The sequence below is a fragment of the Paenibacillus sp. EKM211P genome, from assembly GCF_011066175.1.
GTDB classification, from domain to species: Bacteria; Bacillota; Bacilli; order Paenibacillales; family Paenibacillaceae; genus Paenibacillus; species Paenibacillus polymyxa.
Map to the genome: position 1 here is coordinate 403701 of NZ_JAAMNS010000002.1, position 57671 is coordinate 461371.

Consider the following 57671-nt stretch of genomic DNA (forward strand, 5'->3'; position numbering starts at 1 on the left):
CATTGCCTCCCCGACCGTGATGGTGTGCATGGAAAATATCCATATCTCCCCACTTCATTCCAAGGCTCAGCATGACATCCCAAATGTCCGCTCCACGATAAGATTGACCTTGATCCGCTACCAGCCTAAGCATGACAAAGTGTTCCCTCTCCCCCTCCTGATCTGTAAAGGCTTGTAGCTTTTCCGCTTTTGCACGTGCATGGGCAGCATCCTCCCGAGGAAGCACGCGAATGGTCCCCTTCTCCTGAAATCGCGCCGGTAGTGTGTTCATAAAATCAGCAACCTTGGCTTCTTCCAAACAAATCTGCATCTCTACATTGTTGAATATATCCACACAAATACAGATTTTATCATAACGGCATTCGCCTTCTAGTCTACGCCCGACGCTAGTCCATATCTGCAAATCTTGGACATGCCCGTATACGATATATCCTTTGAGCAATTGCAAAATGTCTTCATCTGACAACGTAAAACCATTGAATTCCACATCAATCAGCCAGTAGATATTAGAATCAGGCTCCACTTCATGGACTCCTTTTATTGTCTTTCTAGGCCCATGATCCAACTCTACGGCAAGGATGCTCGATACATCCTCACTTCCATATTCAGGTAAAATCAAAATCCCCCTCCTTATTACCTATTTTTTACTTTATAGTTTCCTATAATTCTCAATCTATATTAAACTATAAACCACCAAGCACAAAATAGGTTAAAAGTGCTGGGTTGTTGAACATGACTCGTAGAAACTCAAAGCTTCGAAAGGGGAGAACTCATGATGCAAAAACTTTGGCAAAAAGGAAAGGCTCTGTCCCTGCCTATAGTGGTGTCTGCATCGCTGATTTCAGGAACGCTGTTGGTAAATAATATACCTACGGTGAATGCGGCTGCGACCAAGGAACTGCTTCAGTTATCCGGACAGACGACTTACTACGGAGAGGTTGAGAATGGACAGCCAAGCGGACGTGGTACGATCAAATGGAGCGAATACAAGCAGTATTCGGGCGATTTTGTGAATGGCAAGCGATCAGGAACTGGAAAATATATGAATCAATACACAGATGCAGATGGACAACATCATAAAGTCGTATACAACGGAACATGGAGCAATGACACGATGAGCGGTAAGGGTACGCAGACTGAAAAAGTGACGCAATCGGATGGAACGATCCGTTCGAATCAGATCCAAGTAGGTACTTTTCAGGATAATGGATTACAGAACGGCTACCAAGTGATCCATGCTGTAGCCGATCCAGACTATAGCTTCACTTATAAAAATGGAAAAGAAGTGCTAAACATCTTGCACAGTAATCAGGATCTAGTCCAAAGATGGCAGCAAGGAGAGCTCTTCTCCGTAAATTATAAAAATGGCTCTGTTCAAAAGGAATACTCCATGTTCCCTGAAGAGGTCGCAACCAAAGAACATCAAAGACAAGCGGCCATCAAGTATCTCAAAGGGATTACCGCCAAGGTCACCCCTCACTTGCAGCAGTTTGAGAAATTGTCCAAGCAGGTCCCTCTCAAATAAGTTAGAGTATCGCACAGTATATAAATAGCCTCTACGCAAGAAGCCCTCTCTTTCTTATAGAAATTCCTACAAGAAAGAGAGTCTTTTTCCATTTTCTTCATAAATGACATATAAGAACTTCGGATCATAACGACTCCTACTATTCTCCCTTATGCCCATCAACGAACTCATACAAATGACTTATTTTTCGCTCAAACCCCCTCCTTTTTTTGCTAACCTCCGCTGGAATCACTAAAATATAAAGTAATTATTTTAATCATCCGAGGTGGACATCATGGCTAAAATTATGGTTCCTCCTGAGAAACTAGAGGCGGTTTCCAGGCAGTTCGCGCAGGCACGTGAGCTGGGGGCACAAATTTGCGGACAACTGTCACAGCATATTCAAATGCTAGAGAATAGCTGGGCAGGAACGACACAGCAGCGCTTTTATCAGGATTTTCACAAAGCACGTGGACAAATGGACGCTTTCACTCAAACCGTCGGTTCTGTCAGCACAGAGCTGCGTTCGATTGCAGTAAAATTCAAGGAAACAGATACCCAAGCAGACACAGGGATTAACCAAGGAGATCAAAGCGGACAGATTAAGAGCAGTGAAGGAGCAACTTCCGGGAAAAAAGGAAACGATCCCGCAGATATAGCCATTAACAGCCTGTCAGAGGCCAATAAATGGCGAGGGCAACTGGGCTTTGCCGGAACAGCGATCTATAGCGGTCTGGCTTCCACACTTGTCCTCACCAAAACAGTAGAATTCAAGAAAAGTCTGAAAAATCCCACTCGAGCGGTTATACATAATGCGGCATGGGTGAAAGGCAAAGGTAACAATGCTTTTATGCGTAATTTGGGCAAAAGCATAAACCGCCAGTTCGCTAAACCAGGTATTGTGATGAAGGGCTTGAAAGGTTTCGATCGTTTAGCTGGAAAGCTGCAAATGGGTAAGCTCGGCCTTGGGTTTAACAAAGCCAACAGCTTTCCTCAGTGGACGCGCAACGTCATCGCCGGGGTGGAAAAAGGACGCTACGGCATAGCAACACGCCAAATTCCCGGCATGATCGCCAAAAAGCTATATCCAATTAATGCCACCATGAATATTGTGGGCGAAGGCATCAGTCTGGCTGGAAAATGGAAAAGCGGGAAGCTTACCGGAACGGATGTGGCTGTATCTGCTTCTAACGTAGCGATTAAAACCGCCGCAACTTATGGCGGAGCTGTCGTTTTGGGGTCCATAGGCGGTGCTATCGGCGGTCCGGTTGGTGCAGCCGTCGGTGCATACGTCGGCGGTACAGTGGGGAGCTGGGCAGGTGGAAAAGTCGCCAAATTCGCCGAAAAAGGGATACGCTGGGCCAGCAAACTATTCAAATAAACATACACTTAACAGATGGAGAAGGAGCCTGACTATGGACAAACAAACGGTAATTTTAACGCTTGAGGAACTAGGCTTTGCCTTGACCGCACTGGGTGCAGAGGATATGGCTTCGGGTCTGCTCCAATCCTATTACGGGGAACTAACCGAAGATCGCTGGGAACTGCTTTTTCATGCTGCAACACATAGCCTGGTATCCAAAGGCTTGTTGGAACAGCAGGATGACGGGCAACAGCAGCTTGAATTTGATGCGTTCATTGTTGAAATGCTGGCTCATCTGGTACAAAGCCGCCAAATGCTGCGTGGATACAAGGAGCAGCAGGACAAGCAAAATACATTAACGATACACCATGGAAACGAACGTTTTCTGTATCACTTTTCCAGCCACAATGAACTCCATTTCTTTCGCTGGTCTTCTCCAGAAGACTGGCATCACGATATTGATCAATTGTTCGGCCTGTCGGCTTCCAGCTTCAATACCCACAACCGATACGTCGATCTGACAGAAGAACAGTGGAATGAGCTGACCTCATCCAACTTCACGATGCAGCAAATGGCAACGTGGAAACTTCAAGAGTTGGATCAACAAATGATACAAGACTGGCGAGAGGATTTTAATCGTAATCACTGCAGCCTGGATAATTTGAGCCAGATGGTATACACGGACACAGATGAAGAGGGTCCTTCCGTTACGAATCTGCTATTTGTTCTTAAAGGAACGAATAATGTGTGGGTTGTAAGAAATACAGAACTGGATATGCAGGCCACCCCATGCCTGAGAATTGAAAGTGTGACCGAATCAGACTGGAGAGAACGGATCACTCATTTCATTCAGGCATTTGTACCCGACGAGGCGGTATTCCGTGGATAAAATTGTATACCGCAGATCTTTGGCATTTTGGAAAGCCCTGGGCAGCTTGATGTTTGTGGTGATTTGTCTGTTTTTGCTGTTGCTCATTTTTATCGACGAAGATATCTCTGCTCTGCAAATCTTCTTCTTTATTACGTCCGCCATTATTGGAATTCCTTTTTTCGGTAGTTATTTGGTGGTCTGTTTGAGCAGAACGCTTCGTAAGGAAGCCTTCCTGTTCATCTTTGACGAACACAGTATTTCCGATGGTATTCGAACTGTGCCGTGGTCTGCAATCACTAAAGTCGAATTCGAGGGGGCCTCCATCCGTAAATGGCTGCGCCCTCGCTTCCCCGCCTTTATTTTTTATCTGAATGACCGCAGCACCTGGGAAGTCAGCACCGATTATGTGTTGAATGATATGGAACTAAATCAAGCCGGGAAACAACTTCGAACTCTCATTAACCAGTATGGCAAGCCAAAGAAAAAACGTTCCTGAACATTGCATGGACGCAGCACAATAACTTCCTTGCCTTGAAGATGACCCGTATAAAAAATCCCGTTCGCAATCTGGGTCATCTTTATCCCTTCGATTTGCGCCCTCAAACCTGCTATTTCTTCTTCCATGGCTCCGATATGGCTATACTCAAAGTTCGTTTCTCGATCCCTCCATGAATTTCTTTTATTCCAGCTTAAGCTTGAAAAACACCCGTTGCTGCGATGCGCTGTACCGCCTCCAGCAGTCTTTCTTCACTATTCACCAGACTGACCCTCACATGAGAAGCTCCTGCACGACCAAAGCCTTCTCCAGGGGCAACCGCAACATGCGCCTCATCCAATAAAAAGTTTGCAAAGGAAGCCGATGTATACCCCTCCGGCACCTTGAACCAGGTAAAAAAGGACCCTTGGGGAGCAGCTACATCCCAGCCAATATTTCGTAACGCTGCAATGAGAACATCACGTCGCCGCTCATATAACGCCGCGAGTTCCCGTACTGGCTCCTGGGTGCCCAGCAATGCGACAGCTCCTGCATCCTGTACCGCACCAAAAACAGTGCTGTAGGCATGCGTATGATAATGCTTGAGTGCACCAATGACGGACGCATTTCCAACCGCAAAGCCGAAGCGCCATCCAGCCATGTTATACGTTTTGGAAGCTGTATACGTCTCGACACCATACTCCTTGCCGCCAGGGATTTGCAATAGACTAATCGGCTTATGTCCGCCAAAGCCAAGAGCACCGTAAGCAAAATCATTCATAACCGGAAACTGGTACCGAGCAGCATAATCGAGTGTCTTCGTCAGAAAATCTACAGTAGCTACGGCTCCTGTCGGATTGTTCGGATAATTAATCATGAGCAGTTTGACCTGCTCTGCGATTTCTTCCGGCACGGTTGTATAATCAGGCAAAAATCCATGCTTCTCATCCAGTGGAATCGTATGAATATGGGCTCTTGTCAGCGCAGCAGCGGAATAATATTGGGGATATGCCGGATCGGTGGTCAATAACCAATCACCAGGATTCAGCAACGCCTGTGGAATCCCCATTACACCTATAGCAGAGCCGTTGAATACGGCAACTTCCCGTTCAGGGTCCAGCTCCACCTGATACTCCCGTTTATAGAACGCAGCGACTGCCTCCAGCGTGCTTTTTTTTCCATGAAAAGGCGGGTAGCCCTGATTGATCGGTTGATCGACCGCATCCTTCAAAGCGCTGATGATATGCGGCGGTGTTGGCTGATCCGGGTTGCCGGCTGCCAAATTAATTACATCTATTCCTTTGCTTTTATACAGATTCACTTTGTCATCGATTGCGCTAAAATAGTTGTCAGGCAGAGCCTTGACGAGATCAGAGGATGAAAAAATCACGTTTATCTCCACCTTCTATCCATAAGATATAGACTGAGAATGTCAGCCCGCCAGGATCATACCCATTTATTTAAAATAGCTTGGCAGCTTGTAGCCTTCATACGCAGGATTCGATTTGATGTACTGTTGGAATTCATCTGAATGATATCCCTCAATAATGTCTTTGACAAATGGCTTGTCCTTATTCTTGTTGTCCACAGCCACCACGTTCGTGAACGGGTCTGTCATATTTTCAAGCTTTAATGCCGAGGTCAACTTCATTCCATTCGATACAGCAAAGTTCCCTTGTATAGCCGCAAAATCAACATCCTCCAGTACACGTGGCCCCTGTGCCGGGTCGGTAGCAACAAATTGCAGATGATGCGGATTAGAGGTGATGTCATTCACCGAGGTTTGCAATGGATCGATATTGTCCTTTAACGTAATCCAACCTACTTCCTTCAAAATGTTCAGCGCGCGCAGCATATTAACTGGCTCGTTGGGCAGATTGATTTGGGCGCCAGCGCTGATTTCGTCAAGGCTGGTATGCTTGCTGGAATACAACCCCATTGGAGGAGTCGGGACCTGCACAGCACCAACCAGATCAATATTCTCCCGCTTATTCATAGAATCCAGATAGAGCGAATGCTGGAACACATTGGCATCAATATCACCATTAGCCACGGCTACATTGGGCTGAACCCCGTCTGTAAACTCTTTATATGTAATCTTATACCCCTTCTTCTCCAAATATGGAGCCACACCATTCTTAAACTGATCACTATATGGGCCGGGATTAAAGCTGATATGCAGTGTTTTCTTTTCTTCACCAGCAGCGCCGCCCGACGTATTCTTGCTGCCACAGCCTGAAATAAAAAGCACGACTACTCCCAGTAGCAATATAAATGAAATCCATTGTTTCTTCATTTTGATGTCTCCCCCTGCTCCTTGATATGATCTACGTTTAGTGAGTTAAAATGTTTACAGCTTTTTAAAGCATAGTAATTTGATATGTTTTGTAGATATTACAATGATTTTTTATTCACTGTCAACAATATTTAATTACGCATCTTCCGCATAACTCAAAAGGATCACATCAGGCGCTCCGCTTGAAGGCAAAACACTTCACAAGTTTGTAATATAATTCTGTTTCAATTATACCCCCAGGGGGTATAATTGAGTGTGTAAATACAATCCTAAAGGAGCTATTTAAATATGAAAAAACAATGGGCTTTGCTTGCTGGTGCAGTCATGATTATTTTGAGTGGGTGCGGGAACAGTAACACGCCAGATCAGGAGCATACGACAAACAGCAGTCAACAGCACGACACATCAGATATGAACCATTCCACTTCCAGTGAGCTTCCTGCTGGGCTAAAAGAAGCTGAACATCCAGCCTTCAAAATTGGCAGTCAAGCGACCATGCAAGCCGATCATATGGCAGGCATGAACGGCGCTACGGCCACGATTGTGGGTGCTTATACGACTACTGCTTATACAGTCTCCTATACTCCAACTACTGGAGGAGAAAAAGTGACTAATCATAAGTGGGTTATTCATGAAGAGATTAAGGATGCAGGCAGCGAGCCCTATGAACCGGGAACGGAAGTTATCCTGGCGGCAGATCATATGAAGGGGATGGATGGGGCTAAGGCTACCATAGATTCCGCCGAGCCAACGACCGTATATATGGTAGATTATACGCCGACTACAGGAGGAGAGCCTGTCAAAAATCATAAATGGGTGACGGAGAGTGAGCTTTCAGCCAATTAGAACTCTTTTATCACAGGTTGCTGTGATCGCCAGAGGGAGCACGGCAACGGCTCCCTTTGTATAGCTTGATTGGGGTTTGGACGTGTTCATATGTATCTCCTTGTGTCAGTTGTTTAACGCGGCATACGCAGAATGGCTGCCTTCAATGCTTTGGTCCCTTCTTCGCTTTTTAAATAATCCGACGGTGTTTCGTGACCAAGTGCGGGAACCTTTCGATCCATCCAAGTCAGCAAATATTCGCCCATGTCAGGCAGCAGCACAATCTGAATCTTCTTTGGAATTTCACTCTTGGCCACCTTTGCTCTTACCGCTGGATCTACCTGATCATATCGCTCCTGATAGATTTGAACCATGTTGGCCCAGCTTTCCGGCTTAAACTCTTTCAAATATATCTCTCTCATCCATGAGCCCTCCTTTTGATCCCAGACAACGCTTCTCATGCTGAAGCAACCATTCTTTTCTCCATAGGCCCCCTGCATAGCCAGTTAGTTTCTGATTCGATCCGATAATTCGGTGACATGGAATCACAATGCTCAGCTTATTTTTGCCATTCGCACTGCCAACAGCTCGGATTGCTTTTTCATTTCCAATAGCAAGAGCAATATCTTTATAAGCTGTCGTTCTACCGTAACCTACGGTCACCAGCGCATTCCATACTTTTTGCTGGAAGTCTGTACCTTCAAAAGCATAAGGAAACGAAAATTTAAAGCGCTCACCTTTAAAATACTCGTCAAGCTGGCTGGCGCATTCCTCTAATACTTGGACTGGAGCCTCTTCTGTAAGCCTCGTTAAGGGCTCATTCCGATTAGAGAACATAATAGAATAGACAGCCTCTTTGGTGCCCTGTATCTCTATCTCTCCAATCGGCGATACATAATTCAATACGGATAGCTTGCTCATAAAAAGATAACCACCTTCCATTCCTAATCTTTATGTAACTTCCTATACTCACTAGGAGAACATTGGTTCAAGCTGCGAAACGACTTATAGAAATTTGAGGGACTTTGGAAGCCTGTCTCATAGCAAATTTCAAGATTCGTAAGATCTGTATTTTTAAGAAGATAGGACGCCTTATCTACTCTTATTTTTTCCAAATACGTACGCGGGGTTTCGGAGGTTTCCTGTTTAAAAATCCGATCCAAATAAAAAGGGCTTATTCCAACATAGTTCGCAATATCCTGCAATACTAATTTTTCTTTATAATGATTGATTAAAAAAGCAACCACATTCTGGACAAGCCTGATATACGGCGAATGATCTATATGAGGCTGGCATCTTTTGCAAGCGCGAAAACCTGCTTTTTCCACGGTGTCCACATCAAAGTAAAAATCGACATTGATTTTTTTCGGTTTTCGGGATCGACAGGAAGGTCGGCAATATATACGGGTTGTTTTCACAGCGGTAAAAAACACCCCGTCATATTTACGATCACATGCTATAATTTTGTCCCACATTTCTTCAAAAGAAAGACTAAGGTTAGCCATGATCGAAGATTCCGTCCCTTCTATAGTTCATACTCATCTAGTTCAGGATTTGCAAAATCATCATATAAATGTGACGTATCTCGAAGGTTGACCAACTGTTCCGCATTCTTTTGCAAAGCAACTATTATCTTATCAGAAAACGCATTTCCAAAGCTAAACCTTTTGACTCCTAACTGCTGAAGCTGGCGGACATTCGTCAGACCTGGCAAGGATAAAACATTAAGCGGAGCATGTATATGATATACAACTTTTCTGATCTCTTCATCATTCTTTAACCCTGGCACAAAAATGCCGTTCGCACCACTTTCCACATACGCTTTGGCCCTTTCTATGGTCTCCGAAAGTGGAGCTTCTATCTGCAAAAATGTATCCGTTCTTGCGTTTATAAAAAAATCTTTAAACCCATGAACATCCAAGGCAGCTCTTATTTTGGACAGCAGGTTACTGTGCGCCCTCACTTCTCGAAGCCCCTTTTGCTGTTTTAATGAATCCTCAATATTAATCCCTGCCACTCCGACATCGGCTGTCCTTAATACATGCTCAACAATCGTTGCTACATCCTTCCCATATCCTGCCTCAATATCTGCCGACACTGGAATCTGAACATGCTCTGCAATCGTCCGAATGATGCTTACATGCTGTTCAAAATCAATAAGCTCTCCATCTGAAAACCCAAGCGTATTGGCAATTCCCCAACTTGTCGTACCTATCGTCTTAAAGCCTGCTTTTTCCAGAGCCAGGGCAGATAGCAAATCCCAGGCGTTCCCTAGAAATAAAATTTCCTCTGATGTATGCAAATCGTTAAATTCTTGTATTTTGTTCAATTTATAACCTCCTGTTAGGTGATGTATCTCATTCTATCAAGAGGCTGTATTGGTTTTCGTCCTCATTCTTGCTTTTATGGTCTGTGTTAATCTAATTACTTGAATTCAAACGAGCTGTTAAAGTGTTCCTTCTGTTTTCCATACACTCTACGAATCTAATTTTGAATTAAAAAACAGAAGATTTAGGCCAATGTATCCAGTTAGAATTCACAAAACTGGAATAAAAATGGTTATTCGAGCACTGTTCAATCATATGTTTCTTATCTATAATCTTGCTAAATTAATTCGAGTTAGATGCTAATCTACGTAAGCTTTAAAAGTGTATTTGGTGTTGCTACTTACTACTGACACAGCATCACTTTTTTTATATGTAACATTTCTTTTAGCCTTTCACAATTACATTATTAGAGGAGGAGTTATATGTTTAAAATCAGCAGTAAACTCATTTCCCATAAAACGAAGTTTTTTATGATATTGCTAAGCTTTTCTGTAATCGCTTCATTCTCTAGCTTGTACGGCCCCTTACCCGCCAAGGCTCTTGCTGAAGAAAACGGAACTCCAGTACAAGAAACAAATGAATCAAATATACAGCAAATCCCCCTCACCAGCGAGGAGACTACTAGCCAAACAGCGGTTACAGCTATTGATCATGATGCTAATTTCTCACCTTCAACACTTCAGTTTCTGAAGGATAATACAGGACTCGACGGTGAGCAATGGGATAATATTATGAAGCTAGTGAACAAGCCAGAGCAGGATTCTTTGAAATGGACTGAATTCTATGGCTATGCCGAAGATATTGGCGATGATCGTGGATATACCATTGGTATTTTTGGAGCAACAACAGGCGGTTCCAATGATACGGGACCAGACGGTCCGGCCTTATTCAAAGCTTTTGATGCTGCTAGTGGAGCTAGCAATCCTTCCATTGCAGGTGGATTAGCCCGTGCTGGACTGAAGGGGAAAATGAGTGGCTCGATTTTAAAACTCAGCGATAGCGATAGTGTAATCAAAAAGAAGATCAAAGCTCTCCAAAATAATGAAGCTTGGAGAGAAGCCATGTGGCGTACGTTCTATGACACCTATATCGAATATAGTGTGCAGCAAGCCCGGAAGCGCGGATTTAATACTGCTCTGACGATTGGATCATTTGTCGACACTGCACTCAATCAAGGTGCTACGGGTGATGACGGTAGTCTTGAAGGAGTCCTCTCACGATCTGGCAATAGCACGAATGAAAAGACATTCATGACTAACTTCTATGCTAAGCGTACATTGGTTGTCGATACCAACGATTATAACCAACCTCCTAATGGTAAGAATCGGGTGAAACAATGGAGTTCTCTTTTAGCTTCTGGCGAAACAGATCTTAAGAACGCAGATGCAGCCATAATCAAAGTAACTAATTGGGAAATGAAGTAAATAACCATATACGTAATAAGGAGAGCATATCGTATGCCCTCCTTATTTTATTTTCATGAAAATAACATTCCATTCATTCTTCCATACAGTTCTTCTCATCGTTCTATTATGTAGGCATTGTGTACAAATAGAAAAACTGCTCCAGAAGCCCGAAAGTTGCAAGCTCCTGAAGTAGTCTTGTAAAATGTTTATTGTGTCGAATTGAGTCCGTTAGATGACCCGATAGCCAGCTGGCAGTCTGCCAGTACTGCGGATATTACGGATTTGCTGCAATGTCAAACGTTGATTGGTAGAGATAATAGATTCCACATCATTCCCGCGAATCAGATCATCCAGGTCCGCAATGTTGCGATTGCCTCTAAATACACGGAAGTTACCTCTAAACCGCGTGCCGGTAAAGAGTACAAGTGTAGCATTGCTGCTGGTAGAAAAGAAACGCAGACTTTCGATGCCGTCGAGAATGTTATCGGTATTACGAATGCCTAGGTTTCCTCTGAATACTCTCCTGGAACCCCGAAAATTTTCTTCGTTGTAAACTGTAAGACGTGGATACGTTTGAGATACATATGCTTTGTTGTCCATATTGTAATTCCTCCTTTCAACTTTATCTTATGCTTCACCATCCGATTGGCGCGGGCCTCGCAGCATCCATCTAAAAATGGTTATGTGATTGAATAGAGCAGACGCAGACTTGAAAAAGGAACGTATGTTCTGTATAATCTAGCTTAGCAATTTGGAAAATCCTGAACTAACGGAGATGTAGACATGGACGATAAATTTATTGAGGAACTACGTGAAATTAGCAGGAACGACAAGCGAAGATCCGAATTTCTCATTAAGGGTATGAAAGAAACGCTTCAGGAAAGAAAAGAAAAAAACTTTATCGAAAGATGGATTTGGCGACAAAAGAATAAGAAGCTTATAGCGCGGAAGTTTAAGTCCCAGTAGATATAACAACAGTACTTCGTAGCAGTTTAATTTTCATAGCATATACAAGTACATTAGATCAAACCTCATTTTTAGGGAGGCAAGTCCATGATTGAGCAGCTAGTCCCATACGACGATCTATTAAATCACAATCCATTTTTGGCTGATGAGGTTCGATATAATTTGCTTCATCGAATATGTGAGTCAGAAGAATCAACATGCCTCAAAACGTCTGATGGAAATATGATTGCTCAATCACCCAGACATAAGGCTTGGCTATGGATTTCACAGCAAATCATCGGCAACCATCAGTTGACCTATATCGAAGAACTCTTACATTATATAGAAGGAATCAACCTACCAGGTGTATGTGGTGATATCGAAACTGCCGAGAAGTTCGCAATTGCTTACGCCGAGCGGCATACTGCTCAGGTACATACACACATGGTCATGGAATCTTATTTCTGTCCTGAATACAAAAACCCTTCAGGCGTTGGGGGAATCCTACGACAAGCCATTTCAAAGGACGTACAGTTAGTTGCCCAGTTTCTGGCTGGCTTTGCAGAGGAGGCTTTAGACCATTCAGTTGATCCAGCAAGTCAGATTTCAGCTGCGGAGGCAGCAGAACTACTGATATTGCGTTTGGATAAACCCTCCTGCTGTAAGAGAGCATATGATTGCTCATTCAAAATAAACAAGCCCAGCGATGCCATCTATCGCTGGGCTCATCCTTCAATTATCTATAATTCTTTATTCTATCACACCCAATTCCGTGTGAACCGAAGATCTTCGTGAAAGTAAATATACAGCTACCATGGCCATGGCGACACCAGCTGCTCCAAACCAAGTGATAGAAGCCAGCGAAACCTGGCTAACAGCCACACCACCAATTCCAGCTCCGGCTGCCATAGCAAGCTGCATCATAGACTGATTGAGACTCAGCATCACACCGGAAGATTCCGGTACGAGAGTGACCAAGTTATATTGTTGAGTAGGTCCGGTTGTCCAGGCTGCGAACGACCACAGCATCAGTAAGACAAATAATACACCTAGAGAATGAGCGACGACAGGAAGTAAAAGCAAGGAAAAGACATGCAACACCATGCCCCCGAATAATGTAAAGGAAGTACCCTTTTTATCTGCGCTGTATCCACCGATTTTCGACCCGATCAGGCTGGCAATCCCGAAGGCAAGTAATACTGAGCTTAGCATATTATCCCCTACACCTGATACATTCAGCAAGTACGGTGAAATGTAAGTATACGCGAGGGAATATCCCCCTCCCCAAAAGAAGGTAATCGCCAATCCCAAAGCAACTTCAGGCTTCTTCAGAAGAGCAAACTGCTGTAGTAAGGGAATCGGTTGATCTCCTTTTAAGCGAGGGATTGTCATAGCGATAACGATCAAAGCAATAATCCCTGTCAAAGCGATGCCGAGAAATACGGTTTTCCAGCCATATGAAGAAGATATCATTCTTCCAAGCGGCACCCCGATAATCAGCGAGGCTGTAAAACCCATAGTGACCGTAGCAATAGAACTAGCCTGCTTGCCAGCTGGGGCAATTTTCGCAGCAATGCTCAATGCTGTAACCACGACCATCCCTGCCCCGAGGGCCATAAGAATTCGTGCAGCGATAAACATTCCAAAACCCGGCAAAACAAAGGAGAGGACATTGGCTACGGCAAATAATCCGAGGGAACTCAAGAGCAGCTTGCGTCTGTCCCATTTAGCGGTTACTGCCATCAGAATCGGGGTGCCAATCGCGTAAGCAAGAGAAAAGACTGTAATTAGCTGGCCCGCTGCGGACACCGTAATCCCCATGGTTGTCGCAATCTGATCCAAAATGCCTGAGATAATGTATTCGGATGTGCCTACCAAAAAACTAACAATTGCCAAAATATACACTTTCCACGTGCTCTGCATTTTGCAAATAACGCCTCTTTCCTTTTTATATTTTTATATTTTTACAAATATCGAAATTAAGACTAAAAAAAATTATGTGATCAGGAACGGGGCATATTTCTGTGCTGCTTCCACATCCAAACTGTAATAAATAAACGTCCCCTCTTTACGGTATGTGAGCAGCCCCGACTCTGCCATTTGCTTCAGATGGTGCGATAGCGTTGAAATAGCTACACTGTTCAGCTTCTCGCCCAGCACAGAGCAGCATTGGTCACTTTCCTCTTTTAACAGAAGTGCTATCTTGAGACGAGTCGGTTCTCCAAGTGCTTTATATATTTTTACAGCTTGCTGCATCTCTGTTGTATCTTTCACCCTGTTCGTCTCCCTTCAGTTCCAGCCTTAATTTCGATGTTTGTCGAAATTAAGTTAACACAAACTTTGGTAAAAGTAAACCCGTTATGGTAAAGTCACATCTTTTTTGAACTCTATAGTGTGAATAATGGTCTTTCTCATCTTATAATAAAATAATCCCCCATCCATAAAGATAGAGGACCAAACAATCTAAAGGCAAAGATGAACTACGGATTTCATTTCATGGTGTTAATTCGGACTTGCCGTGGGTCTGACAATGATTTCATTCACATCTACATCTGTAGGCTGCTCCATGGCATACACAATGGAACGAGCAATGGCATCCGGCGAAATTGAAATACGGCGGTATTCTTTCATTCCCTGCCGGGCCTCTTCATCAGAAATACTGTCGGCAAGCTCGGATTCAGTTACTCCCGGTGATACCAGTGTTACACGAATATTCCCTCCAACCTCCATACGCAATCCTTCGGAAATGGCCCGAACCGCATACTTCGTTGCGCAGTATACTGCTGCAGTCGGAGTTACACTATACGCGCCAATAGAGGCAATATTGATAAACTGACCAAATCCTTGCTTTTTCATAATGGGAAGCCCTGCCGCGATCCCATGCAGAACGCCTCGTATATTAACATCAATCATGCGGTCCCATTCTTCTACCTTCAGGGCTTCCAATTTTGAAAGAGGCATCACTCCCGCATTGTTCACAATGACATCCACACGTCCAAATCGTTTTTCAGTATACTTAATGAACGCTTCCATCTGCTCCCTTTGGGTCACATCCAGTTGCAGATAATCAGCGGATCCCCCTTTTGAACGAATTTCGGAGGTAAGAACCTCCAATCGTTCTGTGCGTCTGGCCCCTAATACCACATGAGCCCCATGTTGAGCAAGTAAACGAGCAGTAGCTTCACCGATTCCACTGCTTGCCCCTGTAATAGCTGCGACTTTCCCTTTAATATTTAACATGCTTGTTCCTCCTTTAGTTTAAAATGTTACTGAAAAACGATAAGTTACCCACATCCCTATATAGGGATACTGAGAAGCGTGTACACTTTTTTCCGCTTTGTTGCTCTCCATGACTATTTCACTCCTTTGCACTTTTATTTTTTCTTAATTGCTCATTAGGTGTTGTATCTGCATCTTATTATGAGAGGAATGTCCATCGGGCTGGTAGAAGAATCAGAGCAAATTATTGCCTAATCCTCCAAATACACTTAATATGAATTCAAATCGATATCGAAAAACAAAGCGCATCTTAAAGTGAATTGTCCACTGAGGAGTGAAGATTAGCTACGTTGTGAAAAAGGGAGGGTCCTAGTGAAAGCAACCGAAATTGAGAGTTCTACTACGGAAAAGCAAGCCGAATTGCCCAGTCTCATAGAACAATTTACAAGTCACGACGGAGTTCACGCTACAGATATCCCTTCACTTTACTTCGTCCGAAGTTCGAATACCACCGTTCCGATTTATCAGGTTCATGAACCCGCCTTATGCATTGTGGCCCAGGGGAGAAAAGTTGTGATACTCGCAGAGGAAAGTTACTATTACGGCACATCCGACTACCTTGTGGTTTCGGTGGATTTACCCATTTCCGGGCAGGTCATACAAGCATCAACTGATGCTCCTTATTTGTGTCTTCGACTCAATTTTGGTCCACATCAGGTTTTGGATCTGATCAACGAACCTGCTTGCTCCGCAAACTCAAGCACGGGTTCCAGACGAGGCTTGTATGTAAGTCAAACCAACTCCCTACTGCTGGATGCCGTGGTAAGGCTCGTACGTCTTTTGGAAAGACCGCAGGATATTCCGGTGCTGGCTCCATTAGTCATTCGTGAGATATTGTATAGGATTTTACAGGGGAAGCAGGGGGAATCCTTAAAACAACTGGTCATGACTGGCAGCCATTCAAGCCGGATCGCAGAAGTCATAAAGCGAATTAAACAAGATTATGATAAGCCGTTGCGAATTGAGGAATTGTCCCAACTGGCTAGTATGAGTCCTTCGTCGCTACATCGTCATTTTAAAGAGGTTACGGCTATGAGCCCCATGCAATATCAAAAACAATTACGGCTGCAAGAAGCTCGTCGCCTGTTGTTATCTGAATCAGCAGATGCGGCAGATGTCGGTTTTCAGGTAGGCTACGAGAGTCCCTCTCAATTCAGTCGTGAATACGCTCGCTTGTTCGGCCTGCCTCCAATTCGTGACATCAAGCGCTTGCGTGTAGATCAGGATCACCTCCAATCATAATCGCAGGATGTACAAACAGCACAAAAAAGCTGCCTCGGATAGAGAAGCAGCTTTTCATTTTATATACTTCGAGGCAAAGCTCATCACTCGTTCAGCATCAATAGGGATTATCCAGCTTGGCGAACAGGACACGAATAACATCCTTCTCTGCCGTAGTAAGCTGTTGCCCAGCCTGCCATTGTTGAATCTCTTTCTTGACTTCCTTTGGGTCTCTATAGCTGAGAGCATACCCGATGCCCCCTATACCTTGTACACGGTTGGCTTTGTCCATATTTGCCAATGCTCGGGTCATCGCAGTTCTGTCTCTTGTAAACAAATCTCCCATAAGTGCATCATAGCTTTCAGTTAGCGCTCCGTCCAAGCCAGCAGTGCCCTTAATCACATTGGGGAAACTTTCCGAAGGAATCAAAGCACGCTGCTTATACAAATATTCGATAATTTCCATGCTTTGATGTTCACTGATTTCGTTCATCTTCCTCCAATCAATACCTGCCAATTGGTCCGTAATGTGACGTACCTTTACTTCATTATTGAGAGAGGAATCCTTATAAAAGGACAGCACAAGCTCCTCTTTACTTTGCTGGGCACGCTGCGTACTGACTGCGCTATGCTTAGACACCTCATTGCTTGCTTCAGACGGCGCCGCAGGGTCAGCATGGGGAGTACACCCTATGATTACAGCCAGCAATAGTATAGTACAAGCTACAGAAACAAACACGCTACCTTTTGACACGAATCCACTCTCCTATCCACACCTTTTACACCTGCGACCGCTCATCTATTGGTATGACGGAGCAGGATTCAGATCTAGACTTATCTTCTACTCGTCACGCCCAACCGTAGGCTTACGGATCACAGAGACGCTGGATTCCCTGACGATCAAACGAGGCTCGAACTGTACACGCTCATAATCTCCCACGGTCTGGTCCTGAATTCGCTTAAGCAGCAGCTCCGCAGCCAGGCGTGCCACCTCTTCCCCCATAATAGAAACTGAGCTGATCTGTGGGGTCGTTACGGTCGCCCACAAATTGTTGTCAATACCAACCACTGCAACCTCTTGCGGTACTTTTACACCCAAATCCTTAAAGCGGTTTACGATTCCTATGGCCACCATATCATTAACTGCATAAATGGCATCCGGCATATTTTTCAAGCTGTAAAAATAATCGGCTGCCCGTAGCCCAGTCTCGAAGGAAAAGTCATCGCCAAAATACACCAGTGAAGGGTCCACATGCTGGAGAGACTGCTCATAAGCAAAGTATCTCTCTTCGATTTTATCCTTTGCTGCACCTGCATAAGCAATTCTCGTTCTCCCGATTTTAAGCAAATGCTCCATCACAAGTCTTCCCTCTTGCCGAGCCAAACTGACGATATCCGCTTTAACGTCTTCACCCAGCTTCTTGCCATAGTTAATAATGGATACCGGAACGCTAGCCTTGTTAATCAGATCAACCAACATTTTGGGATACGCCAGTGGCATAATGATAAGCCCGTCTACATGCAGTTTCTTAACCTCACGTACTGTTTCAAGCTCCATTCTGGCATTCCCGGCCGTATTGATCTGCACAACACGATAACCGTGCTGCTTGGCGGCCTGTTCTACGGACCAAGCAATCTCTGGAATAATCGCGTTCCGAATATCCGGTACAGCCAACGCAATTTGACGTGTCTGCCGTACCTTTAGACTTTGAGCTGAGGTATTGGGCGTAAAGCCCATTTCTTCAATCACTTGCAAAATAAATGCCTTCGTCTTGGGGCTGATGCCCTCACTATCATTAATAGCCCTAGAGACAGTCGCAATACCGACCCCTGCCCGCTTAGCTACATCCTCTATGGTTACTTTCTTTTGCTCTGACACACCCAAAATCCTTTCACGCTCGGAATCGTTTTCTATCTATGCACATAAACTCTCTAATATAGATATTATACCACAGAATAGTTCTCTAAAAATTGAATTCGTTTTCTTCTAGCCTCTGCTTCACTTGCAAAATTCACAAAAATTCTTTTGTTCTAAGCAATGAGTCAAATATAGCGCCATAGTCACAAGTGATTATATTCACAAAAAAATCAAGTGCTTTTTGCATTAATTTGGTTTGACAATGTGTAAAAATTGTGACATATTATTTTTCGGAAACGTTTCCTAATTCATTCACTTTTATAGCGGCAATGATCATATAATCATCAAGGAGATGACAGGACATGCAAGCATTGAGATGGCATGGAGTAAAAGATTTACGTTTGGAAAATATTGAGCAGCCCGCTGCTCTTCCCGGAAAAGTAAAAATCAAAGTCGAATGGTGTGGTATTTGCGGAAGTGATCTCCACGAATATGTAGCAGGACCGATCTTCATTCCTGAAAATGCTCAGCATCCATTGACTGGTGAAAAAGCTCCGGTCGTGATGGGACATGAATTTTCTGGACAAGTCGTTGAAATCGGTGAAGGCGTAACCAAAATTCAGGTTGGCGACCGTGTAGTCGTTGAACCCGTTTTTGCATGTGGAGAATGTGATGCATGTAAACAAGGCAAATATAACCTTTGTGATAAAATGGGCTTCCTCGGTTTGGCAGGCGGCGGCGGTGGATTTTCTGAATATGTGGCTGCTGACGAGCACATGGTTCACAAAATTCCAGAAAGCGTATCTTTCGAGCAAGGCGCTTTGGTAGAGCCTTCGGCCGTTGCTTTGTATGCTGTACGTCAAAGCCAGCTGAAAGTCGGCGATAAAGCTGTCGTATTTGGCGCTGGTCCTATCGGATTGCTCGTGATTGAAGCGTTGAAAGCTTCGGGCGCATCTGAGATTTATGCAGTAGAGCTTTCCGAAGAGCGTAAAGCCAAAGCTGAAGAGCTGGGTGCTATCGTGCTTGATCCTAAGACTTATGACGTAGTGGAAGAGCTGCACAAACGGACCAACGGTGGCGTAGATGTAGCCTATGAAGTCACTGGAGTACCTCCTGTGCTGACTCAAGCGATTGAATCCACTAAAATCAGCGGACAAATCATGATCGTCAGCATTTTTGAAAAAGATGCTCCGATCAAACCGAACAATATTGTCATGAAAGAACGCAATCTGACTGGTATTATCGGCTACCGCGATGTATTCCCGGCTGTTATCAGCTTGATGGAAAAAGGATATTTCCCTGCTGACAAACTTGTGACCAAACGTATTAAGCTCGAAGAAGTGATCGAGCAAGGCTTTGAAGGTCTTCTGAAAGAGAAAAATCAGGTTAAAATCTTGGTATCTCCGCAATCCTAATATCGAAAATAAATCAGATGTCTGCCCTTTGCAGGCATCTTTTTATATAAAAAAACGCTCTCCTTCCTGCGACATACTGTCGTCAAGATGAGCAGCGTTTTTTGATTACCGTTTTGCTTATTTCATTACATTTTTCAGAACATCGTCAATCATTTGACTGTTTGCAATTGTACCTGTATACAACCAGCTGGAATCCTTACCAAAATCGTATACGTGCCCTTCTTTAACTGCCGGAATTCCTGCCCAGACTGGATCTTTAATAATCTCATCCTTGCTCACTTTTTTGCTGTTCACGATAAAGATATAATCAGCGTCCAGCTCAGCCAGTTTTTCCAGGGATAAGTTGCTCCAGTTCGCCTTGGCTGTTTTGGAAATCTCCTGTACGACCTGTGGAATCTTGAATCCCAAATCCTTGTACAATACATCACCGCTGGATAGATTCTGGTTCACCACATATACGTTTTTATCCGTTACCCACAATGCCGCAGCGGTTTTTTGTCCTACCGTCTGACTTAGCTTGGCTTTCGCTTCTGCTGCTTTTTTGTCGTAATCGCTCAATGCCTGCTTCGCTTCACTGCTCTTATTCAGCACCTCACCCACGGTCAGCAGCTCTTGGCGCCAATCATTATTCATATTACTACCTACAACATAGGTCGGAGCAATTTTGGAGTATTGATCATATTTGTCACCTTCGACCATACTCGCACTGTCCATAATGATCAGATCAGGTTTGAAGTTCAGAACCGCCTCGAACGGAAGATCTGAAGCGATGGCAGGAACATCCTTCAATTCTTTTTGCAGGTAAGCTTGAACTGAATTTTTACCTACCGACCATTGGGCTACCGGTTTAACACCCAACGCTACCAGATGATCCTCAAGATAAGAAGCGAGCACACGCTGAGGCTGAGCCGGAACCTTCACCTCATGCCCAAGTGCATCCTTCAGCACCCTTTCCTGTGATGTTGGTTCCGCTGATGTATTATTGTTCCCTTGCGACGCGCCATCGGTTGCCGCAGGACTGGATGAGCCTGAGCACGCGCTCAGCAGCAGGGTAAAACTAAGCAATAAAATAAATGCCATGGAATGCTTTGCGTTTCTATTCATTCGTAAAATCCCTTCATCATGATTTTGATAATGATTATTATCCTCAATAACAGTATGCAGGGCGCCACTTTTCGAATCAATGGAACATTCAGACATGCTTGATGGATTATCCAGACGCATATTACTAATAAAAGCAGATGAATATAAGCTGTCCCGATAATGAACCGGGGATACACCAGTATATTTTTTGAATGCCCGGCTAAAGAAATACACATCCGGATACCCCACACTCACAGCAATATCCTGTAAAGTGGCATCCGTCTTCCGCAAAAGCTCCTTCGCCTTGTCCATCCGTAATTGAATCAGATACATAATCGGGCTGCAATCCGTTTGTTTTTTAAATAATCGGGTCAGGTGTCGCGGGCTGCATTCCAATAATCCGGCCAGACGTTCCAGTGTGATGGATTCCGCATAATGAGCCTGCATAAATCGAATTGTCTGTGCCACGACATCCCGCGTGGAAGTCCGAGCCTGCGGCTCCTGCCATTGACGCATACATTCATATGCAAAATCATAGAACCGACCCTGAGCCTGAATCTTCGATAACGTCTCTTGATCCTGCCAGGCGTCCGCCAGTAGTTGCAGCTTTTGATATAGTATAACCGGATAGGACGGTCTGAAACCATAAGCTATCGAAGGATGATTATACACCGTGTTTCCCGAAAAAGAGTTTGCTTTATATAGTACAAGAATATATTCGATTCCGCACGGCGAGGGCTTTATATTCAGTTCAAAGCCTTTGCTGCCATGCAGTACATAACCTGAATGGGGTGCATCCTTCCAATCACCAGCCAAGCGTACGCTACCCTGTAGCATAAACACAAAAGCATGCGCTGGGAGACGATAGGGTTGAGCCAGCTCTTCCGCTTCCAGTCGAATGTGCCGGACATCCATGACACGGATCGACGAATGAAGCCATACGGACAGCAGCTTGTTCAGCTCATCAGCTTCATGCCCCTTGCTCATCCCGGTATGGGAACCTGTCTGCTTTTGCCGATCCTGCTTCACGTATCCAAGCCTCCGCTTCTTAAATATCATACTTTTTTTCAAACCAACCTCATTATATATCATAAAGACAGAATGATATCATAATACAACAATCGTCAACGATATCATTCTGCCTCTGTTCACCAGTTTGTTCCCTATCTATGTCATTCTTCCTACCAGATCCTATTTCTTTCATTTCCTAATTGAATATTTTCATGTAGTATAAGTCTAATTGAAGTAACCCTGCTTGGGCTATGCTGAAGCTATACACTATGATGAAGGAGGATTTCATATTGAAATCAAATGAAGCAACTTTACACAAAAAGCTTCGACCACGGCATATTACCTTTATGGCTATGGGTGGAGTCATCGGGACGGGTATTTTTAAAGGAAGTACCGAAACGATTAGCTTGGCAGGACCTGGAGTTATTTTGTCCTATGTCTTTGCAGGACTCCTGCTCCTGGTCGTTATGGGAGCGATTGCTGAGATGGCGACGGTCTACCCCAACATGAATATGAAGGATTTTATTCGCAAGGCTTTTGGAGAGCGACTTTCTTTTATTATCGGCTGGTTGTATTGCTTCATGTGGCTGGCCGTCTGTGTTATTGAGGTCATTGCTGCTGGAAGCTTTCTGCAATATTGGTTGCCAGATGTTCCTCTATGGCTCCTCAGTTTAGCAAGTGCGGCTTTCATTATTGTCGTCAACATGCTGAGTGTCGGCGGTTTAGGGGAGCTGGAATTTTGGTTGGCGGGTATTAAGATCGCCATGATTATTATCTTTATCGCCTTGGGTGGCTGTATACTATTCGGAATTATTCCCACTGAAACTCCACCTTATCTGAGCAACTACGCGCAGCACGGCGGGTTTCTCCCCAATGGCTGGCTGGCTATCTTTTCGGCGTTGCTGGTCGTTACCTTTTCTTACGGAGGGTCTGAGCTGATCGGATTGACGTTGACGGAGACTGAAAATCCAGAAAAGGTACTGCCTAAAGTGGTTAAAAGTTTTATTCTTCGCGTTGTTTTGTTCTATACGCTGCCAATTCTCATTATTTGTGGCTTGATTCCCTGGAACCAATTGGATGCAAGTACCAGCCCGTTTGTCCAGGTATTGTCTTCTGTAGGGCTTCAAGGCTCAGCTCATGTCATGAACTTTATTCTGATCACTGCTGTACTGTCTGCCGCCAATTCGGGAATTTACGGGGCTACACGCATGCTCCATTCGCTGGCGATTAATGGAGAAGGTCCCAAGTCACTCGCGCGCCTGTCTTCAAATGGAGTTCCGGTGAACAGTCTCAAACTGTGCGCAGTCATCCTGATTGTTGGCTCCATGGTCGCATACGTCGCTCAGGACGGGCTGTTCCGTATTTTGATGGCTGTACCTGGCTTTGTCGTGCTGCTTGTCTGGAGCTGTATCTGCCTGTCCCAATTGAAACTGCGCAAATCTTATCCAGTAGAGCCTACTTTCAAGATATGGGGATATCCTTATATAACGGCGGTAACAGTGGGATGCCTATGGGTCATTGCCTTCCTGTTCTTGATTGACCCGCAAAATCGGATCAGCATCAGTGTATGCGTGGCTTTTATGGCATTTTTAATCATCTGGTCTTTGGTGAAGTTCCGGAGAAAGCAGGCTTAAACAGCTCATGATTCAATCGTATCTGTTTCCAGTTTCATATGCTTTTCTAGCCTTCCCTGTTGCTGCGTTACTGTTTACACTACCATTTCTCATCGTGCAATATCGCAGACATGGCTATATTCACAAGGCTAGAGCGTGGTTGCTTTACTTGATGCTGTTATACTTGATGAACGCCTTCTTTTTGGTCATACTACCGCTTCCAGCATCGCGTCATAATGCAGCCTTGGCCGGGGGAGCGTTGCAATTAATGCCCTTGCAGTTCGTGCAAGACATTATAAGAGAAACATCCGTTTCACCTGCTCATCCCTCCAGTTATGTTCATTTGCTGAAGGAGCGTGCTTTTCTGCAAGTGGTTTTTAACGTGATGATGACCATGCCTTTCGGTATGTTCTTACGTTATTATTTCCGTGCACGATGGAGATGGTGTCTCATTCTGTCCTTCACCTTGTCCCTCTTCTTTGAGGTGACACAGTTGACAGGATTGTATGGATTTTTTGACCATGCGTATCGTGTGTTTGACGTGGATGATCTGATGGCCAATACTTTGGGCGGTATGCTGGGCTTTCTGCTCGGCGAATGGTTTTCACGCTTTCTTCCCCGCTTGGAGCATCTGGACAAGCATGTGGACATTACAACCAAACGGGTGTCCTATACGAGACGAGGAGTAGCCTTCTTAGTGGATTCTATCCTTTGGACAGGGTTACTCGGCATGATGGAGTCCCTGCATGTATCTGCTGCTTTCTGGATTTCCAGCGGGATATACTTTATGGTGGTTCCTTACCTGACGAATGGACGGACTCCAGGGAAATGGCTGGTACGTATTCATCTTACAGGGAGAGGAAAACGAGTTTCCCTGTGGGAGCTCATCAAGCGGTACAGTCTCTTGTACTGGTTGTATTTTGGACTGAATTACGTACTGGGTGGACCTGTGCTGCGGTCTCAAGTGTCCCCTTGGGTAAGTGTGCTGATCGGTCTTGTGCTATTGGTGTTGAACGGATGGTTCTTTCTCCATCTGGTCATACGCCTGTTCAAGAAAGCACCGTTATTTTATGAGGAGCTTAGCCATACTTCTCACCAGATTATATGGCCCAAGCGTGATCATCCACCTCAGTATGACACTGCTGACTCTGGACAGACACCAGATGCGAATATAGGTCAAGGATCACCCTAAGACTAAAGGACGTCATCAATTCCCGAATCAGCGTTACATCCGGCAAACTAAAAACAGGCGGAGCAAAGGATGTCCTTTGCTCCGCCTGTTTTTTTATGTCGCGTATAGATATAACTTAACTTATTTCCACTGTGCAATTTGATCAATCGGCAAACGTGTGGACGGGTGCCCCTCGTTGATTCCTTTACCCATCGAAATGAGCATAACAGGAACATAACGATCTTTGTCCATACCAAAGGCCTCGGCAATTTGATCCTTTTCATAACCACCGATAGCGTTGGTATCGTAGCCATGAGCGCGTGCCACCAGCATAAGCTGCATAGATACCAAACCACCGTCGATCAGAACTGTTTCTCTGTTCACAACGGGATCAAGGGCAGCAAAATGGGCTGTTACTTTTTCCTGTTGCATTTCTTTAATGTCTTGTGGCATATAGCCCAGTTCTACAGCTTCTCCAAAGATTTGTTCGAAATTATCAAAGTTGTTCAGATCCCCAAACACAGCGATTACAGCAGAAGATGTCTCCACTTGACGTTGGTTGAAACGAGCCAATGGTGCCAGAGTTGCTTTACCTTCTGGGCTGTCAATCACAAGGAAACGCCAAGGTTGCAGATTAATGGAAGATGGTGCGCGTGTAGCTTCTGTCAAAATCTCTGTCATTTCCTCGCGGCTGATCTTCACGGACGGATCGTATACTTTTACCGAACGGCGTCCCAATGCGATTTCTTTAAAATCATTCGTTTTTACAATATTGGATGTATTCGTATTACTCATTCCAATCTCTCCTTTGTTCCTCTGTGGGTAAATGTAAAATGACAATGTTGTCAGTCCATACTGGATATATGACTATTCATCACTTGCAGCATATCAGCTAGCTGCTGCCGCTGGGTCTCGTCGAAGCTCTGTAGCAGCTGAGCTACAAACTGCGAGCGCTCCTGCTTAAAGATGACAATACGCGCACGTCCATAATCGGTCAGTCTTACCAAAGTAACCCTGTTGTCCTCTGGCTTCGTGCGTCGTGTGACCATTTCAGTCGCCTCCAGTTGTTTCAAATGGCGCGTTACGGCCGCACCGTCGATGCCAACCTCTTTTTGCAGCAGCGTTTGGCTAATCTCCTCCACTTGATACAACTTGCATAACAACTGCAATCTGGATGCGCTGATCCCTGCACACCGCTCAAACTTGGAGCTAATCTGCTTGTTCAGTAGCAGCAGCATATCAAAAATATACTCAGCCTCGGATGGTGTCTGGGTGATATCAATCTCTCCTCCCTTTAGCATATCGCTGGGCCTCGTGATCCAACCTTTGATCCATCAATTATTGATCTATCAAGTAATATACATCCTCTTTAGCAATAAATCAAGTCCCTGAGAAAAATAAAGTGCCTCATGCCAAATAAAAGCTGAGCGACTCACACGGAGCCGCTCAGCTTCAATTTTGCTTTTATTAGCTAGGTTATTCAATCATTGTACAATGGAGAAAAGGAATTGTGACGTTGAGTTAGATAATTCCGTGAGACAGCATAGCATCAGCCACACGCACAAATCCGGCGATGTTCGCTCCGACCACCAGATTGCCTGGCACGCCGTATTCCTCAGCCGCCTTCACGCTGTTAGCATAGATATTTTTCATAATATCATGCAGCTTGGCATCCACTTCCTCAAAGGTCCATGACAGGCGCATGCTGTTCTGCGACATTTCGAGCGCCGAAACCGCTACTCCGCCTGCATTAGCAGCTTTGGCTGGTCCAAACAGAACTCCGTTCTCCAAAAATACTTCAATGGCCTGTAGCGACGACGGCATATTGGCACCTTCACCGATAGCTTTTACGCCATTACTTACCAGCAACTGTGCTGCTTGCTCGTCGATTTCATTCTGTGTCGCACATGGCAGTGCGATGTCGCATGGGATTGACCAGATTCCCGAGCAGCCTTCTGTATAGATTGCGCCTGGACGCTCTTTTGTATACTCGCTAATCCGCAGACGATTCACTTCTTTAAGCTGCTTCACCAGCTTGAGATCAATACCGTCTGGATCATAGATATAACCATTCGAGTCACTACATGCCACGACTGTAGCACCGAGCTGCTGTGCTTTTTCAATCGCATAAATGGATACGTTCCCCGAGCCCGACACAACAACACGTTGTCCTTCAAAGGACAAACCTTGAGCTTGCAGCATCTCGTTTACAAAATACACACAACCGTATCCAGTCGCTTCTGTTCGTGTGAGACTGCCTCCGTAATGAATCCCTTTACCTGTCAGGACGCCGCCTTCATGTCCTCCGCGAATCCGCTTGTACTGCCCGAACATGTATCCGATCTCACGGCCGCCTACACCAATATCCCCTGCCGGAACGTCGGCATCTGGGCCGATATATTTATACAGCTCCGTCATAAAGCTTTGTGTAAAACGCATCACTTCGTTATCTGATTTACCTTTGGGGTCAAAATCCGAACCGCCTTTGCCACCACCGATAGGAAGACCCGTCAACGCATTTTTGAAAATTTGCTCAAAACCCAAAAATTTGACGATACCCAGGTACACAGATGGATGGAAGCGAAGTCCACCTTTATAAGGACCAATCGCACTGTTAAACTGTACGCGGAAGCCACGGTTGACCTGTACATTGCCTGCATCGTCTACCCAAGGTACACGGAAGGTAATGACACGTTCTGGCTCCACCAGCCGTTCCAAAAGCCCCTGCTGCATATACTTAGGATGCTTAGCCAATACCGGAATTAGCGAATCCAAAATTTCTTTGACGGCCTGATGGAATTCATTCTCATGAGGATTGCGCGCGATAACCTTCTCAAAAACGGACTGCACATATTCGGCTGCTGCTTGTTGACTCTGCTCTGGACGGATCATGGTCATTATTTAATACACCCCTTTTATAATTAGCCCCTCTGTTAAATGACGGAATGACTTTTATTCTGCACCTTCGAGAGTGGAACTTTATGTATTCATAAAATTTAGTTAACTATACATGATTTTTTATATAAATACATCCAATTTCCCTATAAAAGATTTTTGTATCCTTCATTAAATAACTCTATGAACCTACCACTGCCTGTTATATTCCTAAAGCCAAATCCCTTGATTTACGGGCTTTTTTCACGATTTCTAAGGCTCTAACACCTTACTCTATGTGGCATTATAATGTGAACAAATTGAAACTAAAACATACATCATATCTGGAAAATATGGATATAAAAAAGGAGGCTAGCGCCCAGGGCGCAGCCTCTTTCCCATCTGTAAGAATGTAACAACTCACCATTACGGAAATATTCTGTTACACATAAAAGGCTTCAAGCTGACGCACAATTTCGGCCTCGTCATGCTCTACCACCTGCTGGTGTTGCGGCTTGGAGAACAATTGTTCAATTTGCGTCGGGAATTCCTGCTTAATGTCCACCAGACGGATCGCCTCATCGAATTTGGCTGGATGCGCTGTCGCGAAGGTCACACAGACTTCGTCCGCGCCATTATACGCCTCATACGCAGCAATACCGCAAGCCGTATGCGGATCGAGCAAATAATCGTATTCGGCTTTGTACTTTTTGATCAGCTCCAGACACTGCTCATTCGAAGCACCCAGCGCTTCAAAATCCTGCTGGACACGTTTCAAATCCTCTGCACCGATCACAATCCGTCCCTCTGTTTTGAGGTTATTCATGTATTCAGATACCTTGGCTGCATCCTCTCCGAGGAAGTAGTACAGGTATCTTTCGAAATTACTTGCCACCTGAATGTCCATGGAAGGACTGTATGTGCTTTTGAAATCGCCCGGCTGGTATTCGCCAGTCTTCACGAAGCGCTCCAAAATGTTATTTTCGTTCGTGGCAATGATCAGCTTGTGGATGGGCAGACCCATTTTCTTCGCAAGAAAGCCGGAAAAGATATTGCCAAAGTTGCCGGATGGCACGCTGACATTGATCTTCTTCGTACCCGCAGACTCCTGCGCCCGGAAATAAGCATAGAAGTAATATACTGTCTGCGCCAAAATACGCACAAAGTTAATCGAATTAATCGCCCGCAGATGATGTTTGGCTTTGAAGTCCAGATCTGCAAACAGGTCCTTAATTACTTTTTGACAATCGTCAAAGTTCCCTTTTACGGACAGATTCAGTACATTTTCATCGTCTACTGTCGTCATTTGCAGCTCTTGTACCTTGCTCACCTTTTGATGCGGATGCAAAATACAGATTTTGATGCCTTCCTTGCCACGCACGCCTTGAATGGCTGCTGCTCCCGTATCGCCCGAGGTTGCACCCAAAATATGAATGATCTCATTCTGCTTTTTGGACACGTAGGAATAAAATTCACCCATAAATTGCAGCGCCACATCCTTGAACGCGAACGTAGGCCCATGGAACAGCTCCAAAATAGACAGGGAATCGTTGATCTTCTTCACTGGCGTAACTTCCGGATGACGGAAGCTTGCATAACTACGCTCCACCAGTTGCTCCAAATCCTCACGAGGAATCTCATCATTGATATACAGCGCAAAAACTTCCAGCAGCAGCTCTCTGTAGCTCAATGTAGCCCACTGCTCCAGCGTAGCTGCCGACACGGTCGGAATCTGCTCCGGCACCATTAGTCCTCCATCGTCAGCTAACCCCATGAGCACAGTATCAATAAATCCCTTGGCTTCTACTCGACCTCTAGTGCTTATATATCTCATATACATCCCCCAATAAAAATTCAATTCGAACCTTTTTTCGAATATATTATTGTCTATAATACCCTGTCGCGGTGCTGTAACCAAGCCTTTTTTTCATATTTTAAAGACTTTCTCCTACTTTACCATACCCCGATGCATCAGGCATCTGTCATTGCTAGACAATCAGAACGTCAGGAACAGGTCGTAAGTGTGAAAAAAAGCAGGCTACTCCAGTCATTAGGAGCCTGAAATCGAAAGTGCAGCCAGCTTGAGCGAAGGAGATGTGCAGCTTCCCGTAAAACGCAAATCGTTGCCAACTTCCTCTACCTGCTGTAGGACGTCAAAGAAGTTGCCTGATACGGTAATCTGATTGACCGCTCTGACCACCTGCCCCTGCTCAATCCAGTATCCCAGACAAGCCAGCGAAAAATTACCGGACGCCGTATTGGTACCCGCATGCAGCCCTTGCAGCTCGACGATCATCAACCCGCGATCCGTCTTGCGAATCATGTCCTCCAATGTACACGTGCCTGGCGCCACGTACAGATTATGATACGACACCCCAATTTTACCGTTATAGCTGCCTTTGGAAGCATGAGAGGTACTCTGTACCCCAGCCTTGCGAGCCGTCTTGCGGTTATGGAAATACGTCCGCAATTCGCCAGCCTTGATGATCTCGTTGCGGCGTGTCGCACTGCCTTCCGCATCAAACGTGCTGCCTGCCGGAACGTTCTCCATTAGCGGATCATCGATCAGCGTGATATGTTCGCTTGCCACCTTTTGCCCCAGCTTCCCAGCCAAGCGTGAAAAGCCTTTATCCACCGACTCCGCAGAAAATACCGACGTATAGGCAGCCAGCAATTGCGCGGCTGCATCATGACGGAAAATGACTGGATAGTTATCTGATTGGATCGTGTGCGCACCCAGCTTGGAAACAGCCTCTTTCACAGCTTTATGCGCCACATCCGCAATATCGATCTCCTCCACGCTCCGCAGCGAATAATCATGCCAGCCCCCGGTAACCGTCTCGCCATGATCTGCTGCAATCACATATACATAAGCGGTCGCCAGACTTTTGTGACGATGACAATGCAGTCCTTTGGTATTCACAATCAGGACCTCATTCTCACGAACGCTGACCGAGCAATGTCGAGCCATCACGATTCGTGGATCTGCGGCAAGCGCTGTACGTTCCATTTCCAGCGCCGCTTCGATCAGAATTTCAGGAACTGTGTCAGCCAACGCTACGGCATAGGCAGGCTGCTCAGGATAGCTCTCAGAGCCTGCAAACAGCTCATCCTGCTCTTCGCTCTCCAATATATCCGCGTTGCTGCGTGCTTCTTCCAATAAAAAGTCGATCACGTCGGATTCCAGCTTCTCCGTAGAGGCATAGCCCATTTTGCCGTTAATAATACCACGGAAGGAAAGTCCGCCATTTTCAACGATGGTATATTGGTCAATTTCTCCCTTCAGTACCTTCACCGAGGTAGAACGTCCATTTACATAGTAGATTTCCATATCCGCGTAGCCCATTTCCCGACCTTTCGCGAACAACGCTTCCTGAAATTGCTGAATATTCATTGCCTATTCCCCCTTTCGTCCGCCGACGGTCATTTCGGATACTCGAATCGTTGGCTGTCCGCAGTTGACCGGAAGACTTCCACTGACCGAGCCGCACATCCCCTGACCATGATCCAGATTGTTGCCGACCATATCAATATTTTGCAGGGTTTCAATCCCTTTGCCGATCAGCGTTGCGCCTTTGACCGGCTCGGCAATTTTACCGTTGCGAATCATATACGCTTCTTCAACCGCAAAATTAAACTCGCTCGTCGAAGTATTCACCGAACCACCGCCCAGCGATTTGGCATAGATCCCGTACTCCGTATTGGCAATGATCTCTTCACGGGTAGACTCGCCATTCGCAATAAACGTATTGTTCATACGGGATGCAGGCGCGAATTTATAGGACTGTCTTCGTCCCGATCCTGTCGCAGGTACACCCATCTGGCGCGAGCCCATGCGGTCGATTAGATATCCTTTTAAAATACCGTTCTCGATCAGTACGTTGCGCTGTGTCGGTGCTCCTTCGTCATCGATATTGAGCGAGCCCCATGCATTCGGAATCGTTCCATCATCTATAGCTGTAACGAGCGGTGAAGCCACCTGCTGCCCGATCTTATTGGCAAACACGGAAGTTCCATGCGCCACCGCCGTAGATTCCAGCCCGTGTCCACACGCCTCGTGGAAAAGAACGCCGCCGAAGCCATTTTCAATCACGACAGGCAGTCTGCCACTAGGCGCATATCCCGCTTTGACCATCGTGGACGCAATCCGAGCAGCGTGTCTGGCATTTTCTTCGATATTCAGATTCTCCAGGAATTCAGTCCCAGCATACGCTCCCGGCCCACGGAATCCGGATTGTCTATGCTCTCCATCAGTCGCAATCGCGCTTATTCTCATGCGTGTATACGTACGGGTATCCTCCACCAGTAGCCCGTTGCTATTGGCGATTAAGATGTTCTGGATCGAGTTGCTAATCCCAACAGAGGTTTGCGTGATGGAAGGATCGTATTGGCTTGCCGCCTCATGCGCCCGTCTCATCATGTCAATCTTGGCGCGTTTCTGCAAACCGTCAGGAATGATCGCAATCGGATGTTGGTTAGGGATGGCGTGGGGATGGAGTGTAATGGTGTGTGTACCTGGCGCTCCACCTCCGCGAATAGCCTTGGCAGCCGATTTGGCCAGTCGAATCAGGCTCTGTTCGCTCATATCACTGGTGTACGCATACACCGAAAAATGCTCCTTCATGATCCGAATACCAATCCCAAAATCCCGGCCTGACAACGCCGTATCCACGACTCCTCCGGTCATGCCCAGTTGTCCATTGGTACGGTCCTCGACGAACACCTCTGCAAAGTCTCCGCCCGTCTCCAGCGCGGCTTGCAGCATATCCTGAATCTGTGTTGGATGTATCATCACGTTCCTCCTCGTATTTGCCATGTTTCCTATTGTACGTCTAAGCGATCAAGATCATATGCGGGTTCATGTTTATTTCCCATAACTTTACTATACATGATATGGGAGTGGGTGTAACTATCTGGGTGGCAAGTGGTTTGGAAGGGAGTGAAAATTCCATGTGTGGGATGGAGGGATTGAAATGAGAAAACCCGACCGGACCTTGAAGGGTCATGTCGGGTTTGGCTTTTTAAGGAGGTAGTACGTACAACTAAGGCCGCTACGTAGACGGATCATTCTTTCGATCGCTGTTGCCCCCAGATTTTTGATTATATTTTAACGGTACAAATCCGGGTTCAAAGGCGAACGCTGCGCTTCTTCAGAACGATTCCGCCCCCTCCGCTGCTATGTTTGGGTTTGCTTCATTCTGTCCGCCAAAATACTTTTTTTCAAACGAACTTTAAACAGTTCTCTTCGTAAATCCAGTTCCATGATATGAAGATGATCGGCCGCTTCTTTGACGGTTTCCATGTGCAGTACACTTGCCTTTTGAGAAATGATAGCTAGCGCATCCCAAATGAGCTTTGTGCATGTTTTAAGTCTCTCTATGTGTTCGTCTTCCTGCTGTACCAAACTTTCATATTGCTCAGCCGTATTTTCAGATGGGTTTGTATGTTCCACGCTCTTTAGTATCTTGGGTTGGGTATCCAAGTTATCATCTCCTTTTTATTCAAAGTGTAGCAAAGGATGATAACGGATGTGGTACGTGGATACGTAACAATGAGAGAATAATAGTGAGCGACCTAGAGAGCAATTCAGGATGGAAGATTTAGGACGGAAAATATCGGGAGAAAATAAAGAATAAACTTATGATACTCAGAACCCTTGTACAGTAAACATGCAATACTTCACATATGCTGGGTAATCAGTGAGAACACCCCCGATACGATCTATCCTTACGACTACAAAACTTAGAACTGACCTCATAGGCTGGGTTAAAATAAAATATCTTTAAGAGAATGCCCTATGTCTCAAGATATGGGAGAACTTTGGTGATGTTTTTGCTATGGCAACAAAAGTGATTACGTATCTTCCATTCGGCGGGAAAACCTTGTACTTATCGAGCATCTTGGACTTATATAACAGTGAGATTGTGAGACTTAGAGTATAGCAGGTAAACAAGACAAGTCTTTTATTTTGGATAAGTTGCACCAACTTCCAAGTTCACCTAGCATATGATCCTTATAAAGGATCAAGGTAGTGTGCACATATCTCAGACCTACCAGAAGGCAGTCAAAGGATAAGGCAATACCTTTAGCATCTCTGACATGGAACGCCCGCTGATAATGCCCCCATCGAATTGTTTCATTTCTACACTTAAGTCTGAAACATTCTATCTCGATGCCTAACTTGTCAACAACGGCAATCGTTGTATGAACGGGTTCGAGAATATATTACCTACTATATCTCAACTCATATTCAAGCGAAACTAAATTACCAGTCACCGATGGGTTTCCGACGGCTGGCTGCGTAATTTGTAAGGTATTTTGGTCTCTGCCTCACAAATAGGGGGTCCCCCCCCTTTACGGATGTCAGGCTTTTATTTTGAATTGAATAAGTACTTTCTACACTCATACTTAAGCTAAGGAAAAATATAGACAATGATGATGAGTTAGATAAATCATATACACATACTAACCATCTTCCATTTGAAATTTCGTATAGAAAATACTGCACTGCCTCTGAAATAATAACAAGTTTTAGATCTCTAAAATCTACAACTACAAATATTCCGATTTAATTTTATTTAAACCCATTCTAAGAAACAACTTGCGTTCTTTTATAAAATTGAAATAATAGATATAAAATTAATATTTTTAAATTTATTCCCATTCTAACTCATGAGAATCAATTAAGGTTAATTCATCAACAAAACCTTGGCGTTTATAAATATTATAATATTGTTTTAATATAGATAATCTTTCTTTTATTGCATTTAATGAGTTTGCGCCTTGTTGATTTAACCTATCATATTCATTTAATATAGGATTTAATCGTTCGAAGCTCATCTTCCGATTATTCATTTTAATCTTCTCAAAACTATATATAAATTTTCTCAACTTTTCTGGATTTTTGTCCCAATTATCTCTAATAAATAAATAATAAATTGGTATAGTCGTTTTTTGTGTTAATAAATCTTCTATCCCCTGGAATATTACGCTCATAAGTTTAAGTCCACTTATAGTTCTAAGTATCACTTTATCTATCTCTTCTTTTTGAATTTTAAATGTTTCTACAAATTTATCTAGATTGGTTTTAGTAAGCGAAGACAAGACATCACTATATTCTAACAATAAAAGTTTTGTAAGAAGTTCCTCATATGAAAACCTAGAATTTTTAAACCGTAGCATACTAAAGAAACTATGTCTTGATACAATAAGTTTTATTTCCCTGTTAAGATATCCTTCTTTAGCAAGCCTTTTCTCAGAATTATTTAATGCAATCCCTTCATTTAGTCGTAAGAATAGTTCCCTAATCTTTTCTTCATCGTTGGTTATTATTTGAACTACGTCTAGAGTGTATCTATCTAAACGATCAACTATTTTAGGATAATTTACCGCTAGATAATCATAGCTTTTCCCTGATATATCTCCAGATTCCACGTCATCTAAAGTAAAGTCTTTAGAAAGGGGAAATTTATTCTCAATAAAATCAAAAATACATTGCAATCTTTGTTTACCGTCAATAATTGAGTAGAGATATTTATCATTTAAGTTCCATGGTTTATGAACATAGAATTTAGGAACATCATATCCGTTAATTATTGAATCAATAAACAGTTGTCTTGCATTTACATCCCACAGTCCACTTACTCTCTGATAAGGAGGATCAAAGTCAATTTGTTCCTTTCTTCTATACCAGTCTAATATTGATTGATTAGACTCACTTCTAGCAGGTATTATTTCAAACATCTTTTAGCCCCTCCTCAATACAAATTAAATTCTTTGGAAATCTCAGATGAAAGATTTTCTAAGGAAGGATATATTGAATTCTGCGTTAAGCCTAATTTTCTAAGCTCATCCTGGATTTGAGCTATAAAATTTTTATCAATTTCTATTGTAGTGATAAAATCTCCTAGTTCAGTTAGATGTTTTAATGAGTGCTCTTCATTAGGTCTTGCTGGAAAAATCGTGAATGCCCCTTTCTGAGCAACAATCCTTATATTATTTAAAGGGCCCACGCATGCTAGAGGAAATCTATAGTGATTGTTACCTCTCAAACTAAAAATATTCACAACTTCTTCCATGATTATATTTGGAATAAACTTTTCAGGTTTTTGATGGGTTCTTGTAAATTCATTATTTAATTTATACGGCTCCAAACAGTACACTACTGCATTATAATCTTGGCCTTCGATACGGTTCATTACAGCAAATGAAAGTGCAATCAGGGCGTCAGACGTCCAGTCTAATAGTCTTGTTGGTATACCATAATGTTGCATTACAAAAAGCCATTCAAAATAGGAACTAGGGACTTTATCCAGAAGAGGAATAGCTCGTGATTGAAATCTAAAATATATACTTTCCTCTAATCTTAGTCCATTTTCTTGTCGAACTAATTTGGGTACCAATCTTTCATAATCTTTACCCTGTCCGCGAAACCATAGTAAATCTTTCCCCGAATAGAGATTCTGGACTTTCTCTAAATAATCAATTATTGATGTAACTGGGGGAATGATACTTACAGCCGGGACTGTATTTGTTCCTACCATATTTAATTTATCTCTCCTTTATAGGTAATTCAAAATTTACCAATTAATTTCTATCTTAAAATCCATGTTTCTCGGGTTTTATAAAGTCATGGTACATTTACCTGTTTGAGAAACAGACAGGAAGATGTAGAGATCAAATATCTACTCTTCAGAGATAGTCCACTCTTCGTGGCTATCAGATCATCTTATAAAAAGGACTCTATACTCACTTTAGCTTTTAATTAAATTTTATTCATAACCATTCCTCGGGGATCAATGCATCATTTCCATCTCTCCACCTCGCAACCACATGTATGTCATGTTCAGCGCTTTTCCACGTAATCTCATCAGCGTGTTCAATTACTATAATTTGAGTGGAATAGTTATTAAGAGTTTTTAAACTTAAATGAGTAGACAGCGCAGTGAATATTTTTTCTACTCTAACTACATCTTCTTGTTTAAACTGCGGTATCTGTTTTTTTTCAATTTCATCGTTTTCTTTTGTGTTTTCGTTTTCGATAACTTTTTCAGGAAAATATACCTGACTGGGCTGGTCTATTACTAAAAAATGAGGAACAGGATTCCAATTTAACCCTTTAAAGAACTCATGCAACGCAAGCATCGTAGCAATATGATATCCCATCCAATTTGCACCACTACCAATTTCCCACAAAAAATCTTCTCTTTTACCAGAGGTCTTCCTTAACGTTAAATTAGTAATATCCAATGAAATAGGGTGATCTGCATCTTCCACTCCAAGAAAATCAGCATATCTATTTATTTTACTAGATATATTTTTTAATGCTTCTTTCAAATTCATCTTAATTTGTTGAGGATTTATTTTTTCTTTTAAGATATTTATCTGCTTTTCAAGTTCTGTCACTTCATCTTGCAAATTGTGATCTTCATGAACAAATCTATAATCTTCTAATGCCTTTTCTAATCTTCCAACAAAACGAAAAACCTCTTGCTCTGTTTGCCTAATTTTCCTAATTTCCTCTGATTCTACTTCTAAATTATTTTTCTGTTTTCTGATGTTATTTAGAGATTTTTCTAGTTCGCTTAACCTTGCTCTAATTTTTACGATTTCTCTATCTAACATATCGTAGGATCTTACAATGTCATTCGAACTTATACTAATTTTAGTTTGATAATTATATAGCCTATTAAGTTCTTCATAAGCGCTACTGTTCTCAGAACCACAGAAAATACATGTAGTACGAGGTTCCACCAATTTTTGAAGCCAGTTAGTTGGTTGTAATCTTTCCTGCTGTTTTTCTAAGGAGTCATGATAAAGCTTCTCAGATTCAAAAAGCCTCGACATCTTATAGAGCTTTTGTCGAAGAGTTCCAATTTCACGAGATAACTCTAGTTCTTCATTCAGAAGTAAATTTAATTCATTAACAGCACTGTTAGTAGCCTGACTTTCAATTAAGAAAATTTTGGAGCTAACTAATTGAGGAACTTCCTCTAGATATTTAATATAGACTTGAGTCGACCATCCAATCATAAAGTCTGGAGCATTTGGAAGTAACCCATACTCTTTTGCTTGTGAGTAATAACTTTTCACTCTATAAATCCAATGTTCTGTAGTACGTTTAACTTCATTTAATTCTTTTATCTTTTTAGAATATTCCTGTTCAAGTTCTTTTAGTTCTTGCCTTAAAATTAGGGTTTCTTTATCTAAAGCACCAAGTACTAACGGGAAAATATTTTTCAAACGCTCTCGATTATCATAAGTATCAGCTTTATAAAATAGTGTATACGGATTAGCAACTATATGTTGAGGCTGAAATTGGAATGCGGAAAAATCTCTGAAACTTGCTCTTTTCCCTGCAGCATTCTCATCAAAATCGTCTGCCAAAGTAAGATAAGGCAAAGCGGCAATCTCATTTAATCTGTTTTTAAGAAAAGTTACATTTCTTTCTGCCGTCGGCCTAGGTAATTTGTCAGTTTCAACATTTTCCCTAATAAAGACTTCTGAGCTTTGACTATGGACTCCTGGTTCTTTTCGAGCAAATAAAGTCTTCTTTCCTTCAACACTAACAACAATTCCAAACCACTCAGTTTTTTCTCTAATTAACCCAACTGGGATTGTGCATTTGGAACTTCCAAGGCAATAATCAATAATTGGTATTATAGAAGATTTACCTTTTTGGCTGTCACCTGTGATTACATTTATTTTGTCTAGTTTAAATTCTAGATTCCTTATTTTTTTGCTAGAATCTCTTGGCCATAAAATAATATTATTAATCTTAAAGTCCATATGTTAAAACCTCACTTTTAAAAGCTGACATAATTCGTTGAATTCAATAGTTGCAAACCAATAGCCAAAACGTTTTGAAGCAGATAATATTTTTTTTATAGACTCTGCGTAACCAAGATTAGAGGTTCCCATTCTAATAGGAACAAACTCATAACTATTATGCTGATACATCAATAATTTTCCAGAAAGGCATAGATTAAGTGATTTTAGTGAGAGTGCTGACATATCTTGCATACGTTCTTGTAAACCTACAAAGAGAGCTTTATCATCATTTAATGAATTAAAAAGCCCTCCTTTGAATTTCCTTTTATATACTGAATTTGTAATGGACTCATTATAAATTAAAGGTAGCACTAACATAAGTGTCGGCAAATCAATTCCTCTTTTTTCTTCCAATGTTTTATAGTACTCTACTGAAAAAGACCAAAGAGCAAGTGAACCCAACGCAATATTTTGAACCACTTCGTATTCATCTAAATCAGTCAAGTTTTATTCTCCTTGTCCAAGCAGCATTTTATATTCAGGATGCCAACCAATTTGTAGCTTATTATTATTAGCTAATCTATGATAACTCCCTCTGGTTAAATAATATTGCTCTGTTGGTTGATCCGCTAACGGCTCTCTATGATCTAATGTTTTTGTCAGAATACTAAAACCCATATCTGCACCAAAATCATTTATATCATCGCATGTTTTCTGTCCTCTTTTATACTTACGGTTAAATTCAGCAAAAATAATTTTCCATCTTTCAAATAGATTTTGATCGAATCTATCCATTTCCTCCTTAGTAATGTTCCCTTGGATACTCAATCTTGTTCTTTCATGTTTACACCTTAAGTAATCCTCAATTGAATCAGTAAGTATGTCATTATCTTGCTCAAGTGCTAGTATATAAAGTTGCCTTACAAAAAGTTCGTTGTATTGAGCTTCTTTATCGACTAAAGAAAGTGGAATTAATGAATGGTCCGTTTCAACAAATGTCTTAAGCTTATATCGAGAAATTATTCTTTGGTAATATTCTGCAAAAGTGTCTCTTGGTAACCAAGCTGGTTTGTCATTTCTCCAACAATTCATTGCAAAATTATGCACCCATCCGAGTAACGAGTCGTATATCTCTGAAAAAGGTAAACTTTCTGGTATAAGTAATTTTGATCTCATCTCTTCTTTTAATCCGTCGCCATAGCTATTAGCATTCCCATCGCACAGAACAACTTTTTCAATCAACATACTTATAGTTTCGCCATCATACTCACAAACCTTCTCTGCGTAAACTTTTACACCAGTGGGAACACCCAAAGCTATATTCCTTAAACTTTTCACACAATTAGTGATCTCCTCTTTAGTTTGAGCAGTAGCAATTGACTTTACTATTCCGTCCTCAATAATTTTATTTGTAACCAAGTGAAACTCAGCGTTTTTCACATCTATTTCTTTGCTTGAAATTGCTTTTAACCAAATATGGAGAGTATTCCACAAATCTTTACTATGGTTACCAAACGGTATATTTTTAGAAATAGAATGCTTATCTTGTTCATACACATTATTTTCATTATCGCTTTTGGCTTGTTTCACAACATCATCTTCTGTCTCAATCCCTATTTTCGCTCCACTTTTGCTATTTACTAGCCAAAACAAGGCTCTTTCGGGTTGGAAGAGATATCCTGCAAGGCTACCGGGAGCTACGTGCTTTTCGTGCTTATCTTTCAGATTAGAAATGACAATCCTCTCCTTGGCCTTTAAAAATAGTCCGTTAAAACTAAAATTCAAAAAAATAAACCTTTTGAACTAGTATCTATTTTCGACATTATGTAACATTTTCCTCCCGAACATATGTTTTACTTTGAATACATTTTTATTAGGCTTCCCCAATTTGATTTTGTGTAATTAAAATTTAGTCAAATATCCCCCCATATTGTTTACTTACAAACAAAACAGAGCCATATATAGGCATATTTACGAGGCTTTTTTCAGCAAAAATATCTTGAAAGGTTATTAGCTTTAATCAAGTGCAGAGAAACAGAATAGCTAGTTATTCAAATTACTTCATCCACATCCTACTACTTTAGAACTACTTAAGGGTTACAAACAGTTAGTGTATGAAGTGAAATCATCTTAAAATAAGCTCCCAACAAATTAAGCAATTAATCTCATAATCAACTGTTATTTCTATAATATGTTCACCTAAGATTCCTCAACACATGCTCCAGATATATTACAAACATTTACTTTCACGTATGCCAAAACGACGGAAAGGATATTACTTACTCTACTTAAAGCTTGCCTCCCACCTCTCTTACTTCCAAAAATGCAAATAGTAAATCTCCCAACGAATGGGTCATTCTGTAAACTAAATCTCGCTTTTAACCGATAAATACATATGCTGGGTTGTTTATTAAATATCACCTCCTGCCCCTTTTTAGCGTACAAACCTTGTTATACATATTTATATGGACTCACTGTTATACTCATCTGCGGCTTCTTTAATCAAAAGCAATTTCAAGAAGACGTGCTTTACTTGGAAATCCCCATCGCATCTAGAAAGGAGTCATGAACTCACTTGAGCGTATTATCAGATGGGATCGGATATGAAAGCCTACGCTTTTATGGTCCCTTTCAGCCACTACACATCGAACAACTTCAAATAACACGTACCATCAACGATCATGCCTATTTACACATCAGTGGCATGCTCTCCGAAGAACAGGGAGCTGCATGCATCGGACAGGATATGGAGCAAGAGCCGATTGTGATTCGTCAGTTGAATGATCAGGGAGAATCGCTGAGAAGGCTGTTTCATGGGATTGTTACACGTATGTCCGTACACTGTGTACGAGGCGTGTATACGTTTGAACTGGAGGCCGCTTCCCATTCATACCAGATGGATATTAAATGTAAAAGGCGCTCCTATCAAGATATTCACCGCACCTATGATGATCTGGTCACTGCGCTGGTTCGAAAATATCAGTACGGAGATGCCATTGATACGGTAAGCAACTATGCCAAACTGGAGACATTTGTTTTACAATATGATGAGACGGATTGGGCGTTTTTAAAACGCCTCGCTTCTCGCTTTGGTTCCGTACTTGTGCCAGAGGTAACCGCAGCCTCGCCCAAGGTTTTCTTCGGGATGCCAGAAGGCAAGCAGCATAAGGTGGAGCGAGATGTATTTTATCGAGTACGGAAAACGTTTCATGAGTTGAATGCGGAAAAGCCGGGAGAACGTGCTGGCTCGTATGTCACCTATATGATTGAAAGCCTTCAATACTATGCACTAGGCGACCTCATCACGTTACCTATTGGACAAGGCAAAGAACTGGTCGTGGTTCGAGCCGTGACAACCTTAGCAGATGGCTTACTGCGTACTCGTTATGACCTTCAAGCTGAACAGAATATTCGCTATGCCCGGTATGAAAACGATCAGACCACCGGGATTTCGCTGACAGGAACGGTGCTGAAGGTACAACAGGATTTTGTACAGCTTCAACTGGAAATTGATCCGAAGCAAGATCCTGCCAAAGCGTGCTGGTTTCCGGTAGCCACCCGTTATGTTGCCGAAGAACATAGCGGCTGGTACGATATGCCTGAAGTAGGAGAACTGGTGGAATTGTATCTGCCAACACACCGCGAACAGGATGCCTATGTAACGGATTCGCTGCGACAACAACGCCACACCAATGGACAGCCGAATGTGAAGGTATGGCAACATGTGCAAGGTAGCGGCGTAGAAATGTCTGAGCATGAGCTGACTCTATCCACCTCCGGTGAATTTTCCATTACACTTCATGAAGGTAACGGCATTACCATCGACAGTCCGGGGAATGTGCAGATTCAGGGTGGTCATGTGAAGCTCGGTGCAGGCGAGGAACTATCACTCGAAGCTGGCACGGCGCTATACTTAAAAGGTGGAGCCAGCAGCATGGTACTGGATGGTGAGACGGATACCAAAGCTCCAGTGATTTATCAGGAAGGAACGGTAAAAGCACCTGTTTTCGTTGCTGACCTCCCTCCTGTGCCTGAGCCGCCACTGATGAGCATCAAAGCCTATGAGGCCGCACAAGCTGCATCAGCAGCTAAGACATCATCGAGCAGCCAAACCTCTACCCCAAAAGCAAAAGTCACCAGTCCAGCAGAGCTTAAACAGGCGAATGCCTTGATGGGTACGGTGTCCAAGCTATTAGGCTCCATTCCAGTGATGGGAAAAGTGGCTGGCGTTGTTGCAGGAGCGCTAAGTGGACCTGCAGGAGGTGTGATTCTGAGAGCAACCGCAGCGATCCCTGTTCGGAGCAAAGGAACCCCTTCCGTTGGAGGCAGTAAGGGGAACGGCATTCATCCGTTGAAACACTTGGCTGGTCTAGCATTACAAGGGTTAATTACTCAGTATGAACATGAGCAAGCGAGACATGCCTACTATAGCAAATGGATTCTGGGGAAAGTGTATACAAGCACACGTCAAATAGTACATTCCGGCAGCCGATTAGAGCTGATCCAAAACTTGCTGACAACATCGAAAACCATGGTTCATGCCTATCAACAGGTACCTAAAAGAGTTAAAGATAGAATGCTGAGGGAATATAAAGAACAAGAAAAAGCTAGGGCTGAAGCTGCTCTTAAAGCAGAAAAAGAAGCTAGAGCTAAAAAAGAAGCTGCACCACCAGAGCTTACAGAAGAAGACTACGAAAAGATCTGGCAGGATTATCGAAGGAACATATATACCGAAGACCGTAGGCCCAAACTTAAACCGGGGAGTTATCGAGGAGAAGATGGTGTTGTACGTACTCGTGACGGTAAACCCGATGTCCAATACTATAGTGAATGGAAACATAATTATCCCGAAGATGATGATTTCTTCATGCAAACTAGGAAGCAAGGTATAACCGAAGAAGAAAAAAAGTGGATGTTCTATGCTATTTCCATAGAAAACCCTCTTATGGTTGGTGGTCGAGGGGGTATGGACAATACTAAAGAATTAGAGGGGATACTTTCAAAACTGGGTAGAGGGAAAGGGTTCTTTAATATTTCTTCTGGAGTAAGTGCAAAAGTAAGAGTCCAGGAATTATTAGCGAGACAACAAATAGAAGCTACAGAAAACGTAGCTTCCCAAAAAATTAACCAAACTCTTGAAACCAAAGGCTACAAGCCACAGCCAAATGAAAGGTTAACAACGAAAAACCAATATAAACAACAGGATCAACAGGCAAGGAAAACGCTACGAGAGACTGCCTCCAAGGCAGCTAGAGAAGAAAATAGTCAAATTCAAAAGAAGGTCATATATAATGTAGCTAAGAGTACAAATACAAGAAAAGCCTCAAATATAAAAGAATATTTAAAAAAGGAAAAAGAAATTGTTAAATCGCAACTGCCTGAAACTGAGGGGACGGGTAATCTTAAGTATAAAGAAGGTTACCATATTGAACATTTAACCGGAGAAGTTGAAAAATGTACGGATTGGAAAGGTGTCAGTGGTGGGCATAATTATGAGGAGTTTAAGAAATTCTTTGACATAAATGGGAAATATGGATATGAAGAAGTAGGAAGAACAAATCATCCGGATATCTCAGGAATATCTGATATTGAATACAGATTAAAGGTTGAAGTAAAGAACTACCAAGGAAAAAGAACAGGCGAATATAAAGTTATTCCAAAAGAAGATAAGCCACCTCTTAAGAAAACCATATATGACCCTAATGTAATCTCCAGTGATGATATTGTTCGATTAGGAAAAGAGGCTATGGAAGAAGGTATAAAATCGCAAAGAGTCAATCAATTGAAAAGCCAAGCAAATAAGCAAATAATCCGAGGAGTTTCAAGTAATGGATTGAAGTTTGAAGGGATAAAAAATATTGATACTGGAGAAATTGAGAACTTTTATCCGGTATTGAAATTTGGAGAAAATTAAGGAGATAACATGATGAACACTGTTTACAATGATAAAAATAAGTTGATTCTCATGTATGAAGAAAAAGGATTTGAAAAAGGCTCAGTCATTGATGTTCTTGGTGATTTTGTGTTGGAACATGATATTGTTAAGGTATTAGAGGGTTTTTTAAACGAGTATATTGAGAGACGAGATTATATGGGAGTAATCTATTCAGATGAATACGATGTTGGGGATGAAGGTTATTTTGGCGAGAATAGGGTTTTGTTTTATTATGGAGTAGATGATAATTATGATATTGTCAGTTATAAAGAACTATATGATTATTTGCAGGTAGCGTGTAATTTCTATATTGAAAAGAACTCAGATAAAAAAGATGAGATAAACGAATATTTATTAAGAATTAAATCCAAATATGGTATTGAAGAATAGTGGTTGGGTATGGCGATTAGTGGAGGGCTGCACGATATTGTGTAAACTAATTTAGAACTCCAACAACAAGATCGTACAATACAACCAACATTGCCACAATACGAGATAGCCACCCGTATTGTGGTCTTTTATCCTATTGAGGTTTGTTGATGAGGTAGACACCACCCAGTGCCGAATGAACCCATCATTCGATCAATAACACATTTAACCCATATAATACGTGTATAAAGATTTCGTCATTTAGTTTGTACGCACACATAAATGCTAGAATTTCATCACCTAAATAACGGTTTTCCGTTACATTGACAGGTCGATTATGGTCAGATGCCACCATGATTGACCTGTTTTTTGTTATCCTTATTACTTAAATAGGGTATTTTTTCAATAATTAAATCTACTTACAAATCCAAATGCAAAATATATTTTTAAAGATAATTCAACATCCCTCCACACAATATAATGACTTGCCATCCCTCCCCATCAGAGTTAACATACACACACTCAAACCACGGGAGGGAAAATACACAATGTCAAATTGGCCAGATTGGTTTCAAGAAGCATTACGCCAACGTTTTTATCAATTTGAACTAGCCAGTGAACGACAGGCTTCATGTTTATCTGAGGACAAAAATCTATTCACTCAAATGGATGAATTCAAAACCAACCAAAACGAAGATATTCAACGTCTGCTATCGGAATGGGAAGAAGCAGTAGGCTATCAACTAAGTCAGGACAAACAATCTACCTATATGAAAGGAGTTAAAGTCGGGATTCGATTGATCCTTCCCATCATACAACCCACAGTTACTCGTTAGCTTTTGATCACTTTAGCCTATGATTCTATTAGTCCAATATTTCATCTATGCTCATTCCACTTTCCAAGGTAAAAACAAAATGCGCTGGTGAGAGAATGGTTATCTTCTCCACCAACGCATTAAACAGGCTATCATCAAATTGTTCCAGTATATCTTCCCGTAAGCTTAGTACTTGAATAATTTCATCCACACGTTCCTTAATTTTTGCTTGCTGCTCTTTCTCCTGCTCTAGTGTCAGCATCTGTTGCCGTAGCTCGTTGAGCTCACTGGAAAGTCTGTTCGTTTCTTCATCATAAACAATTTCATCAATCTGATTCCGCAACTTGAGATTTACCAATTCCTTCAGGTCGGATTTCAATTGTTGCATATGTCCTCCAATTTCAACTAAGGGGTCTCGTTCTACTTTGCTGGAAAGTACCGATTCAATATTGCCCTCCAGCGTTTTAATGAATTCTTTCTTGTTCTCATACATCCGATTAAATACTCGTACAAACGCAGAATGTAAAATTTGTTCATCAACCGATTTGGCATCACAAACTGCTTTACCTTCATTGACATACGTTTTGCATTGCCATACTACTTTTTTGGATGGATTATTGCTGTTCCAGGTTCGGCGTTTAAAAATGACTCCACAGCATCCACAATATACTTTACTGCTCAGTGCATATTTGCTGGAATCACTCAAACCCCTTATAAATCAAGGAACAAACAGCTTACACATGTGCCTTATGTATGTAAATAAAATATATTCCCGCACTCAACTCTAAAGCACTTTTTTGAATGCAGGAACATATTCAAATTGCCCTTAATCACCGGTACATCAATGCTTCTGATCTCGATATATCACTACCACGCACTCCACATGCCTTGAGTGTACAAAAATGATGACCCTAAGGCCTGATCGCCCCTTGGCGGAAAATCTATCGTTTTTAGATCGGAGTCTTTATGTCTTTCTTTTTTTATTTTCTACTGAAAGTGTCCCTCCTGATCCATCTGCCCCAAGGCAGTCTTGGTTTTTCTGACTTTCTGACAATCCTGTCAAACATAAAACCAGTAAAATAATTTATTGCTCAACTACCCCAAAATCATCCACATAAACATATCCTGTACCAGGATTCTTGTAAGCATACACTGTTGCCCTGGTAGCACCTGCTCCGGTTGTAAAAGGAATGTTTACCATTGTCCAGGATGTACTGTCAGATGTTTCGGATGCATCCGTTCCTTCAAAGCCATTAACGCCAATCTGAATCCGCTCGCCTATGTCTGCCTTAACCCAAGCGGTACACATATAGCTGGTATTAGGACTTAGCCCCGTAAGTACCTGCTCGATACCATCTTCTCCGGGTCCCAATTTAACACTCTTAGAGCCGCTTCTTGGTACCGATACACTTGCAGCAGTATCTGAATATGTTGCTTCCCATGGTGAGATTATCCCTTTCTCGAAATCAGATTGCCTTACGTTATTAACATAAAGTAAGCTGACACTCTCAAAAACCGGGTCCGGAGGTGAAGAAAAATCATGCCCGGCAGTCCAGTCAGTTCCACCGAACTCATATGCTCCAATATCCGGTGCCGCACCAACATAATCATTCGTGATTCCAGATATTACAGCCCCTGCATTAATAGCTGGAGAAGTAGACTGCAACCTGAAATCATATGCTGTGGGATTCACAAATAACGGATTGGTTTCTGAGGTAATATTATTTCCCTCTATATGAGTACCAGGCAGTGTAAAGGCTGTAGTAAAGATATTGTTGAAAATTCTGTCGCCATACATATCTGACTGAAAATTACTTCCCCAATATCCTACATTTCCGTTACTGTAGGTGGTATTGTTATAAATCAGGTTAAAATTACTGGGTGTATTCAATCTTATCCCTGTATAGTTTCCCCATACAACATTATGATGCACAATATAGCCCTTGCTACCGTTATCCAGATAGATACCAGTGCCGGAATAATTCTTTGCCAGATTATCATGGATGTAATTATGATGAATTACCGTCCCTTGCCCATCCCAGGCAAATTCATAGAGTATTCCGCAGTCTTTTGTCAGCTTTCCTGCATTGTACAGATTATTATATTGTATCTGGCTGTTTTGGGTAGGCATAAATATCAGATGACGCCCAGCGTTATATACCGTATTATGACTGATTAGATGGTTTGCCCCCAATAGATAGATTGCCGGAATATCCGCTGCCGAATAATTTGCTTCATGAATAAGATTATTAATTACCTTATTTCCTGTTCCCTCTATACTCACCAGATTACCGGAACTGTAGGTCAAAGTACTGTCTCTAAGCTCATTATTGGTACCGGACATAAATATCCCTGTACTGTATTGTCTGGTAACATCCGAATCATGACTGACATATTCCGCAATCATATTAGAAACTTTACAGTAATTAGAATTAGACATTTTAATGCTGGAGGCAAAGATATTAATTCCGGTAATATTTATGTAAGAGTGGGAACTTAAATCAAATGCATAAGTCCGCTTCTTTGCTTCTACTGTCAAAGTATTCGGATCAACTCCACCAGGTGCCCATAAATAAAGTCTGCCAGTAATGCTGTCATAATACCATTCTCCCGCACTGTCAAGATCTTTAAGATTACCAGTAATATAATAGCTGTTACCGCCTGTCGCTGCAGTATCTATTTGATCAAAGGTAATGGAGCCGTCACTTGAGCTGGTAATGGTACTTTTATAAGATTTGTAGCCTGTTCCCGGAACACTCCAAACCGTTTTGCCAACCCAGTATCCAGGTGCCTGAGTTAAGTTTCCATCCTTGATGGTTGTAGTGGAACCGGAATCAACTGTTGCATATGTTGAATTTAAGGGATCAAGTGTTGATGAATTGGGCCATCTAGCTTCAAATTGCATTTGCTTATTAACAAATATCTGATTTTTTGTTCCAAGGGAACCCCTCATTTCCGCATAATAGATGGATCCGGAGTAATTTTTCCAGCCAGTAACCGGATCGGCACCGGATACCGTTACGTTCTCTCCTGTATAAGCCTCAAAGTTTATGGGTTTTGCAGAAGTTCCGGAAGTATGAAGTGTTACTGTTTCCCGGTATGTACCACCTCGTATGATGCAGGTATCTCCGGCTGTCATGGTATCTGCTGCCTTTTGTATGGTTTTCCATGGATTTGATAGTGTACCGGTTCCAGTGATGTCATTCCCCGTTGTAGAAACATAATATACGGAATTTGCCTTTACAGTTTCCACACCCAGATTAAAAGTAAATACATAAATCATCATAATTACAACTAAAAATCTAAAGCCTGTTCTCTTATTCATAGCTTACCTCCTGGAATGAATTCTATTTTTAGATACAGCTTCTACGCTTGGGCCTAAGTTCACTGCTAGGTATGTTCTAATATAGAAATTTGTGTATATATAAGCCCTTAATTATTTAATCGACTTATACCGACTTAAAGTTTATGATTCTTTCGGCGAAGCTTCTCCAATACTGAACCCATCCAGCCATTTCATTGACCATGCATGGTATTATTTTCTTTCCGAAATGGGTGCATGAGCATCCAGAGATTAAAGTACGCTATCAAAATGATTTTCCCTCTAATGGAAGAATCGCGTGAAAAGTATGAGACTTATCCGAAGCATGTAGTTCCTAAATTCGCATATATTACTTTCATTGAAAATGCAGGTGTGAACAACGAGAAGTTGATTGCCCAGGCACCTTACGCGGGCATGACAGATGATATTCGTGCGGGTAAGTTGCAAGCATAGTCAATCAAGACGAATTCAACTAAAAAGCCTGAGCCTGTGTCCCATAACGTAAGACAAATTAAAACACCTACCAACCTGGTCATACCCTGTCTACTTGACAGGGGTATGACCAGGTTGGTAGGTGCCCAGCATCTTTTTTAATGTTCTCTATAACCATCTAATCTCCATTGGCTATTCTTCTTTCTCTTTTTCATCATGAAGCATCATCTCTAATACAACATATACAAACTGTGCTCCGTCCTTCATGCCCTGCCAGTACAAAGCTTCATTCTCCAATGCTTGCTTGTAATGATGCTTATCCTCCCATTCCGAGAATTCAAGTCTGTTCACAATATCGCATCAGGATCAATATTTACGCTAATTCCCAGTCGGTCAACAACCAGGTTCTCAATCGTACTTTTACCGCTTCCATTATTCCCCGCAAATACATACATCATTGGTATATGTTTATGCATGAGAACATCCGTATCCGCAACATGAACAATGTCTCCATTGTTGTATTCTTTTACAATTTGGCCATCCGGCGTTTTATATACAATATAGGTATCGTTCGCTTTCGCATCCAACTTGGCGCGATCTCCTGTAAGCTTAATCAATTTCTCTAGATCTTTAAATTTATCCAAGGGGTTCACCTTCCCTGCATCCGTATTTATTTAAAGTAATTGCACCACAGCAAGTTGATTGCACGTCCCAGAAGGGAATAACCTTATTGCTTGAGGAATTCTTACAGGTAGCGTAAAGAAAAGAACGCCAAACTAAGGACGCTCTCTTGAATACTCACATTTTCAGTTAAATACATCGGATGTGTCCAACCACTTTAAATCCAAAAAAATCGAAACATTTATTTTGTTGTGCCATACCTTATTTCTATAAACTTTTCCCCAGCTCGTAAAGGACATAGGAAGCTACAATTAAGCACCTCTATATATCGACTCGACATAGCTTTACTACGGCCTCAACGTCTGTCGAGAGGATGAAACGGATTTACTTGAAATTAACTCGTTCCATTTTAAAAATAATAGTTCAATTTCCTTCTATTTCTTTTTCAGCTAAGCTAGCATGCTCTCGATAAGTCCCTTCCAGCTTAAAATGGATTTTTCTAATAATTTTATGGATGCTTGATTACACGCTGCAACCGTCGCGTAAATTTTATTCAACTCTAAATCCTTACGTTCAAACATTGTGCTTAAAAATAACTCAAGTAATACATTTGCATATCCTTGCATCCTAACTAAGATATATATTAATTGCCCATTTTCGAGTCTTTTCAATACATTCTCTTTATAATTGTTATATGGAGGTAGTTCGTTTATGGGTCTACAAGTATGCTGCTCTTTTTCGGTTTCAGCATGACTTCACTCATATAAGTCTGGTAAGTAATCTTCAATATTCCCACCAGTTAAAAGTACAAGTCCTCTTATCATTCTATCACTCCATTATTTTTAAATTTAGATCGTTTGGATAGGGCATCATTTTGATTTTAAGTATCTGATTAGGCAGCATGAAAAAGCATCGAAATGGCAAAGCATGTGGCCTAGCACCATATTTCCATATTAACTCATATTACACTTCCCTCTTATCCTCCTACTTCCAAAAATAAACATAGTAAATCCCCCAACCAATGGGTCATTCTGTAAACTAAATCCTTCTTTTAACCGATAAATACATATGCTGGGTTGTTTATTAAATATCACCTCTCGTCCCTTTAAAGCGTACAAACCTTGTAATACATATCTATTTTGACTCACTGTTGTACTCATCTGCAGCTTCGATAATTCAGAAGCAAATGCAAGATGACGTGCTTCACTTGGAAATACCCATCGCATCTAGAAAGGAGTCATGAACTCACTTGAGCGTATTATCAGATGGGATCGGATATGAAAGCCTACGCTTTTATGGTCCCTTTCAGCCACTACACATCGAGCAACTTCAAATAACACGCACCATTAATGATCATGCCTACTTACATATCAGTGGCATGCTCTCCGAAGAACAGGGAACCGCTTGTATTGGTCAAAATATGGAGCAAGAGCCCCTTGTGATTCGTCAGTTAAATGATCAGGGACAATCGCTAAGAAGGCTGTTTCATGGGATTGTTACACGTATGTCCATACACTGTGTGCGAGGCGTGTATACGTTTGAACTGGAGGCCGCTTCCCATTCATACCAGATGGATATTAAACGTAAAAGACGCTCCTATCAAGATATTCACCGCACCTATGATGATCTGGTCACAACACTGGTTCGAAAATATCAGTACGGAGATGCCATTGATACGGTAAGCCACTATGCCAAACTGGAGACATTTGTTTTACAATATGATGAGACCGATTGGACGTTTTTAAAACGCCTCGCTTCTCGCTTCGGCTCCATACTTGTGCCAGAGGTAACCGCAGCCTCACCCAAGGTTTTCTTCGGTATGCCTGAAGGCAAGCAGCATAAGGTGGAGCGGGATGTATTTTATCGAGTACGGAAAACGTTTCATGAGTTGGATGCGGAAAAGCCGGGAAAACGTGCTGGCTCGTATGTCACCTATATGATTGAAAGCCTGCAATACTATGCACTAGGCGACCTCATCACGTTACCTATCGGGCAAGGCAAAGAACTGGTCGTGGTTCGAGCCGTGACAACCTTAGCAGATGGCTTACTGCGCACTCGTTATGATCTTCAAGCCGAACAAGATATCCGCAATGCCCGGTATGAAAACAATCAGGCCACCGGAGTTTCGCTGACAGGAACGGTGCTCAAGGTACAGCAGGATTTTGTACAGCTTCAACTGGACATTGACCCGAAGCAAGATCCTGCCAAAGCGTGCTGGTTTCCCATCTCCACCCGTTATGTCGCGGAAGAACATAGTGGCTGGTACGATATGCCTGAGATCGGGGAACAGGTGGAATTGTATCTGCCCACCCACCGCGAACAGGATGCCTATGTAACGGATTCGCTCCGACAACAACGCCACGCAAATGGAAAGCCGAATGTGAAGGTATGGCAACATGTGCAAGGTAGCGGCGTCGAAATGTCTGAGCATGATCTGACCCTATCCACCTCCGGTGAATTTTCCATTACACTGCATGAAGGTAACGGCATTACGATTGACAGTCCGGGGAATGTGCAAATTCAGGGTGGTCACGTGAAGCTTGATGCTGGACAGGAACTTTCACTTGAAGCTGGAACGGCGCTGTATCTAAAAGGCGGAGCCAGCAGCATAGTGCTGGATGGTGAGACGGATACCAAAGCTCCAGTGATTTATCAGGAAGGTACGGTGAAGGCACCTGTTTTCGTAGCTGACCTCCCTCCTGTGCCTGAGCCACCATTAATGAGCATCAAAGCATACGAGGCGGCGCAAGCTCCATCAGCAGCTAAGACATCATCCAGCAGCGCAGCTTCTGCACCTACTGCAAAGATTACGACTCCGGCGGCACAAAAACAGGCTGATGCTCTATTGGGTACAGTATCAAAACTGTTAGGCTCCATCCCAGTGATGGGAAAAGTGGCTGGCGTTGTTGCGGGAGCTTTAGGTGGACCTGCGGTGGGTGTGATTCTGAGAGCAACCGCAGCAATCCCTGTTCGGAGCAAAGGAACCCCTTCCGTTGGAGGCAGTAGCAAGAGGAGCGAAGTTCACCCATTAAAACACTTGGCTGGTTTGGCTATGCAAGGGTTGATTAGTCTACACGAGCATGAGAAAGCTAAACAAGCCTATTATAGCAAATGGATTTTGGGGAAAGTGTTTACGAGTGCACGTCATATAGCACATTCCGGTGGCCCATTAGAGCTGGTTCAAAACCTGCTGAAAGAGTCTAATGCCATGGTTCATGCGTATCAGCAGGTTCCCGTAGATCTTAGACAACGCTGGCGAGCCAATTATGACAGCTATATGGCTCAACAAGCAAAGCCAAAGCAAGAAGAGGAATCTCAGTCATGGTGGGAACGAGCATTAGAGAAGCAAGGTGAGGCTGAATTACTGAACGCACAACTACAGTTAGAAGGAGCCCGGATTAGCAGTGAAATGGCATGGGATGCTACTCAAGGAGCATACCAAGCTGGTTTAAGAAGTGTATCACATGGTAAACATCATATTGACTACAACCCAAAACACCCGATTGCAGGTAAAACAGGTGAAGTGATAGGAGATGTATTCAGCACTATAGCCGGGGTTGGAGAGATGATGATTGGTACTGGGGGAGAGGTTGGTGGCTTTCTCCTTGACGGAACGGTCGTATTGTCTCCGGCTGGTGTGTTGGTGAACGTTGCATCTGCTGGTTTTATATATCATGGAGGTGTGATGTCCTATCATGGGGCGTCAAATGCAGGAGGAGATTCTGCTGAGCTTTGGAAAATGATTAAGGAAAAAAATAAGCAAGGTTCAACACCTCCTAAGCCGAGCAAACCTAAGGAGAAACCGCCCAAAACTGAGAGACCTGATAAACCTAATTCTCAAAAACCAGACGGGACCATTGATAAACCATTTGACGAAAATGGTAGCTTGAAACCCAATATTAAATATAAAGCTGGCGAATATGATTATTCATACGAAACTGATGGATTAGGAAGGTTAAATAAGTTTGAGACTGATAATTTACAATTAACAAAAAGAGAGAGCAGACTTGACCATAATCCCAAGACACCTGGTAAAAAGGACGGGGATCATGCAGGTCATCTAGCTGGAGATAGATTCGGAGGTTCGCCAGAGCTAGACAATTTAGTTTCTCAGTCTAGAAAGGTAAACTTAAGTCAATATAAAAAAATTGAAAACCAATGGGCCAAGGCGTTAAAAGACGGTAAAGAGGTGAAAGTTAAAGTAGATATCGAATATGAAGGAGATAGTTTGAGACCTTCTAAATTTAATGTACAATATGAGATAGATGGAAAATTCACAGAGAGAAGTATCCTAAACTAGGAGAGATTTATATGACCAAAATATTTGAAGATTTTTTTAGCGAGCTACAAGCTGATATGGTTTCCATTTGTTTGGAATATGTTAATGATAGAGCAGATAAAATATATATTTATTGCTCATATGAAGAGGGAATGATTTCTAGCGACTTTTTTTATCGTATAAATAACAAAGTTGTTGAGAGACATAAACTTAATGATGCATTAAGTAGTGCAGAAAAAGACGTTTTTGTATATGACGTATCTGTAGAAAGACAACGTGGAGTTATAAAAATAATAAACAATGATATTGAGGAAATTTTTCATTTATGCAAAAAACACGGACGTGAGATGCCTACAGAAATGAAAATAATTTATGATGTTAAATTAAACAAGTTAACAGCTAATTACAACTATGAATTAGTACACACTAATCATCCGGTTAAAACTGCAGATGATATTTCAATGGAATGGTTTGAACAAATTCAAGCAGAAAAAAGTTATTAAAGTAAATTTAAATGCTTACCAACAAACTTAACACTAACTGATTCAAGCACTCGATAAACTTACAAAAGCTCATTCCAACTTGTTTTATTAGTATACATGGATTTCCATTCCAAAAAAACAATAACTTTCCATCCCTCCCCATCAGAGTTTACATACACAGACTCAAACGGCTAAGGGAGGGAAATTCACTAAGAACAGTGTTTATTTATCAATAATAATCTAGATGAAAATCAAACCAGGTATATCACTAAAAAAATCTAGAGCTACTGAATTATCCTTATTTAGAAGAAGATATTTTTAAAGATAGCGGATATAAAACGTAACTTTTTCCTGTTTATTATATGATAAAAGTAAAATCAGAGTATCCTAAATAACATTTTTGAATTAAGTCGAACGAGTCGATTATGGTCAGATACTACCATGATTGACTTGTTCTTTTTACTTTCCTCTTGGCCCTAATGCCGTTTGGTAGTATGAACAAGCTGGTGAGAACATTAGAGGATTGAGGATAAAGGTGAACGACGAGAGATCCCCAAGCCCTATACAATTGATAGCGGTGATATTGTATGTAAATGCGGGGGGAAGTTATCTTTCCTAGAGGATTGCTACGTAGCATTAATGATTGTTACTGAAAGTAAGCCTAAAATAACATTAACATTTAATATTGAGGAGACAGTTCCTTTTGATTTCATGAATAGCAGTAGCATAGAGCAAGCAAATTTAAAAAAAGTAGAGTCTAAACACATGAAATCTCTTGGGAAGTTGTTTGATTTCAACTTTTTCCAAGAGTATTTTGGATCTGGGAGAAGAGCTATTAAGAGTGAGTAGTTCAAATGTTAAATAGAAGAACCATATAATGGTTTATTCTGAAACAATGAGGAGGATGAGCCTTTTAATCTAATCCTGAAAGGAAGAAATCTGTGGTCGGAAAAATTATACAACTAATAACAAATGCTACTTTAAATAAAGATGATAGTGTTATAGTAGCTGCTCTAAAGTTATTAAAGAATGATTGCAATTTAGAAGAATTAGAGGGTGACTATTTTGCTCAACTTGTTAGTATGATTCCTCTGGTTAAAGAACAGAGTACAAAGGCACTTTTAATCGAAACAATCGTCGAATCTCCAGAATTCGTTAGCGACAATACGATACTGGACGAATATGTGAAACTTATATCAGAAGGTGCGACTAACGTTAAGGAAGCTGCAAGATGTTTAGGTGCATTTACCGCCTCTGGCTCTACAAACAATCAGATATTCTTACAATTGGCCAATAAATTAAATAATAAATTTGCCGTTGAAATACTAGTTTCAATGGGACGCTCTAATTGGGGAGAAATCCCTCATTACCTAGAATCATTTGCTCAAGAGGTTCAAAATGCACAAAGGATAAGATATCGTTCAGGAATAATTGCAGCCTTTTTATTAATTGTTCATCCTCTGTGTTCAGAATACGCTCATGTCAGTTCGTTATCTTTTGGATATCCATTTACTGAAGCGGCTATGAATGATTGGACATGGGTAAGCCCAAAAAATACAGAAAATATAGTACAAAAGAAAATAGTAACCTCAAAAGAAGCTGACGTATTGGTGAAATTAGGGAGATTATTGCGATATAATAAGGATTTGAATTCAAACGAAATTGCAAAGCTCTACACCGATTTTTTTGAAGATAAGAACCCATTTGATGTTATTTACACTCTACCAAAATAAAAACATAGCGCCAAAGAAGTCACTGCGAGAGTTGTTTTGTTTTGTATAGAACACGCTCCTATCTTTCCCCTAAAACAATGACTTGAGATCCCTCCACATCTTAACGTGTTTGACTTACAAGAGAAAGTGTTCGAAGAATACAGTGCTGGTAAAGCATAGGCACCAAAGCAGATAAGTAATGTTCATATTGATATTGAAGAATAGGAGAATAGGAGAATAGGAGAATAGGAGAATAATTAAATGCTTATAATAAAGGCTTTAACAAAGATGTATGAGGATTGGGGTGAAGATATAGACGATTTCTATATTACTTATAATGTAGATATCGGACCCAGTGAAATAAATGGAGCATCAGACATGTTTTCATTTGAACTAATAAGTCCTAAAAGGTTAGATAGAATGGCAGATCAAGGTGATATTATTATCGGGCATGGTCATTTTATAGCAAAGGACTTTAATGAAAATACACTTGAAGCAACATTAAACCGTATCATTAATAAATGCACAGATGATGATATTAATAAGGCATACAAAAACCTATCTACATATTTTCGTTGGGAGATGGATGAATAATTAGAGATCTAGCTGATTTACATACACACAGTTAGCCCTATAGCAGATTTTACAAAAATAATGTCGTGATCACGATCACGGTTTAGACTGTAAATTTAAGTTAAAATATAAACAATTTTAAATTTATTTCAGCTGAAACCAAAGATACCGTGATCGATCACAAAGAAAAAACAAGGAAGTGTACAAAGATGAAAAGAACTGATTTACCTCTTGTCTATTCTTGTTCTGGATGTTCCTCCGCAGCACAAACCGCTAACATGATCGCTATACAAATGGATCGAGAAAAAGTCGCTGAAATGTCCTGTATAGCTGGTGTTGGTGGCGATGTCAAACCCCTTGTCAGAACAGCAAAATCGGGACGTGACATCATTGCAATTGACGGCTGTCCCTTGTCCTGTTGCAAGAGTTGCTTAGCAAGGCATGAAGTTCAACCCAAACACCATTTCCTGCTGTCTGACTTTGACGTACCCAAGATCATAGGAGAAGATCCTAACCCTGATCATTATAGGAATGCTTACACACAAATCTTAGAACAAATTGGACAATAATTCTTAGTCAAGATTAAGGTCTGTATCGAAAGATGGCTCTTATTATGTAACAATATCATAAATAGTTTTTACTGGTGGCTCCTAACACATCTTTAAGGGCCACCAGTATTTTTTTACTCCCAGTTTAATCATTGGATATAAAAATCCTTAAGAATTTGGAGCACTAATTGGAGTCATTTTTCAAATTTTCAAGCAGCTCATTTGCAACATCTGGCAAAGCGTTTTCAAACACTTTTCTTACAAGTACTATACATT

General features: G+C 42.1%; 50 protein-coding genes and 1 pseudogene (1 of these 51 only partly in view). 21 read left to right on the plus strand and 30 right to left on the minus strand.

Annotation, left to right across the window (positions count from 1 at the left end):
• Window positions 1-619 carry the 5' portion of a cell division protein ZipA C-terminal FtsZ-binding domain-containing protein gene (locus G9G57_RS04840; protein ID WP_164964565.1) on the minus strand. Its footprint begins 308 nt before the window's first position, so only the first 619 of its 927 coding nucleotides appear in the window; it begins with the start codon at window positions 617-619; its stop codon lies off the left edge, out of view.
• Between the two features lie 156 nt (window positions 620-775).
• Between G9G57_RS04840 and G9G57_RS04845 the strand changes: the two genes are divergently transcribed.
• From G9G57_RS04845 to G9G57_RS04860, 4 genes are all read left to right on the plus strand, one after another.
• On the plus strand, window positions 776-1525 hold the full coding sequence (locus tag G9G57_RS04845) for a hypothetical protein (RefSeq protein ID WP_164964646.1): 750 nt from the start codon (window positions 776-778) through the stop codon (window positions 1523-1525).
• 274 nt (window positions 1526-1799) lie between these two features.
• A complete protein-coding gene (locus tag G9G57_RS04850; RefSeq protein WP_013372400.1) occupies window positions 1800-2885 on the plus strand; it encodes a WXG100 family type VII secretion target in 1086 nt (361 codons plus the stop codon).
• A gap of 34 nt (window positions 2886-2919) precedes the next feature.
• Window positions 2920-3756: a hypothetical protein gene (locus G9G57_RS04855; protein ID WP_164964566.1), complete on the plus strand. Its 837-nt coding sequence runs from the start codon at window positions 2920-2922 to the stop codon at window positions 3754-3756.
• The gene (locus G9G57_RS04860) at window positions 3749-4234 is read left to right on the plus strand and encodes a DUF5381 family protein (protein WP_164964567.1); all 486 of its coding nucleotides are present in this window, start codon (window positions 3749-3751) and stop codon (window positions 4232-4234) included. Before G9G57_RS04855 ends, G9G57_RS04860 begins: the two co-directional genes overlap by 8 nt.
• A 193-nt stretch (window positions 4235-4427) precedes the next feature.
• On the opposite strand, the gene G9G57_RS04865 is transcribed toward G9G57_RS04860, so the two are convergent.
• Together G9G57_RS04865 and G9G57_RS04870 are read right to left on the minus strand one after the other, a co-directional pair.
• Window positions 4428-5603: an aminotransferase class I/II-fold pyridoxal phosphate-dependent enzyme gene (locus G9G57_RS04865; RefSeq protein ID WP_164964568.1), complete on the minus strand. Its 1176-nt coding sequence runs from the start codon at window positions 5601-5603 to the stop codon at window positions 4428-4430.
• 66 nt (window positions 5604-5669) lie between these two features.
• Window positions 5670-6509, minus strand: coding sequence for a MetQ/NlpA family ABC transporter substrate-binding protein (locus G9G57_RS04870; protein ID WP_164964569.1), 840 nt, complete (start codon window positions 6507-6509; stop codon window positions 5670-5672).
• Between the two features lie 288 nt (window positions 6510-6797).
• On the opposite strand from G9G57_RS04870, the gene G9G57_RS04875 reads away from it, so the two are divergent.
• On the plus strand, window positions 6798-7355 hold the full coding sequence (locus tag G9G57_RS04875) for a YdhK family protein (protein ID WP_013372405.1): 558 nt from the start codon (window positions 6798-6800) through the stop codon (window positions 7353-7355).
• A 113-nt stretch (window positions 7356-7468) separates the two neighbouring features.
• Here the strand turns inward: G9G57_RS04875 and G9G57_RS04880 are convergent, their stop codons facing one another.
• From G9G57_RS04880 to G9G57_RS04895, 4 genes are read right to left on the minus strand one after another with little or no spacing between them, the layout of a single operon-like run.
• Window positions 7469-7756: an antitoxin Xre/MbcA/ParS toxin-binding domain-containing protein gene (locus G9G57_RS04880; RefSeq protein WP_164964570.1), complete on the minus strand. Its 288-nt coding sequence runs from the start codon at window positions 7754-7756 to the stop codon at window positions 7469-7471.
• A complete protein-coding gene (locus G9G57_RS04885) occupies window positions 7728-8255 on the minus strand; it encodes a methylated-DNA--[protein]-cysteine S-methyltransferase (protein WP_013372407.1) in 528 nt (175 codons plus the stop codon). Before G9G57_RS04885 ends, G9G57_RS04880 begins: the two co-directional genes overlap by 29 nt.
• A 23-nt stretch (window positions 8256-8278) precedes the next feature.
• Window positions 8279-8839, minus strand: a complete 561-nt coding sequence (locus G9G57_RS04890) for a bifunctional transcriptional activator/DNA repair enzyme AdaA (RefSeq protein WP_164964571.1) — start codon at window positions 8837-8839, stop codon at window positions 8279-8281.
• Window positions 8840-8859: 20 nt separating this feature from the next.
• Complete coding sequence (locus G9G57_RS04895) at window positions 8860-9663, minus strand: isocitrate lyase/PEP mutase family protein (RefSeq protein WP_164964572.1); 804 nt, start codon at window positions 9661-9663, stop codon at window positions 8860-8862.
• A gap of 420 nt (window positions 9664-10083) precedes the next feature.
• On the opposite strand from G9G57_RS04895, the gene G9G57_RS04900 reads away from it, so the two are divergent.
• On the plus strand, window positions 10084-11085 hold the full coding sequence (locus G9G57_RS04900) for a chitosanase (protein WP_058830026.1): 1002 nt from the start codon (window positions 10084-10086) through the stop codon (window positions 11083-11085).
• A gap of 210 nt (window positions 11086-11295) precedes the next feature.
• Here G9G57_RS04900 and G9G57_RS04905 read toward each other — a convergent pair whose 3' ends face one another.
• Window positions 11296-11667, minus strand: coding sequence for a hypothetical protein (locus tag G9G57_RS04905; protein WP_164964573.1), 372 nt, complete (start codon window positions 11665-11667; stop codon window positions 11296-11298).
• A gap of 453 nt (window positions 11668-12120) precedes the next feature.
• Here G9G57_RS04905 and G9G57_RS04915 point away from each other — a divergent pair, with 453 nt between their 5' ends.
• Window positions 12121-12807, plus strand: coding sequence for an acetyltransferase (locus G9G57_RS04915; RefSeq protein ID WP_164964575.1), 687 nt, complete (start codon window positions 12121-12123; stop codon window positions 12805-12807).
• On the opposite strand, the gene G9G57_RS04920 is transcribed toward G9G57_RS04915, so the two are convergent.
• The 3 genes from G9G57_RS04920 to G9G57_RS04930 all read right to left on the minus strand — a co-directional run bounded on the left by G9G57_RS04920 (window position 12763) and on the right by G9G57_RS04930 (window position 15252).
• Window positions 12763-13935 carry an MFS transporter gene (locus G9G57_RS04920; RefSeq protein ID WP_164964576.1) on the minus strand — a complete coding sequence of 391 codons (1173 nt, stop codon included), beginning with the start codon at window positions 13933-13935 and terminating at the stop codon, window positions 12763-12765. The genes G9G57_RS04915 and G9G57_RS04920 overlap by 45 nt on opposite strands.
• A gap of 72 nt (window positions 13936-14007) precedes the next feature.
• On the minus strand, window positions 14008-14286 hold the full coding sequence (locus G9G57_RS04925; protein ID WP_013311367.1) for an ArsR/SmtB family transcription factor: 279 nt from the start codon (window positions 14284-14286) through the stop codon (window positions 14008-14010).
• 228 nt (window positions 14287-14514) lie between these two features.
• Entirely contained in the window at window positions 14515-15252 is a 738-nt protein-coding gene (locus G9G57_RS04930) for an SDR family oxidoreductase (protein ID WP_040103170.1), read from the minus strand.
• Window positions 15253-15603: 351 nt separating this feature from the next.
• On the opposite strand from G9G57_RS04930, the gene G9G57_RS04935 reads away from it, so the two are divergent.
• Window positions 15604-16533: an AraC family transcriptional regulator gene (locus G9G57_RS04935; protein WP_164964577.1), complete on the plus strand. Its 930-nt coding sequence runs from the start codon at window positions 15604-15606 to the stop codon at window positions 16531-16533.
• Between the two features lie 97 nt (window positions 16534-16630).
• Here the strand turns inward: G9G57_RS04935 and G9G57_RS04940 are convergent, their stop codons facing one another.
• Window positions 16631-17266 (minus strand): hypothetical protein, encoded by a 636-nt coding sequence (locus G9G57_RS04940; protein WP_164964578.1) that lies wholly within the window; start codon window positions 17264-17266, stop codon window positions 16631-16633.
• 87 nt (window positions 17267-17353) lie between these two features.
• Window positions 17354-18391: a LacI family DNA-binding transcriptional regulator gene (locus G9G57_RS04945; protein ID WP_013372419.1), complete on the minus strand. Its 1038-nt coding sequence runs from the start codon at window positions 18389-18391 to the stop codon at window positions 17354-17356.
• Window positions 18392-18732: 341 nt separating this feature from the next.
• On the opposite strand from G9G57_RS04945, the gene G9G57_RS04950 reads away from it, so the two are divergent.
• On the plus strand, window positions 18733-19785 hold the full coding sequence (locus G9G57_RS04950; protein WP_013372421.1) for a 2,3-butanediol dehydrogenase: 1053 nt from the start codon (window positions 18733-18735) through the stop codon (window positions 19783-19785).
• Between the two features lie 117 nt (window positions 19786-19902).
• Here the strand turns inward: G9G57_RS04950 and G9G57_RS04955 are convergent, their stop codons facing one another.
• Window positions 19903-21897: an AraC family transcriptional regulator gene (locus G9G57_RS04955; RefSeq protein WP_185156673.1), complete on the minus strand. Its 1995-nt coding sequence runs from the start codon at window positions 21895-21897 to the stop codon at window positions 19903-19905.
• A 272-nt stretch (window positions 21898-22169) separates the two neighbouring features.
• On the opposite strand from G9G57_RS04955, the gene G9G57_RS04960 reads away from it, so the two are divergent.
• On the plus strand, window positions 22170-23513 hold the full coding sequence (locus G9G57_RS04960; protein WP_013372423.1) for an amino acid permease: 1344 nt from the start codon (window positions 22170-22172) through the stop codon (window positions 23511-23513).
• Between the two features lie 7 nt (window positions 23514-23520).
• Window positions 23521-24684, plus strand: coding sequence for a VanZ family protein (locus tag G9G57_RS04965; RefSeq protein ID WP_164964579.1), 1164 nt, complete (start codon window positions 23521-23523; stop codon window positions 24682-24684).
• Between the two features lie 120 nt (window positions 24685-24804).
• Here the strand turns inward: G9G57_RS04965 and G9G57_RS04970 are convergent, their stop codons facing one another.
• The 7 genes from G9G57_RS04970 to G9G57_RS05000 all read right to left on the minus strand — a co-directional run bounded on the left by G9G57_RS04970 (window position 24805) and on the right by G9G57_RS05000 (window position 33019).
• A complete protein-coding gene (locus G9G57_RS04970) occupies window positions 24805-25458 on the minus strand; it encodes a nitroreductase family protein (RefSeq protein ID WP_016821829.1) in 654 nt (217 codons plus the stop codon).
• Between the two features lie 50 nt (window positions 25459-25508).
• Window positions 25509-25901, minus strand: coding sequence for a MarR family winged helix-turn-helix transcriptional regulator (locus G9G57_RS04975; protein ID WP_164964648.1), 393 nt, complete (start codon window positions 25899-25901; stop codon window positions 25509-25511).
• A 283-nt stretch (window positions 25902-26184) separates the two neighbouring features.
• Entirely contained in the window at window positions 26185-27561 is a 1377-nt protein-coding gene (gene gdhA / locus G9G57_RS04980) for an NADP-specific glutamate dehydrogenase (protein WP_019688217.1), read from the minus strand.
• Between the two features lie 418 nt (window positions 27562-27979).
• Complete coding sequence (gene thrC / locus G9G57_RS04985; protein ID WP_164964580.1) at window positions 27980-29371, minus strand: threonine synthase; 1392 nt, start codon at window positions 29369-29371, stop codon at window positions 27980-27982.
• Window positions 29372-29587: 216 nt separating this feature from the next.
• Complete coding sequence (locus G9G57_RS04990; protein WP_164964581.1) at window positions 29588-30931, minus strand: TldD/PmbA family protein; 1344 nt, start codon at window positions 30929-30931, stop codon at window positions 29588-29590.
• 3 nt (window positions 30932-30934) lie between these two features.
• Window positions 30935-32329 carry a TldD/PmbA family protein gene (locus G9G57_RS04995; RefSeq protein ID WP_164964582.1) on the minus strand — a complete coding sequence of 465 codons (1395 nt, stop codon included), beginning with the start codon at window positions 32327-32329 and terminating at the stop codon, window positions 30935-30937.
• A gap of 384 nt (window positions 32330-32713) precedes the next feature.
• Complete coding sequence (locus tag G9G57_RS05000) at window positions 32714-33019, minus strand: hypothetical protein (RefSeq protein WP_185156674.1); 306 nt, start codon at window positions 33017-33019, stop codon at window positions 32714-32716.
• Between the two features lie 679 nt (window positions 33020-33698).
• On the opposite strand from G9G57_RS05000, the gene G9G57_RS26355 reads away from it, so the two are divergent.
• Complete coding sequence (locus G9G57_RS26355) at window positions 33699-33842, plus strand: IS3 family transposase (RefSeq protein ID WP_425312629.1); 144 nt, start codon at window positions 33699-33701, stop codon at window positions 33840-33842.
• Between the two features lie 349 nt (window positions 33843-34191).
• Here G9G57_RS26355 and G9G57_RS05010 read toward each other — a convergent pair whose 3' ends face one another.
• From G9G57_RS05010 to G9G57_RS05030, 5 genes are all read right to left on the minus strand, one after another.
• The gene (locus G9G57_RS05010) at window positions 34192-35280 is read right to left on the minus strand and encodes a DUF262 domain-containing protein (RefSeq protein WP_164964584.1); all 1089 of its coding nucleotides are present in this window, start codon (window positions 35278-35280) and stop codon (window positions 34192-34194) included.
• A gap of 14 nt (window positions 35281-35294) precedes the next feature.
• Complete coding sequence (locus G9G57_RS05015) at window positions 35295-36080, minus strand: FRG domain-containing protein (protein WP_164964585.1); 786 nt, start codon at window positions 36078-36080, stop codon at window positions 35295-35297.
• 232 nt (window positions 36081-36312) lie between these two features.
• Entirely contained in the window at window positions 36313-38325 is a 2013-nt protein-coding gene (locus G9G57_RS05020) for a DUF3732 domain-containing protein (RefSeq protein WP_164964586.1), read from the minus strand.
• 3 nt (window positions 38326-38328) lie between these two features.
• The gene (locus G9G57_RS05025; protein WP_164964587.1) at window positions 38329-38811 is read right to left on the minus strand and encodes a three component ABC system middle component; all 483 of its coding nucleotides are present in this window, start codon (window positions 38809-38811) and stop codon (window positions 38329-38331) included.
• Window positions 38812-38814: 3 nt separating this feature from the next.
• A complete protein-coding gene (locus G9G57_RS05030; RefSeq protein ID WP_164964588.1) occupies window positions 38815-40092 on the minus strand; it encodes an ABC-three component system protein in 1278 nt (425 codons plus the stop codon).
• A 790-nt stretch (window positions 40093-40882) separates the two neighbouring features.
• On the opposite strand from G9G57_RS05030, the gene G9G57_RS25765 reads away from it, so the two are divergent.
• The 3 genes from G9G57_RS25765 (at window position 40883) to G9G57_RS25625 (ending at window position 45447) form a co-directional block, all read left to right on the plus strand.
• Window positions 40883-44221 (plus strand): contractile injection system protein, VgrG/Pvc8 family, encoded by a 3339-nt coding sequence (locus G9G57_RS25765; protein WP_238799253.1) that lies wholly within the window; start codon window positions 40883-40885, stop codon window positions 44219-44221.
• A gap of 9 nt (window positions 44222-44230) precedes the next feature.
• Window positions 44231-44632, plus strand: a complete 402-nt coding sequence (cdiI, locus tag G9G57_RS05045; RefSeq protein ID WP_225683681.1) for a ribonuclease toxin immunity protein CdiI — start codon at window positions 44231-44233, stop codon at window positions 44630-44632.
• Window positions 44633-45159: 527 nt separating this feature from the next.
• Window positions 45160-45447 carry a hypothetical protein gene (locus G9G57_RS25625; RefSeq protein ID WP_017426819.1) on the plus strand — a complete coding sequence of 96 codons (288 nt, stop codon included), beginning with the start codon at window positions 45160-45162 and terminating at the stop codon, window positions 45445-45447.
• 28 nt (window positions 45448-45475) lie between these two features.
• On the opposite strand, the gene G9G57_RS05055 is transcribed toward G9G57_RS25625, so the two are convergent.
• Together G9G57_RS05055 and G9G57_RS05060 are read right to left on the minus strand one after the other, a co-directional pair.
• Window positions 45476-46132, minus strand: coding sequence for a zinc ribbon domain-containing protein (locus G9G57_RS05055; protein ID WP_238799255.1), 657 nt, complete (start codon window positions 46130-46132; stop codon window positions 45476-45478).
• Between the two features lie 378 nt (window positions 46133-46510).
• Window positions 46511-48751: a right-handed parallel beta-helix repeat-containing protein gene (locus tag G9G57_RS05060; RefSeq protein ID WP_164964589.1), complete on the minus strand. Its 2241-nt coding sequence runs from the start codon at window positions 48749-48751 to the stop codon at window positions 46511-46513.
• Window positions 48752-48951: 200 nt separating this feature from the next.
• Here G9G57_RS05060 and G9G57_RS05065 point away from each other — a divergent pair.
• Window positions 48952-49201, plus strand: a pseudogene (locus G9G57_RS05065) (phenolic acid decarboxylase); the annotation flags it as partial.
• Between the two features lie 171 nt (window positions 49202-49372).
• On the opposite strand, the gene G9G57_RS05070 reads toward G9G57_RS05065, so the two are convergent.
• Entirely contained in the window at window positions 49373-49531 is a 159-nt protein-coding gene (locus G9G57_RS05070) for a hypothetical protein (protein WP_164964590.1), read from the minus strand.
• On the minus strand, window positions 49528-49824 hold the full coding sequence (locus G9G57_RS25770) for a hypothetical protein (protein WP_164964472.1): 297 nt from the start codon (window positions 49822-49824) through the stop codon (window positions 49528-49530). The genes G9G57_RS05070 and G9G57_RS25770 overlap by 4 nt, the downstream gene beginning before the upstream one ends.
• 1226 nt (window positions 49825-51050) lie before the next feature.
• Here G9G57_RS25770 and G9G57_RS05080 point away from each other — a divergent pair.
• The 5 genes from G9G57_RS05080 to G9G57_RS05100 all read left to right on the plus strand — a co-directional run bounded on the left by G9G57_RS05080 (window position 51051) and on the right by G9G57_RS05100 (window position 57416).
• Window positions 51051-54101, plus strand: coding sequence for a DNA/RNA non-specific endonuclease (locus tag G9G57_RS05080; RefSeq protein WP_238799256.1), 3051 nt, complete (start codon window positions 51051-51053; stop codon window positions 54099-54101).
• 11 nt (window positions 54102-54112) lie between these two features.
• The gene (locus G9G57_RS05085) at window positions 54113-54583 is read left to right on the plus strand and encodes a DUF600 domain-containing protein (protein WP_164964591.1); all 471 of its coding nucleotides are present in this window, start codon (window positions 54113-54115) and stop codon (window positions 54581-54583) included.
• Between the two features lie 920 nt (window positions 54584-55503).
• On the plus strand, window positions 55504-56295 hold the full coding sequence (locus G9G57_RS05090) for a hypothetical protein (RefSeq protein ID WP_164964592.1): 792 nt from the start codon (window positions 55504-55506) through the stop codon (window positions 56293-56295).
• Between the two features lie 240 nt (window positions 56296-56535).
• The gene (locus G9G57_RS05095) at window positions 56536-56868 is read left to right on the plus strand and encodes an Imm8 family immunity protein (protein WP_164964593.1); all 333 of its coding nucleotides are present in this window, start codon (window positions 56536-56538) and stop codon (window positions 56866-56868) included.
• 188 nt (window positions 56869-57056) lie between these two features.
• Window positions 57057-57416, plus strand: coding sequence for a putative zinc-binding protein (locus G9G57_RS05100; RefSeq protein ID WP_013311396.1), 360 nt, complete (start codon window positions 57057-57059; stop codon window positions 57414-57416).
• Window positions 57417-57671 lie beyond the last annotated feature (255 nt).

What these genes read in the sequence shown, in the direction of transcription:
- G9G57_RS04990 (WP_164964581.1), bottom strand. Translation starts at nt 30,931, where the DNA reads ATGAATATTCAGCAATTTCAGGAAGCGTTGTTCGCGAAAGGTCGGGAA.
- G9G57_RS05095 (WP_164964593.1), top strand. Translation starts at nt 56,536, where the DNA reads ATGCTTATAATAAAGGCTTTAACAAAGATGTATGAGGATTGGGGTGAA.
- G9G57_RS04875 (WP_013372405.1), top strand. Translation starts at nt 6,798, where the DNA reads ATGAAAAAACAATGGGCTTTGCTTGCTGGTGCAGTCATGATTATTTTG.
- G9G57_RS05010 (WP_164964584.1), bottom strand. Translation starts at nt 35,280, where the DNA reads ATGTTTGAAATAATACCTGCTAGAAGTGAGTCTAATCAATCAATATTA.
- gdhA (WP_019688217.1), bottom strand. Translation starts at nt 27,561, where the DNA reads ATGACCATGATCCGTCCAGAGCAGAGTCAACAAGCAGCAGCCGAATAT.
- G9G57_RS04890 (WP_164964571.1), bottom strand. Translation starts at nt 8,839, where the DNA reads ATGGCTAACCTTAGTCTTTCTTTTGAAGAAATGTGGGACAAAATTATA.
- G9G57_RS25625 (WP_017426819.1), top strand. Translation starts at nt 45,160, where the DNA reads ATGTCAAATTGGCCAGATTGGTTTCAAGAAGCATTACGCCAACGTTTT.
- G9G57_RS04920 (WP_164964576.1), bottom strand. Translation starts at nt 13,935, where the DNA reads ATGCAGAGCACGTGGAAAGTGTATATTTTGGCAATTGTTAGTTTTTTG.
- G9G57_RS04905 (WP_164964573.1), bottom strand. Translation starts at nt 11,667, where the DNA reads ATGGACAACAAAGCATATGTATCTCAAACGTATCCACGTCTTACAGTT.
- G9G57_RS05100 (WP_013311396.1), top strand. Translation starts at nt 57,057, where the DNA reads ATGAAAAGAACTGATTTACCTCTTGTCTATTCTTGTTCTGGATGTTCC.
- G9G57_RS04950 (WP_013372421.1), top strand. Translation starts at nt 18,733, where the DNA reads ATGCAAGCATTGAGATGGCATGGAGTAAAAGATTTACGTTTGGAAAAT.
- G9G57_RS04930 (WP_040103170.1), bottom strand. Translation starts at nt 15,252, where the DNA reads ATGTTAAATATTAAAGGGAAAGTCGCAGCTATTACAGGGGCAAGCAGT.
- G9G57_RS05015 (WP_164964585.1), bottom strand. Translation starts at nt 36,080, where the DNA reads ATGGTAGGAACAAATACAGTCCCGGCTGTAAGTATCATTCCCCCAGTT.
- G9G57_RS04970 (WP_016821829.1), bottom strand. Translation starts at nt 25,458, where the DNA reads ATGAGTAATACGAATACATCCAATATTGTAAAAACGAATGATTTTAAA.
- G9G57_RS05020 (WP_164964586.1), bottom strand. Translation starts at nt 38,325, where the DNA reads ATGGACTTTAAGATTAATAATATTATTTTATGGCCAAGAGATTCTAGC.
- G9G57_RS04995 (WP_164964582.1), bottom strand. Translation starts at nt 32,329, where the DNA reads ATGATACATCCAACACAGATTCAGGATATGCTGCAAGCCGCGCTGGAG.
- G9G57_RS04850 (WP_013372400.1), top strand. Translation starts at nt 1,800, where the DNA reads ATGGCTAAAATTATGGTTCCTCCTGAGAAACTAGAGGCGGTTTCCAGG.
- G9G57_RS04975 (WP_164964648.1), bottom strand. Translation starts at nt 25,901, where the DNA reads ATGCTGCTGCTACTGAACAAGCAGATTAGCTCCAAGTTTGAGCGGTGT.
- G9G57_RS04885 (WP_013372407.1), bottom strand. Translation starts at nt 8,255, where the DNA reads ATGAGCAAGCTATCCGTATTGAATTATGTATCGCCGATTGGAGAGATA.
- thrC (WP_164964580.1), bottom strand. Translation starts at nt 29,371, where the DNA reads ATGAGATATATAAGCACTAGAGGTCGAGTAGAAGCCAAGGGATTTATT.
- G9G57_RS05060 (WP_164964589.1), bottom strand. Translation starts at nt 48,751, where the DNA reads ATGAATAAGAGAACAGGCTTTAGATTTTTAGTTGTAATTATGATGATT.
- cdiI (WP_225683681.1), top strand. Translation starts at nt 44,231, where the DNA reads ATGATGAACACTGTTTACAATGATAAAAATAAGTTGATTCTCATGTAT.
- G9G57_RS04845 (WP_164964646.1), top strand. Translation starts at nt 776, where the DNA reads ATGCAAAAACTTTGGCAAAAAGGAAAGGCTCTGTCCCTGCCTATAGTG.
- G9G57_RS04880 (WP_164964570.1), bottom strand. Translation starts at nt 7,756, where the DNA reads ATGAGAGAGATATATTTGAAAGAGTTTAAGCCGGAAAGCTGGGCCAAC.
- G9G57_RS04915 (WP_164964575.1), top strand. Translation starts at nt 12,121, where the DNA reads ATGATTGAGCAGCTAGTCCCATACGACGATCTATTAAATCACAATCCA.
- G9G57_RS04900 (WP_058830026.1), top strand. Translation starts at nt 10,084, where the DNA reads ATGTTTAAAATCAGCAGTAAACTCATTTCCCATAAAACGAAGTTTTTT.
- G9G57_RS04855 (WP_164964566.1), top strand. Translation starts at nt 2,920, where the DNA reads ATGGACAAACAAACGGTAATTTTAACGCTTGAGGAACTAGGCTTTGCC.
- G9G57_RS04870 (WP_164964569.1), bottom strand. Translation starts at nt 6,509, where the DNA reads ATGAAGAAACAATGGATTTCATTTATATTGCTACTGGGAGTAGTCGTG.
- G9G57_RS04965 (WP_164964579.1), top strand. Translation starts at nt 23,521, where the DNA reads ATGATTCAATCGTATCTGTTTCCAGTTTCATATGCTTTTCTAGCCTTC.
- G9G57_RS05085 (WP_164964591.1), top strand. Translation starts at nt 54,113, where the DNA reads ATGACCAAAATATTTGAAGATTTTTTTAGCGAGCTACAAGCTGATATG.